This is a genomic window from Candidatus Methylomirabilota bacterium (assembly GCA_035764725.1).
GTDB lineage: Bacteria > Methylomirabilota > Methylomirabilia > Rokubacteriales > CSP1-6 > DASRWT01.
In genome coordinates, this window is the sequence record DASTYT010000022.1 from 1 (window position 1) to 53462 (window position 53462).

General features: G+C 70.8%; 60 protein-coding genes and 1 pseudogene. 15 read left to right on the forward strand and 46 right to left on the reverse strand.

Annotation, left to right across the window (positions count from 1 at the left end; genetic code table 11):
* Positions 1-124 precede the first annotated feature (124 nt).
* The gene (locus VFX14_03055; protein HEU5188646.1) at positions 125-1201 is read right to left on the reverse strand and encodes a DUF933 domain-containing protein; all 1077 of its coding nucleotides are present in this window, start codon (positions 1199-1201) and stop codon (positions 125-127) included.
* Positions 1202-1227: 26 nt separating this feature from the next.
* Between VFX14_03055 and VFX14_03060 the strand changes: the two genes are divergently transcribed.
* Positions 1228-2127, forward strand: coding sequence for a DMT family transporter (locus VFX14_03060; protein HEU5188647.1), 900 nt, complete (start codon positions 1228-1230; stop codon positions 2125-2127).
* Positions 2128-2159: 32 nt separating this feature from the next.
* Positions 2160-2525, forward strand: a complete 366-nt coding sequence (gene queF / locus VFX14_03065; protein ID HEU5188648.1) for a preQ(1) synthase — start codon at positions 2160-2162, stop codon at positions 2523-2525.
* A 16-nt stretch (positions 2526-2541) separates the two neighbouring features.
* On the opposite strand, the gene VFX14_03070 is transcribed toward queF, so the two are convergent.
* The 6 genes from VFX14_03070 to VFX14_03095 all read right to left on the reverse strand — a co-directional run bounded on the left by VFX14_03070 (position 2542) and on the right by VFX14_03095 (position 9092).
* Positions 2542-3408, reverse strand: a complete 867-nt coding sequence (locus VFX14_03070; protein ID HEU5188649.1) for an EamA family transporter — start codon at positions 3406-3408, stop codon at positions 2542-2544.
* A gap of 10 nt (positions 3409-3418) precedes the next feature.
* Positions 3419-4684, reverse strand: coding sequence for a DUF1501 domain-containing protein (locus tag VFX14_03075; protein HEU5188650.1), 1266 nt, complete (start codon positions 4682-4684; stop codon positions 3419-3421).
* A 1-nt stretch (position 4685) separates the two neighbouring features.
* Positions 4686-6416 carry a DUF1800 domain-containing protein gene (locus tag VFX14_03080; GenBank protein ID HEU5188651.1) on the reverse strand — a complete coding sequence of 577 codons (1731 nt, stop codon included), beginning with the start codon at positions 6414-6416 and terminating at the stop codon, positions 4686-4688.
* 63 nt (positions 6417-6479) lie between these two features.
* Complete coding sequence (locus VFX14_03085; GenBank protein HEU5188652.1) at positions 6480-7241, reverse strand: SDR family oxidoreductase; 762 nt, start codon at positions 7239-7241, stop codon at positions 6480-6482.
* Entirely contained in the window at positions 7242-8051 is an 810-nt protein-coding gene (locus tag VFX14_03090) for an alpha/beta hydrolase (GenBank protein HEU5188653.1), read from the reverse strand.
* Positions 8052-8075: 24 nt separating this feature from the next.
* Positions 8076-9092: an alcohol dehydrogenase catalytic domain-containing protein gene (locus VFX14_03095; GenBank protein ID HEU5188654.1), complete on the reverse strand. Its 1017-nt coding sequence runs from the start codon at positions 9090-9092 to the stop codon at positions 8076-8078.
* A 63-nt stretch (positions 9093-9155) separates the two neighbouring features.
* On the opposite strand from VFX14_03095, the gene VFX14_03100 reads away from it, so the two are divergent.
* Complete coding sequence (locus tag VFX14_03100) at positions 9156-9953, forward strand: alpha/beta fold hydrolase (GenBank protein ID HEU5188655.1); 798 nt, start codon at positions 9156-9158, stop codon at positions 9951-9953.
* A gap of 10 nt (positions 9954-9963) precedes the next feature.
* Complete coding sequence (locus VFX14_03105) at positions 9964-11439, forward strand: wax ester/triacylglycerol synthase family O-acyltransferase (GenBank protein HEU5188656.1); 1476 nt, start codon at positions 9964-9966, stop codon at positions 11437-11439.
* Here the strand turns inward: VFX14_03105 and VFX14_03110 are convergent.
* The gene (locus VFX14_03110; protein HEU5188657.1) at positions 11436-11855 is read right to left on the reverse strand and encodes a hypothetical protein; all 420 of its coding nucleotides are present in this window, start codon (positions 11853-11855) and stop codon (positions 11436-11438) included. The two genes, VFX14_03105 and VFX14_03110, sit on opposite strands and share 4 nt — an antisense overlap.
* A 148-nt stretch (positions 11856-12003) precedes the next feature.
* Between VFX14_03110 and VFX14_03115 the strand changes: the two genes are divergently transcribed.
* The gene (locus VFX14_03115) at positions 12004-13293 is read left to right on the forward strand and encodes a DUF445 domain-containing protein (protein ID HEU5188658.1); all 1290 of its coding nucleotides are present in this window, start codon (positions 12004-12006) and stop codon (positions 13291-13293) included.
* A 37-nt stretch (positions 13294-13330) separates the two neighbouring features.
* The gene (locus tag VFX14_03120) at positions 13331-13870 is read left to right on the forward strand and encodes a hypothetical protein (protein HEU5188659.1); all 540 of its coding nucleotides are present in this window, start codon (positions 13331-13333) and stop codon (positions 13868-13870) included.
* A 21-nt stretch (positions 13871-13891) separates the two neighbouring features.
* On the opposite strand, the gene VFX14_03125 is transcribed toward VFX14_03120, so the two are convergent.
* From VFX14_03125 to VFX14_03140, 4 genes are read right to left on the reverse strand one after another with little or no spacing between them, the layout of a single operon-like run.
* Positions 13892-17137 (reverse strand): cytochrome P450, encoded by a 3246-nt coding sequence (locus tag VFX14_03125; protein ID HEU5188660.1) that lies wholly within the window; start codon positions 17135-17137, stop codon positions 13892-13894.
* Positions 17138-17142: 5 nt separating this feature from the next.
* The gene (locus VFX14_03130; GenBank protein ID HEU5188661.1) at positions 17143-18000 is read right to left on the reverse strand and encodes an SDR family oxidoreductase; all 858 of its coding nucleotides are present in this window, start codon (positions 17998-18000) and stop codon (positions 17143-17145) included.
* Positions 18001-18011: 11 nt separating this feature from the next.
* On the reverse strand, positions 18012-18437 hold the full coding sequence (locus VFX14_03135) for a hypothetical protein (GenBank protein ID HEU5188662.1): 426 nt from the start codon (positions 18435-18437) through the stop codon (positions 18012-18014).
* A 17-nt stretch (positions 18438-18454) separates the two neighbouring features.
* Positions 18455-19033 (reverse strand): GNAT family N-acetyltransferase, encoded by a 579-nt coding sequence (locus VFX14_03140; GenBank protein HEU5188663.1) that lies wholly within the window; start codon positions 19031-19033, stop codon positions 18455-18457.
* 98 nt (positions 19034-19131) lie between these two features.
* Between VFX14_03140 and VFX14_03145 the strand changes: the two genes are divergently transcribed.
* A complete protein-coding gene (locus tag VFX14_03145; GenBank protein HEU5188664.1) occupies positions 19132-20838 on the forward strand; it encodes a carboxylesterase/lipase family protein in 1707 nt (568 codons plus the stop codon).
* On the opposite strand, the gene VFX14_03150 is transcribed toward VFX14_03145, so the two are convergent.
* The 4 genes from VFX14_03150 to VFX14_03165 all read right to left on the reverse strand — a co-directional run bounded on the left by VFX14_03150 (position 20835) and on the right by VFX14_03165 (position 24407).
* The gene (locus VFX14_03150) at positions 20835-21596 is read right to left on the reverse strand and encodes a 3-oxoacyl-ACP reductase family protein (GenBank protein HEU5188665.1); all 762 of its coding nucleotides are present in this window, start codon (positions 21594-21596) and stop codon (positions 20835-20837) included. The genes VFX14_03145 and VFX14_03150 overlap by 4 nt on opposite strands.
* A 6-nt stretch (positions 21597-21602) precedes the next feature.
* Positions 21603-23396: a long-chain fatty acid--CoA ligase gene (locus VFX14_03155; GenBank protein ID HEU5188666.1), complete on the reverse strand. Its 1794-nt coding sequence runs from the start codon at positions 23394-23396 to the stop codon at positions 21603-21605.
* Positions 23397-23460: 64 nt separating this feature from the next.
* Complete coding sequence (locus tag VFX14_03160; protein ID HEU5188667.1) at positions 23461-23796, reverse strand: hypothetical protein; 336 nt, start codon at positions 23794-23796, stop codon at positions 23461-23463.
* Entirely contained in the window at positions 23793-24407 is a 615-nt protein-coding gene (locus tag VFX14_03165; GenBank protein HEU5188668.1) for a M48 family metalloprotease, read from the reverse strand. Before VFX14_03165 ends, VFX14_03160 begins: the two co-directional genes overlap by 4 nt.
* Positions 24408-24523: 116 nt before the next feature.
* Between VFX14_03165 and VFX14_03170 the strand changes: the two genes are divergently transcribed.
* The gene (locus VFX14_03170; GenBank protein ID HEU5188669.1) at positions 24524-24970 is read left to right on the forward strand and encodes a hypothetical protein; all 447 of its coding nucleotides are present in this window, start codon (positions 24524-24526) and stop codon (positions 24968-24970) included.
* On the opposite strand, the gene VFX14_03175 is transcribed toward VFX14_03170, so the two are convergent.
* Positions 24967-25473 (reverse strand): polyhydroxyalkanoate synthesis regulator DNA-binding domain-containing protein, encoded by a 507-nt coding sequence (locus VFX14_03175; protein HEU5188670.1) that lies wholly within the window; start codon positions 25471-25473, stop codon positions 24967-24969. The two genes, VFX14_03170 and VFX14_03175, sit on opposite strands and share 4 nt — an antisense overlap.
* Positions 25474-25587: 114 nt before the next feature.
* Here VFX14_03175 and fabG point away from each other — a divergent pair, with 114 nt between their 5' ends.
* Complete coding sequence (fabG, locus tag VFX14_03180; protein HEU5188671.1) at positions 25588-26331, forward strand: 3-oxoacyl-[acyl-carrier-protein] reductase; 744 nt, start codon at positions 25588-25590, stop codon at positions 26329-26331.
* Here fabG and VFX14_03185 read toward each other — a convergent pair whose 3' ends face one another.
* The 4 genes from VFX14_03185 to VFX14_03200 form a co-directional block, all read right to left on the reverse strand.
* Entirely contained in the window at positions 26332-26892 is a 561-nt protein-coding gene (locus VFX14_03185) for a MaoC family dehydratase (protein HEU5188672.1), read from the reverse strand.
* The gene (locus VFX14_03190; GenBank protein HEU5188673.1) at positions 26889-27386 is read right to left on the reverse strand and encodes a poly(R)-hydroxyalkanoic acid synthase subunit PhaE; all 498 of its coding nucleotides are present in this window, start codon (positions 27384-27386) and stop codon (positions 26889-26891) included. Before VFX14_03190 ends, VFX14_03185 begins: the two co-directional genes overlap by 4 nt.
* An 11-nt stretch (positions 27387-27397) precedes the next feature.
* On the reverse strand, positions 27398-28498 hold the full coding sequence (locus VFX14_03195; GenBank protein HEU5188674.1) for an alpha/beta fold hydrolase: 1101 nt from the start codon (positions 28496-28498) through the stop codon (positions 27398-27400).
* Positions 28499-28565: 67 nt separating this feature from the next.
* The gene (locus VFX14_03200; protein ID HEU5188675.1) at positions 28566-29261 is read right to left on the reverse strand and encodes a helix-turn-helix domain-containing protein; all 696 of its coding nucleotides are present in this window, start codon (positions 29259-29261) and stop codon (positions 28566-28568) included.
* A 133-nt stretch (positions 29262-29394) separates the two neighbouring features.
* Here VFX14_03200 and VFX14_03205 point away from each other — a divergent pair, with 133 nt between their 5' ends.
* Positions 29395-29862 carry a cupin domain-containing protein gene (locus VFX14_03205; protein HEU5188676.1) on the forward strand — a complete coding sequence of 156 codons (468 nt, stop codon included), beginning with the start codon at positions 29395-29397 and terminating at the stop codon, positions 29860-29862.
* Between the two features lie 52 nt (positions 29863-29914).
* On the opposite strand, the gene VFX14_03210 is transcribed toward VFX14_03205, so the two are convergent.
* The 6 genes from VFX14_03210 to VFX14_03235 form a co-directional block, all read right to left on the reverse strand.
* Positions 29915-30235 (reverse strand): SCP2 sterol-binding domain-containing protein, encoded by a 321-nt coding sequence (locus tag VFX14_03210; GenBank protein HEU5188677.1) that lies wholly within the window; start codon positions 30233-30235, stop codon positions 29915-29917.
* A gap of 24 nt (positions 30236-30259) precedes the next feature.
* Complete coding sequence (locus VFX14_03215) at positions 30260-31009, reverse strand: SDR family NAD(P)-dependent oxidoreductase (GenBank protein ID HEU5188678.1); 750 nt, start codon at positions 31007-31009, stop codon at positions 30260-30262.
* Between the two features lie 67 nt (positions 31010-31076).
* On the reverse strand, positions 31077-31847 hold the full coding sequence (locus VFX14_03220) for an enoyl-CoA hydratase-related protein (GenBank protein ID HEU5188679.1): 771 nt from the start codon (positions 31845-31847) through the stop codon (positions 31077-31079).
* A gap of 24 nt (positions 31848-31871) precedes the next feature.
* Entirely contained in the window at positions 31872-32453 is a 582-nt protein-coding gene (locus VFX14_03225; protein HEU5188680.1) for a TetR/AcrR family transcriptional regulator, read from the reverse strand.
* Between the two features lie 70 nt (positions 32454-32523).
* Complete coding sequence (locus VFX14_03230; GenBank protein HEU5188681.1) at positions 32524-33165, reverse strand: PilZ domain-containing protein; 642 nt, start codon at positions 33163-33165, stop codon at positions 32524-32526.
* 8 nt (positions 33166-33173) lie between these two features.
* Positions 33174-33800 (reverse strand): PilZ domain-containing protein, encoded by a 627-nt coding sequence (locus VFX14_03235; protein HEU5188682.1) that lies wholly within the window; start codon positions 33798-33800, stop codon positions 33174-33176.
* 101 nt (positions 33801-33901) lie between these two features.
* Between VFX14_03235 and VFX14_03240 the strand changes: the two genes are divergently transcribed.
* Both VFX14_03240 and sppA read left to right on the forward strand, forming a co-directional pair.
* Positions 33902-34837, forward strand: a complete 936-nt coding sequence (locus VFX14_03240) for a TIGR03619 family F420-dependent LLM class oxidoreductase (GenBank protein HEU5188683.1) — start codon at positions 33902-33904, stop codon at positions 34835-34837.
* Positions 34838-34845: 8 nt separating this feature from the next.
* The gene (gene sppA / locus VFX14_03245) at positions 34846-35832 is read left to right on the forward strand and encodes a signal peptide peptidase SppA (GenBank protein HEU5188684.1); all 987 of its coding nucleotides are present in this window, start codon (positions 34846-34848) and stop codon (positions 35830-35832) included.
* A 30-nt stretch (positions 35833-35862) separates the two neighbouring features.
* Here the strand turns inward: sppA and VFX14_03250 are convergent, their stop codons facing one another.
* From VFX14_03250 to VFX14_03295, 10 genes are all read right to left on the reverse strand, one after another.
* On the reverse strand, positions 35863-36555 hold the full coding sequence (locus VFX14_03250; protein ID HEU5188685.1) for a hypothetical protein: 693 nt from the start codon (positions 36553-36555) through the stop codon (positions 35863-35865).
* A 40-nt stretch (positions 36556-36595) separates the two neighbouring features.
* Positions 36596-37378 (reverse strand): enoyl-CoA hydratase/isomerase family protein, encoded by a 783-nt coding sequence (locus tag VFX14_03255; GenBank protein ID HEU5188686.1) that lies wholly within the window; start codon positions 37376-37378, stop codon positions 36596-36598.
* Positions 37375-37962, reverse strand: coding sequence for a CoA pyrophosphatase (locus VFX14_03260; GenBank protein HEU5188687.1), 588 nt, complete (start codon positions 37960-37962; stop codon positions 37375-37377). Before VFX14_03260 ends, VFX14_03255 begins: the two co-directional genes overlap by 4 nt.
* A gap of 2 nt (positions 37963-37964) precedes the next feature.
* On the reverse strand, positions 37965-38744 hold the full coding sequence (locus VFX14_03265) for an enoyl-CoA hydratase-related protein (GenBank protein ID HEU5188688.1): 780 nt from the start codon (positions 38742-38744) through the stop codon (positions 37965-37967).
* 15 nt (positions 38745-38759) lie between these two features.
* Positions 38760-39560, reverse strand: coding sequence for an SDR family NAD(P)-dependent oxidoreductase (locus VFX14_03270; GenBank protein HEU5188689.1), 801 nt, complete (start codon positions 39558-39560; stop codon positions 38760-38762).
* A 10-nt stretch (positions 39561-39570) separates the two neighbouring features.
* On the reverse strand, positions 39571-40347 hold the full coding sequence (locus VFX14_03275) for a fumarylacetoacetate hydrolase family protein (GenBank protein ID HEU5188690.1): 777 nt from the start codon (positions 40345-40347) through the stop codon (positions 39571-39573).
* A gap of 14 nt (positions 40348-40361) precedes the next feature.
* The gene (locus VFX14_03280; GenBank protein HEU5188691.1) at positions 40362-40712 is read right to left on the reverse strand and encodes a hypothetical protein; all 351 of its coding nucleotides are present in this window, start codon (positions 40710-40712) and stop codon (positions 40362-40364) included.
* Between the two features lie 117 nt (positions 40713-40829).
* Positions 40830-41054 (reverse strand): DUF6496 domain-containing protein, encoded by a 225-nt coding sequence (locus VFX14_03285; GenBank protein HEU5188692.1) that lies wholly within the window; start codon positions 41052-41054, stop codon positions 40830-40832.
* A gap of 50 nt (positions 41055-41104) precedes the next feature.
* Positions 41105-41533 (reverse strand): hypothetical protein, encoded by a 429-nt coding sequence (locus VFX14_03290; protein ID HEU5188693.1) that lies wholly within the window; start codon positions 41531-41533, stop codon positions 41105-41107.
* A gap of 70 nt (positions 41534-41603) precedes the next feature.
* Entirely contained in the window at positions 41604-42488 is an 885-nt protein-coding gene (locus VFX14_03295) for a Ku protein (protein ID HEU5188694.1), read from the reverse strand.
* 131 nt (positions 42489-42619) lie between these two features.
* Between VFX14_03295 and VFX14_03300 the strand changes: the two genes are divergently transcribed.
* Complete coding sequence (locus VFX14_03300; protein ID HEU5188695.1) at positions 42620-43669, forward strand: zinc-dependent alcohol dehydrogenase family protein; 1050 nt, start codon at positions 42620-42622, stop codon at positions 43667-43669.
* Between the two features lie 13 nt (positions 43670-43682).
* On the forward strand, positions 43683-44777 hold the full coding sequence (locus VFX14_03305) for a hypothetical protein (protein ID HEU5188696.1): 1095 nt from the start codon (positions 43683-43685) through the stop codon (positions 44775-44777).
* Positions 44778-44811: 34 nt separating this feature from the next.
* Here VFX14_03305 and VFX14_03310 read toward each other — a convergent pair whose 3' ends face one another.
* Genes VFX14_03310 through VFX14_03340 form a run of 7 tightly spaced genes read right to left on the reverse strand, consistent with a single transcriptional unit; the run spans position 44812 to position 50627 of the window.
* Positions 44812-45333 (reverse strand): RidA family protein, encoded by a 522-nt coding sequence (locus tag VFX14_03310; GenBank protein ID HEU5188697.1) that lies wholly within the window; start codon positions 45331-45333, stop codon positions 44812-44814.
* A gap of 24 nt (positions 45334-45357) precedes the next feature.
* Positions 45358-46458 carry an amidohydrolase family protein gene (locus tag VFX14_03315; protein HEU5188698.1) on the reverse strand — a complete coding sequence of 367 codons (1101 nt, stop codon included), beginning with the start codon at positions 46456-46458 and terminating at the stop codon, positions 45358-45360.
* Between the two features lie 12 nt (positions 46459-46470).
* Positions 46471-47418: an LLM class F420-dependent oxidoreductase gene (locus tag VFX14_03320; protein ID HEU5188699.1), complete on the reverse strand. Its 948-nt coding sequence runs from the start codon at positions 47416-47418 to the stop codon at positions 46471-46473.
* The gene (locus VFX14_03325; protein HEU5188700.1) at positions 47418-48380 is read right to left on the reverse strand and encodes a 2-hydroxyacid dehydrogenase; all 963 of its coding nucleotides are present in this window, start codon (positions 48378-48380) and stop codon (positions 47418-47420) included. Before VFX14_03325 ends, VFX14_03320 begins: the two co-directional genes overlap by 1 nt.
* A complete protein-coding gene (locus tag VFX14_03330) occupies positions 48377-48718 on the reverse strand; it encodes a cupin domain-containing protein (protein HEU5188701.1) in 342 nt (113 codons plus the stop codon). The genes VFX14_03325 and VFX14_03330 overlap by 4 nt, the downstream gene beginning before the upstream one ends.
* Positions 48719-48739: 21 nt before the next feature.
* Positions 48740-49750: an LLM class flavin-dependent oxidoreductase gene (locus tag VFX14_03335; protein ID HEU5188702.1), complete on the reverse strand. Its 1011-nt coding sequence runs from the start codon at positions 49748-49750 to the stop codon at positions 48740-48742.
* 7 nt (positions 49751-49757) lie between these two features.
* On the reverse strand, positions 49758-50627 hold the full coding sequence (locus VFX14_03340; protein ID HEU5188703.1) for a pirin family protein: 870 nt from the start codon (positions 50625-50627) through the stop codon (positions 49758-49760).
* 75 nt (positions 50628-50702) lie between these two features.
* Between VFX14_03340 and VFX14_03345 the strand changes: the two genes are divergently transcribed.
* Positions 50703-51485, forward strand: a complete 783-nt coding sequence (locus tag VFX14_03345; GenBank protein HEU5188704.1) for an SDR family NAD(P)-dependent oxidoreductase — start codon at positions 50703-50705, stop codon at positions 51483-51485.
* A gap of 142 nt (positions 51486-51627) precedes the next feature.
* Here VFX14_03345 and VFX14_03350 read toward each other — a convergent pair.
* Positions 51628-51738: pseudogene (locus VFX14_03350) on the reverse strand (DUF1232 domain-containing protein).
* 101 nt (positions 51739-51839) lie between these two features.
* A partial coding sequence (locus tag VFX14_03355; protein HEU5188705.1) for a heterodisulfide reductase-related iron-sulfur binding cluster occupies positions 51840-53462 on the reverse strand: 1623 nt, incomplete at its 5' end.

The window sequence follows — 53462 nt, forward strand, 5'->3', positions numbered from 1 at the left end:
GGGGACCCGCTCCTCAGACACGACGGCAACCCCCACGGTCTTCGGACCGGGTCCCCGCCGCGGCCCCCGACCCTACGCGCTTCGGTCGTTACTGTCTCCGCACCCCACGGCCAGACTCGTGAGGCTATTTGGCGACGTTGAAGCGGAAGTGGCAGATCTCGCCGTCGGCGACGACGTACTCCTTGCCCTCGAGGCGGAACTGACCGCGCTCGCGCACGGTCGCCATCGAGCCGTCGGCGGCGATCAGCTCGTCGTAGCCCACCACCTCCGCGCGGATGAAACCGCGGGCGATATCGGAGTGGATGGCGGCCGCCGCGTCCTGCGCTCGCGTGCCGCGCGGCACCGACCAGGCGCGCACCTCGTCCTCGCCCACCGTGAAGAAGGAGATGAGCCCGAGCAGGGCGTAGCAGTCGGTCAGCACCCGCCGGAGCGCGGGCTCCTTGAGGCCGAGGTCGGCGAGGAAGGCCGCCTGCTCCTCGCCGGCGAGCTGCGCCACCTCCGCCTCGATCACCGCGGACACCCAGCCGAAGCGCGTGCCCGGCCGGCCGTCCAGCGCGGCGAGCCCGAAGCTCTCCACGAGGGACGCGCCCCGCGCGACCTCCTTCTCGTCGAGGTTCAGGCAGTGGAGGATGGGCTTCTGCGAGAGGAACGTGAAGCCGCGAATGAGCCGGGCCTCGTCCTCGGCGAGCGGGACCGCGCGGAGCGGCGTCTCCGCCTCCAGCGCGGGCTTGAGCCGCTGCAGCACCGCCTGCTCCTTCTGCTCGAGCGGGTTCGGCTTCTTCTTGAGCGACGCCTCCAGGCGCTCCAGCCGCCGCTCCACCACCTCCAGATCCGCGAGGATCAGCTCGGTCTCCAGATCCGCGATGTCGCTTCGCGGCGCGGCCGCCGCGCCGCCCGCGTCGGGAAACGCGCGGACCACGTGGAGGAGCGCGTCCGCGTTCCGGAACTCCTTCGCGTCCAGTCCTTGCCGCTCGCCCTTGGTGATGCCCGCCAGATCCACCACCTCGAACGACGCCAGCGTCGTCTTCTTCGGCTTGAACAGCGTGGTGAGACGATCCACGCGCGGATCGGGCACGCGCGCGATGCCCACATGCAGCTCGCGGCTCGCCCCGAACGACGACGTCGGCACGCTCTGACCGGTGAGGAGATTGAAGAGCGAGGTCTTGCCGCTCTTGGGAAGCCCGATGAGCCCGATCTTCATGAGGACCCATGCTACCATGCCGCCCCGTGACGTCCCTCCGCTCCCTCGACGCCAGGGGCGCGCTCATCTCGCTGTTCCTCGCCGCGCTCTGGGGCGGCAACCCGATCGCCGTGAAGGTCGCGCTCGCGGACGCACCACCACTGCGCTTGGCGTGGATGCGGTTCCTCATCGGCGGCCTCGTGATCCTCGGATGGGCGTTCTGGACGAAGCGTGCCGGCGTCCTCCGCTTCCGACCCGCGGAGTGGCGCACGATGTGGTCCTTGGGGCTCCTCTTCTGCGTGCAGATCGGCCTCATGAACTACGGGATCGCGATGACCTCGGCCGCTCACAGCACCGTGCTCCTCAACACCTACGCGGTGCACAGCGTGCTGCTCGCCCACTTCTTCCTCCCGGGCGATCGCCTCACCCTCGGCAAGCTCGGCGGAGTGCTCGTCGCCTACGCGGGCATCGTGCTGCTGTTCGGCCGCGACTTCTCGCTCGAGGGCGGCACCCTCCTGGGGGACCTCGTGGTGTCGGCGAGCGCGCTGCTGCTCGGCGAGCGCATTGTCTACATGGCGCGGGCCGTCCAGAAGCTCGACCCCGTGAAGCTCCTCATCGGCCAGTCCGCCATCGGCACCGCGTGCTTCCTCGTCGCGAGCTTCGTGTGGGAGAGCGGGGTCCCCACCCTCTACACCACCAGCCTCGCGACCTCGCTCTTCTACCAGGGCGCGGTGGTGGCCGGCTTCAACTTCCTCGTGAACACCTGGATGCTCCAGCGCTACCGGCCGAGCGTGCTCGCGGCCCCCGCGCTCACCACGCCGATCTTCGGGCTTCTCATCGCCCGTGTGATCACCGGCGATCCCCTCACGCCGACGTTGCTTCTGTCGGGGCTCCTGGTGGCGCTCGGCATCGGCATCACCACGTGGACGACCCGGAGCACGCCTTGACCGCCCGCGCAGCCGCGCGGTAGCCTCGGACCATGCCGAGTCAGCCGTCGAAGCGCCTGGACGCAGTACCCAACCCGCATCCCGACCGCGACTACGAGATCGCGCTGGAGATCCCGGAGTTCACCTGTCTCTGTCCCATGACGGGACAGCCCGACTTCGCCACGTTCCGCATCCGCTACGTGCCCGATCAGGCGATCGTCGAGCTCAAGTCCATCAAGCTCTACATGTGGGCGTACCGGAACGAGGGCGCGTTCCACGAGGACGTGACCAACCGGGTCCTCGACGACTTCGTGGCGACGGCGCGGCCGCGCTGGATCGAGGTGGTGGGCGACTGGAACGTGCGGGGCGGCATCAAGACCGTGGTGCGCGTGGCCCACGGCAAGCGGCCGGAGATTTAGCGGCCGCCCCCCGAGATCACGACGCCAGCGAGAGCAGCACGACGCCGGCCAGCATCACGAGCGCGCCCGGGGCGATGTCCCGGACCTTCTGGCGCTCGCCGAAGACGACGACCCCGATCCCCATGGCGAAGAGGATCTCCACCTGCTTCACCGCCTCCACGTACGAGGACAGCGTCATGAGGTAGGCGGTGCCCTGAGTCACCGTGGTGAGCGCGGCGAAGAGGCCGAAGCTCACGAAGGCCTTCCAGTAGCGCGGCACCTCGGCGAAGTGCCGACGCGAAGTGACCAGGACGATCGGCGTCACGAGCAGGCTCGCCGCGAGGTAGCCCCCCAGCGTGCCCATGAAAGGGTCCGAGCACTGCATGGCCCACTTGATCGTCACCACCGACGGCGCGAAGAACAGGGCGGCGAGCAGCGTGTACCGGAGGCCGCGGTCGGTGAAGAGCACCGCCAGCGGCGCCCACCACGCGATGTGGGCCCGGTTCACGTTGAGCAGATACACGCCGGACATGCTGATCAAAATCCCCGCGATGCCCAGCGCGCTCGGCACCTCGCGGAGCGTGAGATACCCGAGGACCACCAGCACGAGAAGGCTCACCTTCCACAGCGCGGTCACCATCGAGATCTGCCCGAGCTTGAGCGCCTTGGACAAGGCCATGGTGGAAATGATCTGACAGACGGCGAAGGCGAGGCAGGCGGTCACGAAGCCCGGCTTGATCGGCGGCACGCCGCGCCACCAGACGAACGCGGCGGCGAACGGGAGGAGGAAGGTGAAGCGGCCCCAGACGTTGATGTACTCGTCGAGGCTGTGGCCCAGGCGCTTCATCACCGTGTTGCGCAGCACCTGACAGAGTGCGGCGACGAGCGCCAGGGCGAACCACATGCGCGCGAGTCTACACGAGGACTCCCGGAAACCCCGACGTCTTGACGGTGAAGCCGGGGAAGAGCGGTGCGGTCGGACCGACGCCCAGGTGGCGCAGAGCGACCTCGGCGAAGAGCGCGCGGAAATCGGTGGTCACGGCGAGGTCGCGGCCCTCGAAGAGCTGGTCCCGCCGCAGCCCGGGCCACCGCCCGTACACCGCGCCGCCCCGCACGGGACCGCCAAGCACCAGCATCGCCGTCGCGTGGCCGTGGTCGGTCCCACGGTTGCCGTTTTCGCGAACGGTCCGGCCGAACTCCGACATCGTGAGCACGACGACGTCGTCCATCCGGTCGCCCAGGTCCCGCTCGAGGGCGGCCAGGCCCTGAGCGAAGTCGCCGAGGCGGTTGGCGAGCTGGCCACGCTCGTTGCCTTGGCCGGCATGGGTGTCCCAGCCGCCCACGTCGGCGAACGCGACTTCCACCCCGACGTCGGCCCGGATGAGCTGGGCGATCTGCTTCAGGCTGTCACCGAAGCGGCCGCGCGGATACTGGGCGCCGTTGGCGGGCGCCAGGCGCTGGGGCGCGGCGGCCTTCAGCATCTTGACCGCTTCGAAGGTCTCCTTCCCCGTGCCGTAGAGGAGATCGCGCACCCCCTGCTCGTACATGGATTCGAAGCCGCGCCGCGCGTCCACCGCGCCGGTCATCGAGGCGCCCCCCACGTCGAACTCGGCGATGCTCCCCATCGCGACCGCCCCCGCCCCGCGCAGCACGCGGGGGAGCTGCGGCCCCATGGCCACGGCGCGAAACGGACAGCTGCTCGCGCGCGGCGTGGCCTGGAGCCCGCGGGCGAGCCAGCCGTCGGCGGTGCTCTTCACCCCCGGCGTTCCCGACTCCATGTAGTCCTGCGCATCGAAGTGCGAGCGCGTGATGTCGGGCGAGCCGCACGCGTGGACGATGGCGAGGCGCCGCGCGTCCCAGAGCGGCTTGAGCGGCGACAACGCGGGATGGAGGCCGAAGAAGCCGTCGAGGTCCACGGTGGTCTCGGGCTGCCCGCTCGCCGGACGCGCAATCGCGATGGCCCCCCGCGCGCCGTAGTAGTCCGGATCGCCGTGGGGCACGACCATGCTGAGCCCGTCCACCGCGCCGCGCTGGAACACGGCGATGAGCGTCTTGCGCCGCGCCGCCGTTCCCTGGGCCGCCGCGGCGCGGAGAAGGAAGCGCGGCATGCCGTCGAGACCGATGCCGAGCGCGCTGAGCGCGCCGCCCTTTATGAACGCCCGGCGGGTGCAGGGATCCACGCTATCGCCTCTGGAACTCGGGTGAGCCGAGCACGAGCGCGGCCAGCTTCTCGACGTCGGTATTGCGGGGGCCCCGATCGTCCGCGGTGGCCCGCACGATCTCGGGGCTGTCGAGCTGCGAGACGAGCACCCGGCGCGTCGAGGCCGAGATCTCCCCCTGCAGCACGACGCTCACGATGCGGTCCAGCAGCGCCGCGGGCTGTCGCCGATCGACGCCCTGCAGGAAGCGGCCCACGTCGGTGCGGACGCCGGGAAGCCGGTTCTCGGCCAGGGCGAGGGCGTAGTTCATCCGGCCCAGCAGCGCGCCGGCATTGACCCACGCCTCGGCGACATCGGGGTAGCCCGTGGGCGGTTGGGCCTCGTAGAGCGGCGCGCTCAGTCGCGCCACCTGCCGCGCCAGGGTGAGGCCGCCACCCACCACGCGAGCGGGGGCGCCGGGCGCCGGCGGCGGCTCGAGCCGGCCGTCGAGCGCGCGCACGGCGCTCGTCACGACCTCGAGTGGCGTCTTCGTCTTCGCATGGTAAGTATCCGCCGATATGAACTCCGGCGAGGTGAAGATCGCCACGAGGACGGCCCGGATGTCCCCGTCGGTCTTCCTGAAGACACCGGCGACGCGGTCGACCAGCGCCTTCGGGGGATCGTCGCGCACGAAGCGGCGGACGAGCTTGGTGGCGATGAAGCGCGCGGTCGAGGGATGGCGCGCCAGCAGATCGATGACCGCCAGGCCGTCCTCCTTCCCGCCGCCCGCCGGGATCGTGGTGCCCAGGACGCGCTTGGCGTTACGGTCATGCGCGAGGGGGCGGAAGAGGTAGCCCCCGCCCTGCTGCGGCCGCTCGATCGTCCATCCCGTGAAGCAGCGAGCCACCTCGACGACGTCCTGCTGCGAGTACCCGCCGTCGACGCCCAGGGTGTGGAGCTCCAGGAGCTCGCGCGCGTAGTTCTCGTTGAGCCCGCGCCGTCCCCGGCCCGGCACCACGAGATCGTCGCGGGTGCTGAGCCAGTTGTCGAGGTAGTAGAGCATCGCCGGGTGATGCGCGGTGGCGACCACCAGATCGCGGAAGCGGCCCAGCGCGTGGGGACGGATGGCCTCGCGCTCGTACGCGGCGGTCATCCACCGGACGGGGCCCTTGAGCGCGTAGACGTTGAAGTGATTGAACCAGAAATCGACCATGACTTCCTGAAGCTGCCGCTCGGAGAGAACAGCCCGTGCCATCTTCGCGCTCTGGAGCTGCGCATTGATGACGGCGGGGCGACGTTCGGGCGGGAAGACCTCGCGAATCTCCTGGGGCGTCATCTGGCCCGACTGGAAGCGCTGCACGTCCTGCTGCCGCGGCGGCGGATAGTCCCGGTAGAGATCCGCCGCGCTCATCGCGAGCACCGGGTAATCCCCCAGCGCCGCCTCGAGCGCCGTGTCCGGGATGCGCTCCGGCTCGAGCTGGCGCTCGATCCACCGCTCGACGCCCATCTGCCGGACGCGCTCGAGATCGCCGGGCCGCGGGCCATAGCCGAGGCGATTGAGGACGTGGAGGATCCGCTGGTCTTCCCGAAGCGTCGAGGCCGCCAGCGTCACCCGATAGCGCGGGGGCGGCTCCACGATCCGCGCGCGAGGCGCCGGAGGGGCGTGGCCCCCGGCGCCGGCGGGAGGGCGGGACGAGCAGCCGGAGAGGAGCGCCAGGGCCAGGAGCCCGGGGGCCAGGACGGCGTACGCGCGGCGCGGCTCGAGGGGTCGCATGGTCGGCGTCTTCTCCGTCTGACGCCTCCCCGTATCTTAGTGTTTACACCTCGAGGCTGTCACTCACAGATAGCCGTAGGACGACCAGCCGCCGTCCACCGTCAGGATCTGCCCGGTGATGAAGGACGCGCCCGGGCCGGCCAGGAAAATCGCCGCCTCCGCGATGTCCTCCACCGTGCCCAGCCGCCCCATCGGGGTGCGTCGCGCCAGCTCGCCGAAGTCGATCTGGCCCCGAGCCGCGACGCCGCGCGTGAACTCGGTCTCGACATAGCCCGGGGACACGGCATTGACGCGTACCCCCCGCCCGGCCCACTCGATCGCCAGCACCTTGGTCATCATGTCCACCGCGGCCTTGGACACGCAGTAGGCGAGCCGCTTCGGCGCCGCGACGCTGCCGAACATGCTGCTCACGTTGACGATGGCGCCGCTGCCGCGGGCCAGCATGCCGCGCCCCACTTCCTGGCTCAGGATGAAGTAGGCGGTCAGGTTGAGCTCGAGCGTCTGCCGGTAGTCCGCCTCGGCCAGTGACTCCGACGGCGCCACCCGCGGCTGCCCGGCATTGTTCACGAGCACGTCGGGGGCGGCCCCGAAGCGCTCGGCGCTCTCGCGCGCGAGCCGCCGCACCTCGTCGGCGCGCGTGAGATCGGCCGCGATGGGATGCGCGGCGGGCCCGAGCGCGCGAGCCTCGCGCGCGCAGTCCTCGGCGCTGCGCGAGTTCACGATCACGCGGGCGCCCTCGCGCACGAACGCGCGGGCGATCTCGAGCCCGATCCCCTTGGTCGAGCCGGTGACGATGGCGGTCTTGCCGTCGAGCCGGCCCGCCATTCAGCGCTTCGCGCTCTTGAGGAACTCCAGCAGCGCGCCGTTGACGCGCGGCGCCTCCTCGATGAAGAAGCCATGGCCGCCGGGAAGCAGGCGCAGGCGCGCATTCGGGATCAGCTCGGCCAGCTCGCGCGAGAAGAGCGGGGGCGTGAGGATGTCGTCCTTGCCCACGAGCACCTGCGTCGGCGCCTTGATGCGCTTGATCTCCTTGATGCGCGTCCCGTTCCAGGCGATGAGCCCCTCGCCCTGGCGTATCAGGCCCTCGGGCCGCGTGGGGTGCGGATAGGCGAGGGCCCGCTTGAGGGCCTCCGCCATCGCCGCCTCGTCGGCGAGGAACGCGGGCGAGTAGATCCACGGGAACAGCACATACCGGAAGCGGTCCTCGATGGAGAGGTGCGGGGCCAGGGCCATCCACGAGCGAATGGTCTGGATGAAGCGGCCGTCGCCCCGCGCCCAGCTGCAGCAGATGGACAGGCTCCGCACCTTCTTCGGGTTCCGGATCGCGAGCTCCATGGCGATGGTGCCGCCCATGGACGCGCCGACCACGTGAGCCCGCGCCATGCCGAGGTGATCGAGCAGCGCCGCCGCATCATCGGCGAGCAGCGCGGTCGGGTACGACGGAAGATCGGGGACCTCCGACTCCCCCACGCCGCGGTTGTCGAGCGTGATCACCTGATAGCGCGCGGAGAGATCCTTCACCTGCAGGAGCCAACCCACCGCGGCGCCACCCAGGCCGCTGATCAGCAGCACGGGGTCCCCCTGCCCGGAGACCTCATAGTGGAGGCGAGCACCGTTGAGCGTGGCATGGGGCATGGCGAATGTCTCCGTGGCGCGCCGTCAGGGAATGACGGCGACCTTGATCGACTCGGGCGCGCGATGGGCCTGGAAGGCCTTCGGCGCGGCGTCGAGGGGGAAGCGATGCGTGAGCAGGCGCTCCGTGCGAACCTTGCCGTCCGCGAGCAGCCGGATCGCCTCGGGAAACTCGGCCTGATAGATCATCGAGCCGAAGAGGCTCAGCTCCCGGCGCACGACCCAGAAAAACTCGACCGATGAGGGCCCATGCGGCAGGCCGGTGAGGACCACGCGCCCGCCGGGCCGCGCGAGCTCGATGGCCCGGGCCACCGCCTCGGGCGTGCCCGCGGTCTCGATGACGATGTCGACGCCCTCGCGACCGGACAGCGCGCGGGCCGCGGCCAGCGGCGCGGTATCTTGCGCGGGGGCGCTCGCGGCGGCCACGGCATCGGCGCCCAGCGCGCGGGCGACGTCGAGCCTCGCCTCGGTGCGGCCCACCGCGAGCACGGAGAGCCCGCGGGCCTTCAGCACCTGCACCGCGAGCAGCCCGAGCGTGCCCACACCCAGCACCGCCGCCGTCTCTCCGGCCCGCGGCGCGGCGCGCCCGGTCGCGCGCGTCACCACGGCCAGCGGCTCCGCCAGCAGGAGCTGATCGTCGGACAGGTCGCGCGGCGCCGGCCAGCACACCCGGGCAGGCAGGCGCGCCTGCTCGGCAAGGCCGCCGTCCACGTCGATGCCCACCGCCGTTCGTGAGAGACAGAGATTGCGATTGCCCTCCCGGCAGAGGGCGCACACGCCGCAGGAATAGTTCGGCTCGACGGCGACCTTCTCCCCGACCCGCACGTTGTCCACACCGGCCCCCACCGCGAGGACATGGCCGATGAACTCGTGGCCCATCACCAGCGGGTAGGCGACGCGCCGCTCGCCCGTCCAGATCCGGTAGTCGGTGCCGCAGAGGCCGACCGCGACCACCCGCACCACGACCTCGCCGGAGCCGGGGACGAGATCCCGCACCGCCTGCACGCGGAGATCACGAGGTCCGTGGAGGACGGCGGCGCGCATGGCGCGTATCGTAGCAGAAGACTTCGTGTTACATTGGCGACGGATGCGATCGCATTCGCGCGCATGACGACGTCCGCGTCCTCGCCCTTCGTGAGGGACCAGCAGCCGGCGCCGGTGCCGATCTGGCGGGAGGCCCTGGTGGGCCTCGACTGGCTCTCGCTCCGCACCTCCCCCGTCTTCTACGGCTGCGGCGTGCCGCGCGGCGACGGCGCCGCGGTGGTGCTGATCCCGGGCTTCCTCGCCAGCGACTGGTACCTCTTCGAGATCGCGGGATGGCTGACCCGCATCGGCTACCGCGCCGAGCTCTCCCGGGTCGGCCGCAATGCGGAATGCCTCGACGTGATCGCCGACCGCCTGTTCGGCACCATCGAGGCGGCGCGCACCGCCACCGGTCGGCCGGTGCACCTCGTCGGCCACAGCCTCGGGGGCATGCTCGCGCGCTCGGCCGCCACGCGCCGGCCCGACCTCGTCGCCTCGGTCACCACGCTGGGCTCGCCCTTCCGCGGCGTCCGGGGCCATCCGCTCGTGCTCTTCGCGTCGGACCGGGTACGCGACCGCGTGCAGCGCGGGCGCTGGGATCGGCCCCAGTGCTACACCGGCTTCTGTGGCTGCCCGGCGGTGGGAGGGCTTCTCACGTCGTTCCCGGACACGGTGCCGCAGATCGCGGTGTACAGCCGCTCCGACGGCATCGTGGACTGGCGCTCCTGCATCAACGGCGACCCGGCCACCGACTTCGAGGTGGCGGGCACCCACATCGGGCTCGTGGTGAATCCCGCCGTGTACCGCATCCTGGCCGCGCATCTGGCCGCGCACCCCGCGGCTCTGGGCCAGGACGTCTCCGCGTCCGGGTCGCGCAGCTAGGGTCGGCGCGGTGTCCGCGCGCGAGCTCAATCGTCGTCTCACTTCCGTCGACGCCACGTTCCTCTATACCGAGAAGCCCACGCTGCCCATGCACGTGGGTGGCTGCATGGTCTACGAGGGGCGCCTCACGCTCGACACGCTGATCGCGTCGCTCGAGGCGCGTCTCCATCTCCTCCCGCGCTACCGGCAGAAGGTCGTCTTCCCGCCGTTCGGCATCGCGCATCCCACCTGGGAGGACGACTCGGCCTTCCACATTCGCCACCACGCCGCCGAGATCACGCTCCCCGCGCCGGGCGACGACCATGCGCTGTCGGAGGCGGGCGGCCGCGCCTTCGCCGGCATGCTCGACCGGGATCATCCCCTCTGGAAGCTCATCGTCGTGAACGGCCGGGCCGACGGGAACACCGCGGTGATCTGGAAGGTGCATCACGCCATGATCGACGGCGTGTCCGGCGTGGACCTCACGATGGTGCTGCACGATCTCAAGCCGGACGCCGCGCCGCCCGAGCCCCCCTCGGCGGCGTGGCAACCCCAGCCGGTGCCCGACCCTCTCACGCTCCTGCAGGATTCGGTGCGCGACCGCCTCACCGAGATGGCGCGCGTCGCCACCGACGAGGCCTTCCGGCTGCTCCGCCCCACGGATGTCGACGCGCGGGTGCGCCAGCTCGCCAGCGCGCTCACGTCGTCCGCGCCGAACGTGCTGCGGCCCGCGCCCAAGGTGCCCTTCAACGGGTCGATCGGCGGGGAGCGCCGCTTTGGCTGGGCCGAGTTCTCGTTCGGCGAGTTCCGCCGCGTGAAGTCGGTGCTGGGCGGCACCGTGAACGACGTGGTGCTGGCGGTGATCGCGGGCGGGCTCGGGCGTTACCTCCGGGCGCTGGGCCTGCCGACCGAAGGCGTTGAGCTCCGGGCCATGTGCCCGGTGAGCATGCGGCGCCCCGATCAGCGCGGCGCGCTCGGGAACCTGGTCTCGATGATCTTCGCTCCGCTGCACGTGGGCATTCTGGACCCGGTCGCGCGGCTCGCCGCCGAGCGCGAGTCGATGGAGCGGTTGAAGAACCAGGACCAGGCGGGCGGCCTCTACGAGATGACCAACCTGCTCCAGCAAGTGCCGCCCGCCCTGGCCGCGATCGCCGGACAGCTCACGGTGCCCAACACCCTGCTCAACACCGTCTCGACCAATGTGCCCGGGCCGCAGATTCCCCTCTTCCTCGCGGGCCGGCGTCTCATCGGCTGGTATCCCCTGCTCCCCCTGGCGGGCGACGTGGGGCTCTGTAACGCGATCCTCACCTACGACCAGCGGCTCACCATCGGGGTGACCACGGATCCGAAGCTGGTGCCCGACGTCTGGCTCTACGTCGAATGCCTCAAGGCATCCTTCGCCGAGCTCGTTGACACCGCCGGACGACGAGAAGGGGCCAGTGGCGAGGCACCGCCCGAGAGCCGCGCGGCAGCGACGCCAGTGACCCCTTCCCTCGGTCGGGCCTAGCGGGTGTAGATCTCCCGCATCCGGTTGACGTAGGTATTGCCCGCGCCCTCGATCTCCTTCACGGTGCGCTCTGCCGACGCCTGGAACCGCTCGGCGTTGCGGGCGATGATCTGGGCGTTCGTCTCCACGAGCTTGGTGGCGCGCTGAGTGCCGTCGGCCACCGCCTGCAGGCCCTTGCGGTACCACGCCATCGGGTCGCGGCGCGCCTCCTCGATCATGTCGGCGGGCGGCGCGGCGGGGAGGCTGAGCTCGCGGGCGGCTTCGATGGCCGCGGCCTGGAGCTCGACGTAGGTCTTGATGCCCTCGCGGGCCGTCGAGGAGCCCAGCTCCACGAGCTCGCCGATCACGCGCTCGTTGGCCTGGGCGTAGGCGGACACGGCGTCCAGGATCTTCTCTCTGAGGGTGCTGGTCTGCATGATGCGTCTCCTTCTCTTCTCCGGCCTCGCCGGCTGTTATGGTGTGGACCCGGTCGGTCCCTCGCGACACGGCGAAGATAACACACTGCGTTATGACGTCAAGCGAAATTTAACGCATGGCGTAAATCTCCCTTATATTGTTGATAACGTGAGTCAAACCACCACGACTTCCGCCGTCTTTCGGCCCCGCAGGCAGCGACGCCTGGCCCTCATCGTCCTGCTCGTCGCGGTCGCCTTGGCCATCGCCGCGTTCCCGCTGCGGGGCGCCTGGTGGGGGGGCTGGATCCTCGCGATCGCGGAGGCGGGGATCGTGGGTGGCCTGGCCGACTGGTTCGCCGTGACGGCGATCTTCCGGCGTCCGCTCGGCCTCCCCATTCCCCACACCGCGCTGATCCCGGCGAACTGGGAGCTGATGGCGGCGCGAGTCGGCAGCATGGTCGGCGATCGCGTCCTCACCAAGGAGTACGTGACCCACGAGGTGGCCCGCTTCGATCTCGCGGAGCTGCTCGCCCGCGCGGCGGAACGCGTGAAGCCGGCCGACCTCGAGGCGGGTCTCCACCGGGTGGCCCGCTGGCTCGCCGAGCAGCTCTCCCCCGCCGCCACCGCGGACGTCGTCGCGTGGACTCGTCGGCTGCTGCTCGGCCAGCCCGTTGCGCCCCTCCTCGCGCGCGCCATCGAGATCGCGCGCCGTCAGGGCTGGGATCAGCGCGCGATCGAGGCCCTCGCCACGGCGCTCGCGGACGCGCTGGACCGGCCCGACGTCCGCACCGCCGTGGCCGACCTGGTCGACGAGGTGCTCCTGAGCTACCGGGAGAAGATGGGCACCTACCCACGTCTCCTCCTGGGGCTCGCGGACGCGTTCGGTCTCATCGACCGCAACCGGCTCGTGGGGGCGCTCCACGGGGCGGTGCGGAAAATTGCCGCCGATCCCGACGACCCGCTGCGACGCCAGCTCGCGGACCTGATCGCCGGCTTGCCGGCGCGGCTGCGCACCGATCCAGGCCTGGCCGCCAGGGTCGAGGCGGCAAAGACCGAGCTCATCGCGAGCGCCGAAGTGAGCCGTCTGATCGAGGACGCGGCAGAGGCCCTGCGTCGGGCGCTGGTGGCCGATCTGTCCAGCGAGCGCTCGGAGGCGGTCGCGTGGATCGGCGCGCGCCTCGAGGAGCTGCGGCGGGAGCTCGCCACCGACGCCGAGCTGCGCCAGAGCCTCGATCGCTGGATCAAGACCCGCGCCATCGAGGTGATCGAGCGCTACCACGATCGCATCGCCGCCTTCATCGAGCGGGGCGTTCACGCCCTGGGCCCCGAGGGCGCGGTGCGGCTCATCGAGGAGCATGCCGGGGATGATCTTCAGTACATCCGAGTGAACGGCACCGTGGTCGGTGGCCTGGCCGGCGGCGCGCTCTACGCGATCCACCTGCTCCTCCACCTGCTGTGAGTGGCGCGTGGGCTAGAATGGGGGCCGAGGGGATTCCATGAGACTCGCCGTCCTGGGATTGCTCGTGCTACTCGCGGCGCCGGCCGGCGCGCAGGAGGCGCCGTTCGAGCTCAACGGGCTCGTCCTCGGCTCGGACCAGGCCTCGGTCGAAGCGTCGTCACGGTTCGCGTGCGCGGATCCGCAAAGCCCGGCGGCGGACAAGCTCTGCCGGCTCCGGCCCGGCCAGAGCGAGACTGTGGCGGGGGCGCCGGTCAAGCGCCTCTTCCTCTACTTCTACTCCGGCAAGCTCGAGATGATCTCGGTCACGCTCGATGCGAAGTACTTCGTGGACGTGGTCACCGCCCTGACCAAGGAGTACGGCAAGGCGGCGGTCGAGACCGAGACCATGCAGAATCTCAGCGGCGCCGCGTACGAGAACCGGATCTACACGTGGCGCCGAGGGAATGCCACCCTCGAGGTCCAGACCTACGGCCGCGACCTTGAGAACTCGTCGATGATCTACCGCACCGACTTCTCGCTGCAGGAATACACGCGGCGGAGCGGGGCCAAAGCGCCAGGTAAGACCAAGAGCCAGTAGCCCCGGCCGAGGCCGCCAGGCTCAGCTCGACGCCCAGACGTCGATCAGGTAACGGTTGGCGCGGATCAGGCCGTCGATCCACGCCTCCGCCTGCGCATCGCTTCCGCCCCTCTTGGCGCGGTGGACCGCCACAAACGCGCGCCGGACATCCGGCGCCATGCGGGCGGCGTCGCCGCAGACGTAGACTACCGCTCCCCGCTCGAGCAGCCCCCACACCGCGTCCTGCCGCGTGAGGACCTCGTCCTGGACGTAGACGCGGGGTCGCTCCGGCACGCGTGAAAAACACGGATGGAGCGTCACCACCCCGCGCTCGGCGAAGTCGCGCAGCTCGCCCTCGTAGATGAAGTCCTGCTCGGGATGGCGGCAGCCGGAGAAGAGCAGCGCGGGGCCGACGGCGCGCCCCTGCGCGGCGAGGGCCGCTCGCTCCTGGAGGAACCCGCGGAAGGGCGCCAGACCCGTGCCGGGCCCGACCATGATGATGGGCGTGGCCGGATCCTCCGGCAGACGGAACGCCGAGCGGGTGTCCTTGACGAACGCCTGCACCACGCTGCCCCCGCCGTGGCGCAGGAGATGGTTCGAGCACACGCCCTCGAAGCGACCCCGTCCCGAGCGCGCCTCGCCCGCGACCACGGCCACCGTGATGCTGCACCGGCGCGCGTCCTGCAGGGGTGACGACGAGATCGAGTAGTAGCGCGGCCGGAGCGGCGGGAGCAGCTCCAGATAGACGTTGAACGGGAGCTGACAGGCCGGGTACTCCTCGAGCAGGTCGAGCACCGACTTGCGCCGGGCCGCCACCTCGTCCCGGTACCGGGCGTCGTCTGCGGCCAGCGTGGCGAGGCGGGGCCGCGTCCACGGGCATTCCGTGTGCTCGACCATGGTCTCGATGTGCCGGCGCGACGCGACGTCCTGGAGCTCCACGAACTCGCCGAGCAGCCGGGCGAGGGCGATGGGCGCGCCGACGGGCAAGAACCCCGCGCGGCCCCCGTCGCGCCGGAGCAGGAGGTGGCTCCCGCGGTCGAGACCGAAGCGGGCGGCCACCCGCGCCACCAGCGCGTCCGGGTTGCGCGGCGCCACGCCCAGGTGATCCCCGGCCCGGTACACGACCCCCGCGGGCAGCTCGATCTCGAGGTGCCGGGTCGAGCGCTCCGAGGCGAAGGGGCCGGTCTTGGTGTGCAGCTCGCGATTCACGGCGACGCGCATGGGCCGGGCGCCGTGGCCGTCCTCACGCGCGCCGGCGTCCGGGCCCGCCACCACCTCGACGGCGAGATGGGACACGTCCGCGGTGGATGCCGGCGCCAGCTCGACCCCGAGGGCGGCGGCGACATTGCCCCACGTCGACTGCTCCCACGTCGCGAGCTGCGCATCGAAATCGTCGCGCGCGTCCCCCTCGCCGCGCGGCGCGATGCGCTGGGCGCCAAGGGCCTCCAGCCGGGCGTCGATGAGCCGCGGCACCGCCTGGAACGTCGCCGCCCAGTCGCGATTGCCGCAGCCGAATACCGCGTAGCGCACGCCCGCGAGCGCCCCCGGGGGGAGGCGACCGTCGCGCAGCCAGTCGCAGAAGCGGCCGGCATTGTCGGGCGGCGTCCCGTTGTACGAGGCGCTGGTGATCAGCACCGCGCCCGCGCTGGGCAGCCGGCCCGTGTACTCGTCGAGCATGCCCACCGTCACCGTGAAGCCGTGATCCGTGCCGGCCTCGGCGAGGCGCCGCGCCACCTCCTCGGCGGTGCCGAGGTTCGAGCCGTAGAGCACGAGCAGCGGGGTGCCGTGACCCGGCCGCGGCGCGCGCGCGGGCGCCGTCGCGCCCGCCGGCGCCGCCGCGTGTGGGGAGGTCGCCACCGCGGCCGCCGCGCGGTCCCCCGTCGCCCGGTCGCGCGCGGTGCGGCGCCGGACCTTGATGCGGAAGCCGTCGGGCTTGACGGTGAGCGTCTCCTTGAGGGCGAGCCGGTAGCGCGTGTGGTCGATGAGCTTGAAGCGGTGCAGGACCATGCCGAGGACCAGCGCGGCTTCCTGCAGGGCGAACTGGCGTCCGATGCACGCGCGCTGCCCGTTCCCGAAGGGCTTGTAGGCGTTGGCGGGACGGCCGCGCTCGGCTTCGCGGCTGAAATGATCCGGGTTGAACACATCCGCCTGGTCGCCCCAGACCTTGCGGTCGCGGTGGAGCATCGGGCTCAGCACCACGATTTGGTAGTTCTTGCGCATCCGGTACTGGCCGCCGATCAGCTCGTCCTTGTACGGCGACAGTGCGAACACCGGCGCGGTGGGCCAGAGGCGGAGGGCCTCTTTCAGCACCTGCTCGATGTAGGTGAGCTGGTTCACCTGCTGATACGTAGGCAGCGTCGCCGGATCGGGACCGAGCACGCGGTCCACCTCGGCGTAGGCCCGCGCGAGCACCTCGGGGTTGTTGAGGAGATAGTAGATGGCGAACGACAGGAGCCCACTCGTGGTCTCGTGTCCCGCGATGAGGAACGTGATGACCTGGTAGCGAATGTTGAGATCGTCCAGCCGCTCGCCCGACTTCCGGTCTACCCCCGAGAGCATATGGCTCAGGAGGTCGGGCTTGTCGTGCACGTCGTCTCCGCTCTCCCGGCGCTCGCGCACGATGCGGTCCACCATCTCGTTCATGTAGCGGATGTCCGCGCGCAGCTTCCGCTCGCGGTCCTTCTTGATCACGCTCTCCAGGGGCAGCCCGCGCGTCTCCATGGACGCGCCGAGGGCGCCGATCATCGCCCCCACGAAGGGGTGCGGCGACTCCCGGTAGAACGAGTTGAAGCGGTAGCCGAAGCCGCAGAGTCCGATGGTGTCCAGCGTGAGCGACGTCATGTCGTGCGTGACATCGATCTCGTCGTCGGCGTTGAGGCGGTCCCACTTGAGGACGAGCTGCTCGGCGATGTCGAGCATCATCGGGTGATAACCCTGCATCGCGCGCTGGGCGAAGCTCGGCAGGAGGATGTTGTGGGCCTTGGCCCAGTTGGGCTCCTGGGTGTAGGCGGTGAAAAGCCCGTCGCCCGCGAAGGAGCGGAGGCGGCGGAGGGCGCCCCGTACGCTCTTGTCGAAGCGGGCCTCGTCGCAGAGCTCGTCGACCAGCTCGAAGCCGGACACGATCACCACCGGCTTGCCCAGCATGTCGAGCCAGTAGATGGATCCGTACTCGCGGGCGAGCTTCATCATGTCCTGCACCGGCGTGGTGGTGGTGAGCGACAGCAGATTGCCCAGCACGAACGTGCGCGGCGGATGCGGGATCGGGTCGAGGAGATTCTTCTTGGCCATGGCGCTCAGGCGCTCCGCGCCGGCCCGGCGGGGGGCGCGCCGCTCGCCGCGCCCTTCTGGAAGCCCTCGAGGAACGGCACGCTCTGGCCCAGCACGAAGTCCATGAGCCCCGGCGCCACCGTGTTGAGCAGTCCCACCACCTGGGCGTCGAGCGCCATCACGATCTCGGGCTGGGGCAGCCGCGCGTCGTCCACGATGATGCGGGCCAGCTCGCGCGCCGGGAACTTCGGCAGGAGGCTCGCGAGATCGAGCCCGGTGCGGTTGTTGGTCGTCTCCCAGATCTCGGACTCGATGGCGCCCGGGAAGATCGTGCTCACGTCGATGCCCTGCGCCATCACCTCGGTACGCAGCGCCTCGGAGAAACCGGCCATGGCGAACTTGCTGGCGCAGTACGCCGTCTCGTACGGCAGGCCTCGCTTGCCCATGATGGAGGCAATATTGATGATGAGCCCGCCCCCGGCCTGCGCGCGCATGCGCGGCACCGCCGCCTTGCACGCGTAGACCGCGCCCCAGAAGTTGACGTCCATCACCCGGCGGAACTCCTCGAGGGACTGCTCTTCGAACCGCGCCGCCAGGCCCATCCCGGCATTGTTCACGAGTGTATCCACGCTGCCGAACCGCTCAATGGCGCGCTCGATGAGCTGCGCGACCTGGACGGGATCAGCCACGTCGGTGCGCACCGCGAGGGCCGCGCCACCCTGCCCCTCGATCTCGGCCACCAGCTCGCCCAGGCGGTCCTCCCGCCGCCCCGCCGCGACCACCCGCGCGCCGGCGCGGGCGAACTCGCGGGCCGTCTCGCGACCGATGCCGCTGGTGGCGCCGGTGATGACGACGGTGGTGCCGCGGACCTGCCGGGGGGCCATTGCGTGCGCGATCAGGTCCGCGCGCCGCCGCCCGGGCGCAGAGTCTCGGCGGCGCGCGCGAGCGCGTCCATCCAGAGCTTGTACGCCTTCCCCTGTGCCTGGGTGAGGCGCGCGATGGCGTCGGACAGCTCGCTCGGCGAGGCGCCGCTGGCGAGCGTGAGGGGCAGGCGCATCCACGCCACGCCGGCGGCGAGCGCCGCCTCGTGCAGCTCGCGCAAGGCGGCCCCACCGTCAGCGAGGCCGGGCGCCGGCCGCGGGAGCTGCGCCGTCCACGCGCCCGCCACCTCGCCCCAGCTCCGTGCGGCATTGTTCCAGAACTCCTGGGCCTGGCGGAAGCCCTCGAGGAGGGAGCGGGAGCCGGTCTCCCACGCCTCCCGGAGCTCGTCGGGGCTCATGCCGGGCGGATGCTTGCCGGAGGGTGTGTCGGGGTTCGCCATGGGGACCTCCTGTGCCGCTACTCGACGAACTCGGTCAGCCCGGTGACGTCATAGGCCATGACGACGAGATCGCGAGTGCGTCCCGCATGATCCACCACGAAATCCTGGAGCAGCGCCTCCGGCTTGAAGCCCAGGCGCTCGAAGGTCGCGATGGCGCCCTTCTGATCCGTGGTCATCTGCGCCACGATCTTGCGCAGCCCCCGCTCCCGGCCGATGGAGAAGATCTCGCCGGCGAGCGCCCGGCCGAGCCCGCGCGAGCGATGCGCCGGCCCCACCTGGGTGCGGATCTCGCCGAGGTGCCGCTGCCACGCCACGCGGTTCTGCACCAGCGAGGCGTAGCCGGCGGTCTCTCCGTTGACCTCGGCGATCACGGTGGTGGCGAGGCCCGCCTCGAGGTTCCGCACCCACAGCGCCACCGCCCCGGGATCGGTGATGTCCATCCTGAGGAACAGCAGATCGTCCTCCGGGAGGCTGCGCGCGAACGTGCCGATGCGCCCGGCATCGGCCGCGGTCATGAGGCGGAACGTCACCGGCGTGCCGTCGCGCAGCGTCACCGTGTGCGGATAGGTGCTCGCGGTCGCCCGCGACGGAGTCATCGACGGGCCTCGTCTTCACGCATGGGGCGTCAGTATAAGCCACCGCTCCCGCCGAAGCCACCGGCCGGCGAGGGTCGGCGCGGTAGAGTGGCAGGAGCATGCACACCATCGCCACGACGCGCCGGGGCCGGCTCGAGGGACGGGACGAGGGCGGCCTCGTCGTGTTCCGCGGCGTGCCCTTCGCGGCGGCGCCTGAAGGGGCGCGGCGCTTCCTCCCGCCCGAGCCGCCGGCGCCGTGGGCCGGCGTCCGGCCGGCGCAGGCCTTCGGCCTCGCCGCCCCGCAGAACGCCGCGGAGATGGGGCCGCTGTTCCGACTCGGTCTCGGCGCCACGGGCGAAGATTGCCTCTCCCTCAACGTCTGGACCCCGGCCCTCGACAACGCGCGACGCCCGGTCATGGTGTGGATTCACGGCGGCGCCTTCGTGCTGGGCGCGGGCTCGCAGCTCCTCTACGACGGCGCCGCGCTCGCCCGCCGCGGCAACCTCGTGGTGGTGACCATCAACTACCGGCTGGGCGCCCTCGGGTTCCTGCACCTCGCCACGCGCCTCGGGGCCGAGCTCCCCGCCACCGGCAACGAGGGTCTGCTCGACCAGATCGCCGCGCTCGAGTGGGTACGCGACGAGATCGCGGCCTTCGGCGGCGATCCCGAGAACGTCGCGATCTTCGGCGAGTCCGCGGGCTCGATGAGCGTGGCCACGCTTCTGGGCGCCCCGCGCGCGGCCGGCTTGTTCCATCGCGCGATTCTCCAGTCCGGCGCCGCCAACTACGTGTGGCCGCGCGATGTCGCCGCCGCCGTGGCGGACGCCCTCCTCGACGCGCTCGGGGTCGAGGGCACCGCCGCCGTCCGCGCGCTCCCGGTGGATCGCGTGCTCGCGGCGCAGCGCCGCGTGTTCCTCGCCGGCGTGCTGGGCACTGACCACGTCTTCCACGACTTGTCGCCCTCCGGGCGACGTCTGGCGGGCGCGGCGTTCCTGGGCCTCGCGCTCGCGCGCCGCCCGCTGGGCGCGGCCGGCGCCGCTCTCACGCGCGGACTGGCGGGCTACCTCCGGCGGCGGCGGGAGGGGCGCGCGCCGGGCGGGGCGGCCGAGGCGCTCGACGCGCTCCGCGGTCGCGGCCTGCCCTTTCAACCCGTCGTAGACGGCCACGTGCTGCCCCGCCCGCCCCTGGACGCGATCGGCGACGGCCTCGCCGCCCGTGTGCCGGTGCTCGTGGGCACGAACCGTGACGAGTCGAAGCTCTTCCTCTTCCTCGACCCGGAAGGCGACGCGCTCGATCAGGCGGGGCTCGAGGCGCGCGCGGCGGAAGTCCTGGGCGCGCAGGCGGGGCACGTGATCGCCGTGTACCGGGAGGCGCGGCGGGCACGCGGCGAGTCCATCGCGCCCGCGGAGCTCTGGTCGGCGATCGAATCCGACCGCACCATGCGTCACCCCGCGATGCGCCTGGCGGAGCGTCAGCGCGCGCATCAGCCGCGCACCTACGCCTATCTCTTCACCTGGCCGTCACCGTTCATGGGCGGCGCGCTCGGCGCCTGTCACGCCCTCGAGCTGCCCTTCGTGTTCGGCACCCTGGGGCACCCGATGCTGCGCCCCTTCGCCGGCAAGGGTCCCGTCGCGGAGGCGCTCGCCGCGCGCGTCCAGGACGCGTGGATCGCCTTCGCGCGCACGGGCGATCCGTCCCACGGAGGCCTCGGGGCGTGGCCGGCCTACGATGCGGCCACGCGGGCCACCATGATCCTCGACCGCGAGTGCCGGGTCGAAGCGGCGCCGCGCGAGCCCGAGCGCGCGGTGTGGGACGCCGTCCCCTAGGCGGCGGTGTGGCCGCCGTCGAGGAAGATGGTCTGCCCCGTCATGTAGGAGGAGGCGGGGGACGCAAGATAGACGGCGAGCGGGCCAATCTCCGACAGCTCACCCGTGCGCCGCATGGGCACGTCGCGCAGCAGCCGCTCGCTGATCTTGGGGTCGGCGAACGCCTCCGCATTCATGTCGGTGACGAACCAGCCGGGCGCGATCGCATTGACCTGCACGTTGTAGCGAGCCCACTCCACGGCGAGGCATGTGGTCAGCGAGATCACTCCGCCCTTGGACGCCGCATAGGGCGTGTAGCCGGCCAGCCCCGACACCGCCATCACCGAGGCCATGTTGATGACCTTCCCCGCCTTCTGCCCGGTGAGGCGCGCGGCGGCGGCGCGGCAGCCGTGGAACACGCCGACCAGGTTGACCTCGATGACGCGGGCGAAGTCCTCGGGCGGCATGTCGAGGACGGGCCGCACGGCGGCGATGCCGGAGTTGTTCACGACGATGTGGAGGCCGCCGAGCCCGTCGATCGCACGCGCAACCAGTGCCTCCACCTGGGCATAGTCCGCCACGTCGGTCCGCACCGCGAGGGCCCGCCGCCCGCGCTGCTCGACCTGGTGGGCGGTCTCCTCGATCTCGGTGGTGGCGCGCGCGCCCACCGCCACGTCGGCTCCCGCCTCGGCGAGGGCCAGCGCGATCGCCCGCCCCAGGCCCCGGCTGGCGCCGGTCACGATCGCCACCTTGCCGTCGAGGCGAAAGGGATCGGCCATCGCGCCTCAGCGATAGAGCTGGTCGATCGCGGCCTGGTACTGCTCGCGGATGACCTTGCGCTTCACCTTGAGGGTCGGGGTGAGGAGCCCGTTCTCGACAGTGAAGTCGGAGGGGAGGACGGTGAACTTCTTCACCTTGGCGTAGGACTGCAGCTCCCCATTCCGCTCCTCCACGATCTTCGTGACGCGCGCCACGACCTTCGGGTGCGCGCACAGCGCCGCCGGGTCCACGGTGGGCAGCCCCTGCGCGGCGGCGAACTTCAAGAGCTCCTCGGGGTTCAGCGTGATCAGCGCGATCGGATACGGCCGGCGGTCGCCGTAGACCATCACCTGGCTGATGAAGGGGTCGCCCTTGAGGAGGTTCTCGATGTTCTGCGGGGCGATGTTCATGCCGCCCGCGGTGACGATGAGATCCTTCTTCCGATCCGTGATGAAGAGGAACCCGTCCTCGTCGAAGCGTCCGATGTCGCCGGTGGCAAACCATCCGTCGGCGAGAAACACCTCGGCGGTAGCGTCCGGCTTCTTGAAGTAGCCCTTGGCGATGTTGCGCCCGCGACCGAGGATCTCGCCGTCCGGCGCGATCTTCACCTCGACGGATGGCAGCGGGAGGCCGACCGAGCCGAACTTGAAGCGGTCCTCGCGGTTGTTGGTGAGCACCGGGCACGTCTCGGTGAGGCCGTACCCCTCGAGGATCAGGATGCCGGCGGCGTGGAAGAACTCGGCGATCTCGCGCGACAGCGGCGCGCCGCCCGACACGGCGAAGCGCAGGCGGCCGCCCAGGGCGGCGTGCATCTTCGAGAACACGAGGGCGTGGGCGATGCGCGCCTTGACCGCGAGGCCGCCGGGCACCGGCTTGCCCGCCTGCTTGAGCCGCGAGACTTCCTTCCCCACGCCCACCGCCCAATGGAAGATCTTCTTCTTGAGCGACGAGCCCGCGTCGGCCTTGGCGAGCACGCCCGCGTAGACCTTCTCGAACACCCGGGGCACGCTGCAGATGAAGTGCGGGCGGGCCTCGGGCAAGTTGTCGCGCAGCTTGTCGATGTTCTCGGCGAACGCGGTCAGGAGTCCCCGGTGGATGCCGATGAAGGACTCGAGTCGCGCGAAGGAATGCGCGAGGGGCAGGAACAGCAGGTGCACGTCGCCCTCGGCGATGTGGGTGGTCTGAGCGGCCGACTCCAGCGCCGACATGTGATTGCCGTGCGTCTGCACCACGCCCTTGGGCGGCCCGGTGGTCCCCGAGGTATACACGATGGTGGCCACGTCCTCGGGCCGGCCGCCCGCGATTCGCGCCTCCAGCTCCCCGCGCACGCGCTCGGCCTGATCGCGCCCGAGCTGGCGGAGCTGGTCCCACGTCTGCACGCGGGGCCCCGGCGCCGCCCCCGCCGCGGGCTGGATCACGATGATGTGCTCAAGGCCCTCCATCTTCCCCTGCACCTCGAGGACCTTGGCGAGCTGGCCGGCGTCCTCCACGAACAGGGTGCGGACGCCCGCGTCGTTGACGATGTACTGGATGAGGTCCGGGGGGTAGCTCGGATAGATGGGAATCGTCACGGCGCCAATCGAGAAGATGGCGAAGTCCGCCTGCACCCACTCGGCGCGGCTCGCCGAGAGAATCCCCACCGCGTCGCCCTTCTTTCGGCCGAGGGCGAGCAGCCCCGAGGCCAGCTCGCGTACGGTCTGACCGACTTCCTTCCACGTCATCGTCGTCCAGGCGGCACCGCGCTTGGCTTGCTGGGCCGGACGATCGCCGCCGCGCTCGACGCGGTTCCAGAACATCTTCGCCAGGGTGTCGTGGGTCATGGGCCCCTCCTCACGCCAGAGTGCGGAGCTCGCGGGTCCGCCGGTCGATGCATGAAGCCGTATCTTAGCGGACCGTGACCCGGAATGCCTGGATGAGATTGGGGCCGGGCTTGTAGACGCCTTCGACCTCCACGCGGTCGCCCACCTTGACCGGGAAGCCGGCGACCGCCATCACGTCCACGGTGGCGCCCCCATCGATGAGCGTGAAGCGCTGGCCGGCGGCGGAGCCGAGCGGCGCCGCGAAGGCCACCGTCCCCTCAACCGTGATCGTCCGCTCCGCGAAGCGCGCGCGTTCCGAGAAGAGCGTGGGGAGAGGCACGCGCTGGGCGAGCGCGGGGACGGCGGCGAGGACACAGGCGAGCCCCAGGAGCGAGGCGACAATCCAGCGGCGGTTCGTCATGGACACACCTCCGCGAGCGCCTGGAGCCGGGCTCCGGGGCTCGGATGCGTGGACAGCCAGTTGAAGTACTCGGGCCGTTGCCCTTCGCGCTCGAGGCGCTGAAGCAGCGCCACCAGCGCCCGGCAGCGCGTCCCGTCCCCCGGCAGCCGGTTCAGGAGCTGCGCAGCCCATCGGTCCGCCGCGCGCTCTTCCTCTCGATCGTAGGCGCGAAAGGCGGCCGCCTGCGCGCCTCGCTGCACCATCACGCCGCGCTCGACCTGGCGGCGCGCCCGGCGCGCCCCGAAATGTCCGAGCTCGACGTGCCCCAGCTCGTGCGCGAGGGCCGCGCGCATCTCTTCCGGAGGCAGCCGCTGGAGCGCGCCCTCGGTGACGAGCAGGCTGAACCGGCACGCCGGGTGCGGCGCGACGCCCATGTTGATGTTGCTTCTCGGCAGGATCCCCACCGCGACCGCGCATCCATCCTCCGGCCCCCGCCAGATGCCGGAGGTGCGGAGCAGCGGGGCGAGCGCCGCCGAAACCTTGAAGCGCTCATCGTCGGTCGCCTCACGCGGCGCGACCGCCGAGGTAGCCGCGGGCGGCTTCGGGGGCGCGCTCTCGCACCCGCCGAGCACGACCGCTCCGACGACACCGATCAGGCCTAACGCGATGCGACACCATGATTGACCGCCTTTCACGCGTCGCGTTATACTGAGTCTTGCGGACATTCTCGTGACGAAGGAGTCACATCATGACGACGACAGCCGAGACGAGCGAGGCGCTGGGCCAGATGACCGGCGCCGCGGTCGAGATGTTCACCCTCTTCGCCGACGCCAACCAGAAGATCCTCCGTGAGCTGGTCGACTTCTCCGCGACCGCCGCGAGGGAGGGCGTGCGGCTCTATGCCGAGCTCCAGTCCTCCGCGGTGGAGGCGCTCAAGGACGGCCAGAGCTTCCTCCTCCGCCGGCAGATCGAGCTGCAGGGCGCGCCCGAGCCCGCGCTCGCGTATCAGCGTGGCGTGCAGGAATCGGTCGACGGCGCGCAGCGGGTCTTCCGCCTCGTCGAGACCAATGCCCAGGCGGTGACCCGCTCCGCGGAGCGGCTGCAGGTCAGCGCCGAGCAAGCCAGTCAGGAGATCCAGGCGGCCTTCGCGCAGCTCGCCAACCGGCTGCCGTCGCTCTACACGCCGCGCGACTAGCCGCCGCGGCGCTTCTCCAGGCGCTCTTCGAGGGCGCGGAGCTGCTCGCGTAGCGCCGCCACCTCGCCGCGGAGCGCGTCCGCCTCGCCGACGGGTTCCCCCTTGCGCTCGGGAGCGGGCGCGGCCGCCGGCTTGGCCCCGGGCATCGCCCAGCCCGCGCGCACCGCCCACTCGCGGAACACGCGGTCGGCCTCGCGCTGGCTCGTCATGATCGCGTCGAGGCTCGACTTCATCGAGGACTGGAAGAACTCCTGCCAGGCTTCGCCGTGCTTGATGAGCTGATGGAGGAAGGCGGTGGGCAACGCGGCACGGTGGTTGCGCTCGTTCTCGAGAATGATCTGAGCGAGCGTCACCGAGGTCAGATCCTCGCCGCTGGAGACGTCCACCACCGAGATCTCCTTGCCCGCGCGGATGAGCTCCTCGAGCTCCTCCAGGGTGACGTAGCGGCTCTCCTGCGTATCGTAGAGCTTGCGATTGGAGTATCGCTTGATCACGTACGCCATGGCGCGAGTCTAACACCGCGCGTCAGGGCCCACAAGCCGACGCGCCGCCGCCCTGCTATACTGGCGCACGCTTCGCCGATCCATTCCCTCGACCGGCCATCCAGGAGGGTCGTCATGCAGCTCGCCGGCCGCACCGCTCTCGTCACCGGAGGCTCCCGCGGCATCGGTCGCGCCATCGCGTTCGCGCTCGCCCAGGAGGGCGCCGACGTCGCGATCAACTACGTGTCGAGCGAGACCCCCGCGCGCGAGATCGCGGAGGCGATCGGCGCGCTCGGCCGGCGCTCTATGCTCGCCCAGGCCGACGTCGCCGACTATCCGGACACCTATCGGATGGCGCAAGACGTGCTGAAGGAATTCGGGCACCTCGACATCCTGATCAACAACGCGGGCGTGACGTCGGACAAGAGCTTCGTCAAGATGGACCACGCCTCGTGGCGCAAGGTGCTCGCCATCAACCTCGACGGCGTCTTCAACTGCACCAAGGTGTTCATCGACCAGATGCTCAAGCAGAGCTTCGGCCGGGTCGTCAACATCACGTCGGTCATCGGGCAGATCGGCAACTTCGGACAGGCCAACTACGCGGCGTCCAAAGCAGGGGTGGCCGCCTTCACGAAGTCGCTCGCCAAGGAGCTCGCCGGCAAGGGTGTCACCGTGAACTGCGTGGCCCCGGGCTTCACCGAGACCGACATGGTGACGTCGATCCCCGAGAAGGTGCGGCAGAAGCTCCTGGACCAGATCCCGATGCGGCGCTTCGGGAAGGCGGAGGAGGTCGCGCGGGCCTGCGTCTATCTCTGCGCCAAGGACGGCGACTACATCACGGGCGCCGAGCTCTCCATCAACGGCGGCCTCTTCATGTAGTTACCGCCGCGGCTGGGACAGCGCCAGGAGGCTCCACGCCATGGCGCCCGTCACCGCCGCGCCCTGCGCCGCCCACGCCCATGGGACGAGCGCCCAGAGGGTGAGCGCGGCGGCGGGTCCCACCGTCCGCTCGTAGCGCACCGGCGTCCGCGATGGCTTGACCACCGCCTCACCCGCCAGCACCTCCTCGCCGTGCTGATTCACACACGACGTGCGGAGCCGCACGCGGTTCTTCTCCGGGCTGGCCTCCACCACCTCCACCCGGGCGGTGACCGCGTCGCCGAAGCGCACCGGGCGGTGGAACCGGAGATCCTGAGACAGGTACACCGTGCCGGGGCCCGGGAGGCGGGTGCCGATCACCGCGGAGACGAGCCCGGCCGTCCAGATGCCGGGCGCGATTCGCTCCTTGAACGAGGTGCCGGCGGCATAGGCGCGGTCGGAATGGATCGGGTTGTAGTCACCGACCGAGTCCACGAAGCCCGCGATATCAGCCTCGTCGGCCACTCGGGTCAGCTCGGCGTGATCGCCGACGGTGAGCTCGTGGATGGTGACGCCGATCATCGACTCTCCAGCCGCTTGAGGATCGCGTCGAGCTTGTCCTCGAGCCCCTCGAGCTTCTCCTCGAGCAGCACCACCTGCTTGGCCAGCCCCACGACCTGGCTGCGCGACGGCAGGCCCAGGCCGGCGAGCGAGCCCTCGATCTGCTGCTCGGCAGCCTTCTTGGCGGGACTGGCCGCGTTGAGGAAGCCCTCCATCTGCCTCCCCAGCGTCTTGGCGAAGGCCTCGGTGCTCATCGCCTGCTCGAGCACCCGCGACCACGCCGCGATCCACTGATCGAGGAACTGCTTCCACTGGGCCATGAGATCGGGCGAGGCCTGGCCCTGCGTCATCACCTTCGACCACGCGGCCATGCCCTGGTCCATGAAGGGACGCCAGAATGCCTGTGGGTCGAGCGGCTGGGCCTGCGGCGCGCCCAGCATCCGGAGCCACGCCTGGCTGCCTTCCTCCACCTGCTTCTTCCACATGTCCATGAGCTGCTGAGTGGGGTCTGCCATAGCATGTCCTCCTACGATCTGGCGGCGAGCCAGGACGCGACCTTGGGCCAGCAGTGGACGGAAGCGCCGCGGCCGGCGATCAGCGAGATGTGGCCGCCCGCCAGCTCGACGTACTCGCGGTCCACGCTTCCCACCGCGCCAATGAGGGGCTTCACGCAGGCCGGGGGCGCGATGTTGTCCTCCTTCGCGCCCACCGCCAGGACGGGGCACCGGATGTTGCGGAGGCTCACCGGCCGGCCGCCCATGCGCAGATCGCCGCGGATCAGCCGGTTCTGCTGGTAGAAGTCCTTCACCCACTGGCGAAAGAACTCGCCGGGGAACGGTTGGTACTCGTTCGCCCACTTGTTGAGCGCGTTGAAGCCCGTCACGTACTCGGTGTTCCAGAGATTCCACCAGAGGTTGAGATTGGTGGAGAGATCCATCGTCGGCTTGAGCAGCTTGAAGCCTGCCTTGACCATGTCGGCGGGGATACTGCCGAGGGTGTCCACGTACTTGTCCACGTCGAACACCTTCGCGTCGAGCCACCTGGCGAAGAGGCCGGCCTGGGAGAAATCGATCGGCCCCGCCATGTCGACGTAATTCTTCACCGGGAACTCGGGCCGCGAGCCGAGGAAGCTCGCGGAGATCGGGGCGCCCATGCAGTAGCCGAGCACGGAGATCTCGGACGCGCCGGACGACTGCAGCGTCTTGTCGGCCATGCGCGGCAGGATCTTCGTCACCACGTCCTCGAACGTGAGGTCGTTGTCCTCCGCGCCGAACACGCCCCAGTCGAGGAGATACATGTCGAAGCCTTGCTGGGTCATGTGCTCGATGAACGAGCCCTTGGGCATGAGGTCGAAGATGTAGGGGCGGCTGATCCCGAGGTTCGGCACGAAGAGCACCGGGGTGCGATGCGTGCGCCGGGACTCGTAGCGGTAGAGCCGCGACTTGTTCTTCCGGTAGATCTCCTCGCGCGGCGTGGGCCCGACCTCGGGCTCCTTGGGGTTCATGACCATCTCGGAGAAGTGCTTCATGCGGAGGAAGTTGCGGTTGGCCTCCTCCTGCCACCGGGCCCGCACCTCCGGCGGCACGCCCGGCATCTCCGGCACCATCGTGAACAGTTCGTCCTTCATGCGTCCTCCCTTGGGCTCACGCCATCCTATCCGGGCCTGACGCTCTGCGTCAACATCAATCGCCGGCTCACGACGTCATGGAGGCGGGCCCCTTCCGCACGGCCGGTGCCATGGGGCTCCAGGCGAACCATCGGGCGAAGCCGCGCCGGAGCGCGGGCGGACCGTCCAGACGCAGCCAGCCCCGGCGTGTGGCCTCATCGAGCGGTACCCGCCCAAGCCATACGCGGTAGAACAGCCCGAGTTCCGCTGCCACCACGAGATCGATCTCGAACTTCGGGTGCTGCAAGCACACCGAGACGTCCGAGCGCTCGAGCACGAGCCAGAGCCGCTGGCCGCGCGCGCCCCCGAAGTCGAACTGCACCACCACGCGACGGTCGGGAAGGCGCTCGCGGTGGACCCGTCGCCGCATCCACCAGAGCAGGACCACGGGATCGAGTTCGCGCGGCCGGGGGTCGCCGAAGGCCCAGCGTGCGCCCCACCCGCCAAGCACGTCGATCACGCGCTGTAACTGCCGCCCCGCGCGCGTGAGGTGATACGCGGACCCACCGAGGGCCGTCCCCGGCCGGCGCTCCACCACGCCCGTCTGCTCGAGCCGGCGCAGCCGCTGCACCAGGAGCGCGCGCGAGATGCCCGGCAGGCCGCGGTCCAGCTCGTTGAAGCGATGGATACCGGCGAGAAGCTCCCGCGCGATGAGGGGCGTCCAGCGATCCGCCAGAATCTCCGAGGCTCGCGCGACCGGACAGTACTGACCGTAGAGGAACATCCGCACACCTCCCCGGGTCCCGTCGGGCCCGGTCCGCAAGATCGGTTCGCTATTTGTACTGGCGGCCTCGCCGTCCGCCGGCCCACCGTCGACGCGGACAGTCCCCTTCACCCACACACGGGAGGACTCGACCATGGCGTACGAGGCGGCCACACGACGCAATGTGCTGCACACGATGGGCGCACTGCCCCTGCTCATGCTGCTGGGAGCCCCGCGCGAAAGCCAGGCCCAGACGCCGGCGCCCAGCGGGAAGGTCGACACCAAAGGCCTCACCGCCAAGATCAAGCACGAGAGCGTGATCTCCGGCTATCTCGGTGAGCTCAACGGCAAGTACAAGCTCCGGGTGACCGAGCTCGTGCTCGAGCCGGGCGGCTATGTCGGCGAGCACCATCATGCGGGCCCCGGCATCCGTCAGGTGACCTCCGGCTACATGACCTACGTGCTGCCCGAAAAGACCGTCGTCTATGGACCGGGCGACTTTTTCTTCGAGTCCGGCGACGTCACGCACACCGCGCAGAACAAGACGACGCGCCCATGGTGCACGTCCTCTTCGAGATCTTGCCCGCCGATCTTCGCGGGCCATCCATCATGCCCGCGATGAAGCACTGAGCTTCGCCCTCCAGGAACCCGGAGGGCGAGGCCACCGGGGCGGGCTAGACGGAGAAGAGCGACCCGACCTTCATCGCCAGGCCCATGTCGCCCTTGAGCTTGAGCTTGCCCGACATGAAGGCCATCTGGCCGGAGAGCTTGCCCCCGATCATGTCGAGCCAGTCCTGCGACGACATGGTGAGCGTGAGATTTGGGTTCGCGGCCGCGCCCTGGTTCACCGCGCACGCCCCGTCCTTGATCACCGCGTTCCACGTGCCGCCCTGGTCGCCCGTGATGTCGTACTGGATGGTGGCGTTCATGCCCGCCGCCTTGCTCGGCTGGAAGCGGCCCGCCATCGCGTCGAAGGTCTCCTTGACTGTGGGCATCGTGCTCCTCCTGTGTGGGTGCGGCTAGAACGTGAAGAGATCCATCCCCCCAGTGACGGTGAGGACGGAGCCGGTGATGTAGCGCGCGCGCTCGGAGCAGAGGAAGGCGATGGCGTTGGCCACGTCCTCGGGCTGCCCCTCGGTCTGCATGGCCACCCGCTTCACCATGCGCTCGTACATGGGCGAGAGGTTCGCGTTGGGCCCGATGATGCCGGGCGCGATCACGTTGCTGGTGATGTTGTAGCGCGCTCCCTCCAGGGCAACCGACTTGGCGAAGCCGACCACGCCCATCTTGCTGGTGGAGTACGCGGTCTGCCCGAAGCCGCCCATCAGCCCGGCGATGGAGGCCATGCAGATGACGCGGCCCCACCGGCGCTCGCGCATCCCGGGGAACACCGCCTTGGTGACGTTGTAGGTGCCGGTGAGATTGACCTGGAGGTTCAGATCCCAGGCGGCGTCGTCCATGTCCTTGAGCTGGCCCAGCGTGTAGATGAGCCCCGCGTTGTTGACGCAGATGTCGACCGGCCCGACCTCGGACTCCGCCGTGCGGACGACGCCGCCGAGGGCCGCGCGATCGGTGATGTCCACCTCGTAGCCGCGGGCGCTTCCGCCCTTGTCCGCGATCTCCTTGGCGGTCTCGGCCGCCCCCTCGCCGTTGAGGTCCAGGACGATGACCCGGCAGCCCTCCGCGGCGAGCGTCAGGCAGTCCTGCTTCCCGAGACTGCGCGCGCCGCCCGTCACCAGCGCCACCTTGCCCTTGATGCCCAGGTCCACGGTCAGCTCGCTCCGCTCGCACCCATTTGCATATTTCGCTCCCCCTCGCCTTCGGCTGCGGCTCGCCCTACCTTCCCTTGAACTCGGCCGGGCGCTTCTGGAAGAAGGCCTGCAGCCCCTCGGCGGCGTCCTCGGTGCGGATCACCTTGTCGAAGGCGCGGATCTCCACTTCGATGGCCTTGTCGATGGGCGCCTCCAGGCCGTCGTCCAACGCCTCGATCAGCACCCGGGTGGCGATGGGCGGGCGCTTGCCCAGCTCGCGCGCCAGCGCCTTCGCGTCGGCGAGGGTCTCGCCGTCCTTGGCGAGTCGGTTCACCAGCCCGATGCGGTAGCACTCCTGGGCGGAGATCTGCGTACCGAGAATCAGGTGCTCGAGGGCCAGCCCGCGCCCGATCAAGCGCGGCAAGCGCTGAGTGCCGCCGTAGCCGGGGATGATGCCGAGGCTCGACTCGGTCTGGCCCATCCGAGCCGACTCCCTGAGGATGCGGATGTGGCAGCCCATCGCGATCTCGCAGCCGCCCCCCAGCGCGTGGCCGTTGATGGCGGCGATCACGGGCTTGGGAAAACGCTCGATGCGCCGGATCACGCTGTTGCCGAAGCGGAGGAACGCCGCGATGTCCCCGGTGAAGGCCGAGCCCAGATCGGCGCCCGCGCAGAAGATCCGGTCCCCCGCCCCCGTGATGATGATGGAGCGCACCGCGTCGTCGGGCTGAAGCTCCGACAGCGCCGCGTTGAGATCCCGCATCAGCGCCTCGTTGATGGCGTTCATAGGCGGGCGGTTGAGCGTGATCACCGCGAAGCTCTCCTCGCGGGCGAGGAGGAGCGTCTCGTACGCCATCGCCGGGGCTCCTTGTCGCGGGGACTAGCGGGGCCCGAGGCCCCGGAGGAAGATGTCGGCGAGCGGCTCGGCGGTGTCGGCGAGGCGGTAGCCCCGCTTGCCGAGCACCCACGAGGTCGCCATCTGGTCCATCGCGCCGAACAGCGCCTTCGTCGCCACCTTGATGGGCAGGTCTGAGCGGAACCGGCCGTCGGCCACACCTTCCTCGATTACCGAGGCGATGAGCGCGAAATACGACGAGATCTCGTGCGCGGAGGCGCCGCGGAAGAACTTCTGGCCTTGCCGCTGCTCCACCTGCACCACTTCCGCGAGCTGCGGATCCTCCTCCAGCATCTCGAAGTGGAGGTGGATCAGCCGGCGGAGCTTGGCCACCGCGTCGGGCTCGTCGGCGATCGCCTTGCGCAAGCTCGCCACGAACTGCGCCATCTTGTCGCGGAAGAGCGTGACGAGGATGTCGTCCTTGGTGCGGAAGTAGAGATAAATGGTGCCGGCCGCGATCCCGGCCTCGCGCGCGATGTCGGACACACGCGAGTTGTAGTAGCCCTTGCGGGCGAAGACCCGTACAGCGGCCTCGATGATCTGTTGTGGCTTGTCAGGATCGCGCATGCGCGTACGGGTGACTGAACCGCCATTCATGGTAGTCGGGGCCCCCCACGCTGTCAACCGCGAGGGCGTCTCAGGCGGGCTCTTCGAGGAGCGCGGTGACGAAGCGGTTGATGCGCTCGAACTGCGCCGGCGAGGCGTTGGCGAAGACGAGCGCGGCGCCGCGCTCGTCCACCTCCCACACCACGGCGTGGAGGGCCAGGGCCTCGGTCTCTCCGTCGGGCAGCAGCATGTCGATCCGCTCGCCGGCGCGCAGGGCAAGCCCGGTGGTGACGCGGGCCCCGAACGCCGAGAGATCCACGGTCTCCGCGGGGACGAGGGCGCCGCCACCATGGCGCAACGTCACCATGACCGGCAGCTGCACCCGCGGCGAGCGGCGCCGGGCCTCCCACCAGTCGAGCTGGGGGCGCACGCGCCGCGCGGCGCGATCGGGCAGCGGGCCACCCACGCTCATGATGTCGATGGCCACGCCGTCTTCGCCGCTGCGCACCACGAGGCCGTTCACCGACAGCACCTCGACGCGCGGGCCCGGCAAGGTCATCATGACGCGAACCTCGATGCCGGCGGGAATGTCCGCGGGCACGGCGACGCGCAGGCCGGACGCGCTGATGTCGGCCACGCGGCCCTTGAGGAATTCCCCCGTGGGCAGATCGATCTGCACGGGCCACGTCGCCCGCGCGCGCTGGGCGCCGCGACGATCCGGGCGAACGGACACGGCGTCGCTCAGCCTCCGCGCTCGAGGAGGCGCCGCACCAGGCGGCTCAGCCGATCGTACTCGCCGGGACGCAGATTGACGAACACGAACACCGACCCGCGATCGGCCATGCTCCAGACCACCGACGGCAGGCGCAGCGGCTCGTCGTCCCCGTCGGGCTCGATCTCGAGCTTGGCGGTGTCGCCGGGCCGCAGCGCCAGGTCGGTGGCGACGCGCGCGCCGAACGGGGAGAGGTCGAGGGTCTTGCCGTGGCCCACCGGACCGTGCGGGACGCGGATGGTCACCGGCAATGGCCGGCTGGCACGCGGCGCGCGGCGCCGCCCTTCCCATCCCGCGACGAGCGGCTCCACGCGACGCGCCTCGGTGTCCGGCATGCCGATGAAGTCCAGCGCGAGCGCGTCGGCGTCGCGCCGCGTGACGCGCGCCACCACTTCCAGGCGCTCGGCGCCGCGCGGCAGCGTGATGCGGAGAGTCACCGCGGCGCCGACGGGGAGATCGGCCGAGGCGCGCACGCGGACGCCGGAGGTCGAGATGTCGATCACGTGCCCATCGATGATGCCGCGCTCGAAGGTCTCGAGCCGGACCAGCCAGTCGGCGGTGGCCCGTGGCGCTCCGCGCCGATCCCGTCCCTTCACGCGCGCGTCCTCATCTCCGACACCAACTTGCGGCCCCGGCCCCGCTCCTGTCAAGCGGCGCGTCCTTGACGCCCCCGGATGGCGCGCGTACGATGCCGCGCATGAAGATCAAGTACCGTGTCGGGATCATGCCGGGGCCGTGGCCGCCGGGCCGCGACGGCGCCGACTTCCTGTGGGCGCTCACCGATCTCTGCGAGCGCACCGACATCGACTCGATCTGGCTCTCCGACCGTCTCTCCTCGCCGGTGCCCACGCCCGAGGTCATGACCACGCTCGCCGCCATCGCCGCGCGCACCACGCGGCTCAAGTTCGGCCCCAGCGTGATCGTGCTGCCGTATCGCACGCCAGTGGTGGCGGCCAAGGAGATGGCGACGGTGGACTGGCTCTCCCGCGGGCGCCTCTTCCCGGCGGTGGGCGTGGGCGTGGAGCTGCCGCGCGAGTTCGAAGCCTCCGGCGTCGCCTTCCGCGAGCGGGGCCGGCGCACCGATGAGGCGATTCGCGTGATGCGTCTCCTGTGGACGCAGGACGAGGTCAGCTTCCAGGGGGAGTTCTACAAGCTCGACCGTATCACCCTGCTCCCCAAGCCGTGGCAGACGCCTCCGCCCATCTGGATCGGCGGAAAGAGCGAGGCGGCGCAACGGCGCACCGCGCGCCTCGGCGACGGCTGGATGCCGTCCTTCATTACGCCCGACGAGTTTCGCGTGGGCGTGGAGCGCGTGCAGGAGCTGGCCGCCGCCGAGGGCCGCGAGGTCCCGGCCGATCACTTCGGCACCCTCGTGAATTTCGCGCTCGCGGACACGCCCGAGCGCGGCCAGGCGCTCGCCGCGCCCTTTATCCCCCGCGGCCGCGTCGACGAGTCGGTGATGCGGCAGTGCGTGGCCTTCGGCCCTCCCGAGGTCGTTGCCGAGAAGATCGAGGCGTACGTCAAGGGCGGCGGGTCCAAGTTCATTCTCCGTCCCCTGTGCCCGCCCGACATGATGCTCGAGCAGCTCGCGCGCCTCGCCGCCGAGGTCGTCCCCGCGTTCCACGCGCGCTGACCGCCGGCATGCGCACCCCTGGCCCCGCCCTCCGCCGCGTCGCCGGCGCGATCCTCGCCGCGCTCGCGCTCGCCGGCTGCTCCTCGATCATCTCGATCGACCTGCAGCCGCGCATCCGTCCCCTGGAGGAGGATACCGTCGAGGGCTCGGGCACGCCGAAGATCCTGCTCCTCGATCTCTCCGGGCTGCTCCAGGAAGACACGCCCAGCCTTTCCCTCACCACGCCGCCGCCTCGCGTGCCCCTCCTGGCGCGCGTCCGCGAGGAGCTCGCGAAGGCCGAGAAGGACGACAAGGTGCAAGGGGTGGTGCTGCGCATCAACAGCCCCGGCGGCACGATGACCGCCTCGGACGTGATCTACCGCGAGATCCGGGAGTTCAAGGCGCGGCGGAAGGTGCCCGTGATCGCCGCCATCATGGACGTGGGGGCCTCGGGCGGCTACTACGTGGCGCTGGCCGCCGACCAGATCTTCGTGCACCCCACGAGCATCACCGGCAGCATCGGCGTGATCATGCTCACCGTCAATGCCCAGGGCCTGATGGAGAAGATCGGCGTGACCCCGCTCGCCATCAAGTCCGGCCCCCTCAAGGACGCGGGCTCGCCGTTCCGGGGCCTCACCGACGAGGAGCGCGGGGTCTTCCAGTCGGTGATCGACGACATGTTCGGCCGGTTCGTGCGCCTGGTGTCGGAGTCACGGAAGATCCCGGAGGCCCGCGTGCGCCAGTTCGCCGATGGCCGGATCTACACCGCGGAGCAGGCCCGCGCGCTCGGCCTCGTCGACAAGATCGGCTATCTCGACGAGGCGGTGGCGGCGGCGCGCCAGGCCGCCGGAGTCACCGAAGCGCGCGTCGTCATGTATCACCGGCCGCGGGAATACCGCGCCAATCTCTACTCCGCGTCCCTGCCGCCCTCGGGCGCCGAGAGTCTCCTGACCCAGGCCGCCGGGCTCCTCGGCGGCGGGCCGGGCACGCGCTTCCTCTACCTCTGGTGGCCATAGCCCCGGACGCCGCCGCCGCGCCGCTCGCGCTCACTTGGGCGCGGGCATCCCGTACGCGACGATGTCCTGGTCGGTGTTCCACTTCACCCAGTTCACTTCCTCCGGATCGCTGGTGAGGGGCCGCGTCGCCGGCGGGGCGCCGCTCACCGGCACGAGCAGCTCCTCGCCCGTCTTCAGCGGCCGCTCCCAGGCGGGTCCGCTCGTGGCCCGCACCACCGCCAGCCCGTGATGGCAGCGCACGAGGACGCTGCCGTCGGAGTTGGTGCGCAGGGAGGTGCCGCCGCTCCGCACGCCGACGGTGGCCGCGCCGGCCTCGATCTCGATCGGGGCACGGGTCACCGTCAACGGCAGCACCGACACCCAGCTGCGGCCGCCGTCCAGCTTCACCTTGAGCGGCGCGCCCGCGGTGGTCGGCCCGCCCGCGGGAACGTTCGACGGCGGCTCGACGATGAAGATCTGGGTGAGCTGGGCCAGACGGATCGAGTTGCCGTTGTTCGTGAGGAGCGTGAGGCGGCCGCCGGCGAGGGCCCGCGCCCCGTCGCCCTCCGCGATGGTGTCCCGCAGCTTGGCCGGCACCCAGGAGCCGTTCTTCAGGATGATCTCGGACGGTCCGGAGATCGTGGAGGCGGTCAGCGGACTCTCCTTGGGCTGGGCCGCGGCGGGCGCGGCGGCGAGGAGCGCGCACGCGAGGGCAAGGGCGAGCGAAAACACCGGTGCCGTCATGCCTCGAGTCCTTTCTGGTGACCGAAGCGCATGCCGCAGGTCAACGACCCGACCAGCGCGGCGCGCGCTTCTCGAAGAAGGCGGTGACGCCCTCGCGGGCGTCGTCGGAGAGAAAGACGAGGGTGGTGAGCTCCCGCAGATAGCGCAGGGCGCCCGGATAGTCCATCTCGACGGACGTCGCCGCGGCCTCCTTGGCGAGGCCCAGCGCGGCGGGCGAGTAGCCCGCGAGCTTGGCGGCGAGCCCGCGCACCTCTTCGCCGAGGACGGCGCGCGGGACGACCCGGCTGACGAGGCCCATCTCGAAGGCCTCGCGCGCCGAGACCTGATCGCCGCTCAACACCATGAGCATGCCCCGCTTCCGACCCGCCGCACGCAAGATGGGCGCCATGACAATGAGCGGAAGCACGCCGAGGCGAATCTCGGGCAGCCCGAAGACCGCGTCCTCCGACGCCACCACGACGTCGCAGCCCACCGCGAGTCCGCAGCCGCCGGCCAGGGCATAGCCGTGCACCTGGGCGATGAGCGGCGTGCGCATGCGGGCCATCGCCTCCAGCACGCGCGGGAGGCCCCCAAAGGACTCGCGGGCCTCGAGCGTGGTGCCGCGGTCCCGCACGCCCTTGAGATCCGCGCCGGCGCAGAACTCGCGCTCCCCCGCCCCGCGCAGGACGATGACGCGCGCGGCGGGATCTCTCTCGAGGGCAGCGAGGGCGGCCTCCAGCTCGCCGAGCAGCGTCGCGTTCAGCGCATTGCGGACGTCGGGACGGTTCAGCGTGACGGTGGCGACGCCATCGGCTACCTCCACCAGCAGGGTCTCGAATGTCACGCCGTCTCCTCCGCCGAGTCGAGCAGGTCGAGGAACTGCTTCAGGATGCGCGCGGTGGCGCCCCACACCAGGTCCTCCTCCGACACCCGATAGAAGTGTACGGGATGGGGCTCCCCACCCCGCTCCCATATCTCCGTGCGGAAGATGGCGGGGTCGCGCAGGAGGTCCAGCGGCACCTCGATCACCCGCTCGATCTCCCGGCCGTCCGGCCGGAAGTCCACCCGCTCCCGGATCAGGCCCACCACCGGCGTGATCACGAACGGCGTGGCCCGGGTCATGGTGTCGTCGAGGAGGCCCAGCACCTCGACCGCCTCGGCGGGGATGCGCACCTCCTCCCAGGCCTCGCGGAGCGCGGTCTCCACCCGCGAGGCGTCCCGCTCCTCGCACACGCCCCCGGGGAAGGAGAACTGTCCCTTGTGGTGGGGGACGGCTTCCGACTTCTTGGTGAACACGATGTGCGGGCCGCCCTTGTCGGTGATGGGCAGCAGCACCGCCGCCGACACCAGATCGCTGCGGTCGAGGGCGACCCGCGGATGACGAGACAGCGCGAGATCGAGCCGGCGCCGCAGGGTGTCCAGGTCCAACGCTACCGTGCCTGGAAGTTCGGCTTCCGCTTCTCCGCGAACGCCTTGGGACCCTCTACCGCGTCGGCAGTCCCGCGCAGTGTCCCGGACAGGAACGCCTCCAGGCGGAGGCCGTCGGCCAGCGGCATGGTCAGGCCGCGCAGGGTCGCCTCCTTGGCGGCACGCACGGCGAGCGGCCCGCGCTCGCAGATGGTGTCGGCCCACTCCCGTGCGGTGCGGAGGAGATCGGCCGGCGGCACCACCGCGTTGACGAGGCCCCAACGCAGGGCCTCCTCCGCGGTCATCGTGCGCGCCATCAGGATCAGCTCCATGGCCTTGGCGAGGGGGATGGCGCGTGGCAGTCGCTGGGTGCCGCCCGCGCCGGGCATGATGGCCCAGCGGACCTCGGGGAGCCCGAACGTGGCATGAGTCACGGCGAGCCGGAGGTCGCAGGCCAGCGCCAGCTCCATGCCGCCGGCGAGGCAGTGGCCGTTGATCGCCGCGATCATGGGCTTCCAGATCTCGAGCCCGCGGGTAATCCCGCCCAGCCCCGGGTCGTTGTGGCTGCGGCGGCGCCCCTCGCCGAACGCGGCCGGGATCATCTTCTTGAGATCCGCGCCGGCCGAGAAGGACTTCTCACCGGCGCCGGTGAAGATGGCCACCCAGGCGCTCTCGTCGTCCCGGAAGCGTGTCCACGCCTCGATCAGCGCCTGATGCGTCTCGGGATCGATCGCGTTCATGGCATCGGGACGGTTGATCGTGAGCGTGACGACGTGGCCCTGCTGTGCGTAGAGGACGGTCATGACGTGTCTCCGATCCTAGGACATGATGAAGCCGCCGTCCACGTTGAGACCCTGCCCGGTGATCCCGCGGCTCTCGGGCAGGGCGAGGAAGACGGCGGCATGGGCGATCTCCTCCGCCTCGATCATGCGGCGCTGCGGCACGCGGCGTTTGATGTGGCGCTCGAAGATCTCCTCCCCCGGCACGTCCGTCACGCCGCCGTCGCGGCTCCGCACCTTCTGGGGCGCGACGCCCATGCCCGCCCGGACATAGCCCGGGCAGATGGTGTTGACGGTGATGTCGGCATGCCCCTGGCTGGCCAGCTCGGTGGCGAGCGCGCGCGTGAGCCCGATCACCCCGTGCTTGCTCGCGGCATAGGCGCTCACGAAGCCGTAGCCGCCCATGCGCCCGAAGATGGAGGAGATCGTGATGATGCGCCCGCGCCCCTGCCGCATCATCTGAGGCAGCACGGCGCGGATGGCGCGGTACGTGCCGTTGAGGTTCACGTCGATGACGCGCGTCCAGTCCGCCTCGGGCTGCTCGGCGAGGAGTCCGCCGCCCGCCACGCCCGCGCAGGTGACCAGGACGTCGAGGGCGCCGAAGGCGTCCACGGCACGCGCGGCCATCGTCTCCATGTCGGGAAGGCGCGTGACGTCCGCGCGCAGCGCCTCCGCGCGCGCGCCCAGCCCGACCGCCTCGCGCGCCACCGTCTGCACTTCGGTGAGCACGTCGGAGGCGACGAGCAGGTGGGCGCCCTCGGCCGCCAGTGCCAGCGCGACCGCGCGGCCGATGCCGCGGCCGCCACCCGTCACGACCGCGACCCGATCCTTCAGGCGCACGGCGGCGATGCTAGACGAAGCGGCAGGAGACCGAGCCCAGGCGGGTGAAGGAGGCGCGCACCGACTCGCCGGCCTGCGGCCGAAGGATCTTCGAGATGGATCCCGTCAGCACCACGTCGCCGGCGGCGAGGCCACGGCCCATGCGTCCGAGCGTATTGGCCACCCACGCCAGGGAGATGAGCGGGTTGCCCAGCACCTCGGCCGCCGTCGCGGTCGCGACGGTCTGGCCGTTCTGCTCGTAGACCACGCCCTCGAGGGCGAGATCGAGCGCGGCCACGGGCGTGAGCGGCCGTCCCAGCACGATCGCATTCGTGTAGACCCCATCGGCAACCACGTCCGCCCCGGTCGGCCGGCCCGAGAAGCGAAAGTCGATCAGCTCGAACGACGGCATGGCGCCCTCGACCGCGAGCAGCGCCGACACCGGCGTCACCCCTGGCCCCGCGAGGTCGCGCTTGAGCAGGAACGCCACCTCGACCTCCACGCCCAGCGCCGCGAAGCGGCTCATGGGCACGCTGTCACCGCCCGAGAAGACACCGGATCCGAGCATGAAGCCGAGGACCGGCTCGCTCACGCCGTAGGTCGCCTGGACGGCAGCGTTGGTGAAGCCCGCCTTCCAGCCGATGACCCGCTCGCCGCGAAGCACGAGCGCCTGCTCGACCGCGCGCTGCACCGCGTAGGCGTCCTCGAGACCGAGGTCCGCGTACTTCTCCGTGAGCGGCGCGACCTGCCCATGCCCAAGCCGGCTCATGAGGAGATGGTCGACGGCGGAATCGATGGCGATGGGCATGGAGGCGAGTCTCCTTAGCGCTTGCGTCTAGGCTTCTTTTTCACTTGTTTACGTGACCGCGCCTTAGGACGACCCTTAGGCTTGGGGCGAGGCGTGGAGCGGGCGGCGCGGCGGGAGGCGATGTGGCTCTCGTTCCGGGAGCCGACCGACCCCCGCACCACCGGTCCTGAGCGAATCGCGGTGATCCAGACCGTGAGGTCCTGCGCGAGCTCCGGGTAGCAGACGTCGCGATATGCCTCGAGCGCGCGCAGGGCTGCCGGGTCCTTCCAGGGCTTGAGGACGAACGGCGCGTCGGGATCCCTGGGGTCGAATGGCCCCTCGGTGCTCATCGGCATCACGATGTAGCGCCGTGTCAGCTCCGCCATGGTGCGCCTCCCGGTGTGAAAGTGCGGTCGACTGCCCGGGCAGAGTACGACGGCGCGGACGACTGCGCAATGAGGGATGTGGGGCGGGGAGCGCCCATCGCGGCGCTCCCCGCGGGGTTACTTCGAGCGGCTCGAGCTGCGGCGCGATTTCCCCTTTCGCGGAATGCGCGCCCCGGACCGGCGCGCCTCGCTCAGCGCGATCGCGACGGCCTGCTTCCGCTTTCGTACCTTACCCCCCGAGCCAGAGCGCAAGGAGCCATGCTTGTATTCGCGCATGACCTTGTGGACCTTGCGCCGGCCCTTGCCTTTGCTGGACGAGCGACGCGTCGAACGTCGAGCCATGCCGTGCCTCCCTTCGCGCCTTGCGCGCGTTGTATGTCGGGTGCCGCGCCTCAGAGCTCATCGGGCGCAGGGGGCTCGCCCACTCGCGACGGATCCCCGCCGCCGGGGGCGCGCTTGCGCCCGCTGGAGCCGGACCCCGGACGAGGCTGCGGCGTCCCGTCCGGCTCATCGCTCTCCCCCGCCACCGTGGCAAGGATCTGCACCACCACGTAGCCCGGTCCTCGATAGGCGCCGCTGATCTGGACCGTGCCCAGCCCCATCGCGGCGGCGCCGCGGACCGCGCGCTCGAGCGCCTTTTTCAGCGCGGCGTCAATGCCGTCGTCCGAATCGCTCTCGAGCACGGCGCGCGTCTCGATCATCGCCATCTCGGTGGGCGCGGCCCAGGCCGACGGCGCCATGAGCAGCATTGCCATGAGCGCCGCCCCGAGGACGGCCGCCAGTGTCGTCGGTCGAACGCCGTGCCTCGGCCAGTTCGTCATGTGCCGGTACCTCATGGTCCGATCGCCCGTGGGACCTACCGTCCGCCCTTGCACGTCCGCTCGTGCTCGTTCAGCTCGCGCTCCGTGTCGAAGCTCTTCCCGCACTTGCCGCACGTGAGCTGCGCCATGATGGGCTCACTCCTTTCCGCGCCTTCGCGGCGGCGGCGCGGGCCCGCGATCCACGCGCGCGCCCGCCTCGCTCCAGACTCTGCTGGAGCGCATCCATGAGATCGATGACCTTGCCGCGAGGCGCCGGGGGCGCCGCGACCGCCGCGGCCTTGCCCGCGGCCTTGCGCCGGATCGCCTGTAGCACCCGGGTCCGGAACTCGTCGTGATGGCGGGAGGCCTCGTAGCGGGGCCGTGCCAGCTCGTCGATCAGGCGCCGCGCGAGTTTCTGCTCCGCGGGCTTCACCGCGCCCCTCTCCACGTCGGGCGCATCGCGGACCTCGTCCGCGTAGTACATCGTGTGGAGCATGAGCACGCCGCTCGCGGCACGGATGAGCACCAGGCTGGCCTTGCCGCGCAGCATGAAGTGGGCGATGCCCACGCGCCCGGTCTCGGTGAGCGCCGTCTCGAGCAGTCGGTACGGGCGCGCCCCGCCCCGGTCCGGACCGAGAAAATACGCCTCATCGAGATAGACGGGATCGACGCTCTCGAGCGGGACGAACTCCATCAGCTCGATCTCGCGCGAGCGGGGGCCGACCAGGGCTTCCATCTCGTCCTCGCTCATGCGCACGAAGCGGCCCTTCGAGACCTCGTAGCCCCTGACCAGCTCCTCGCGGCCGACGACGCGGTGGCACACCGGGCAGAACCATTGGGTGCGAACACGACTGCCGCACTTGGCATGGAGCATGTGGAAGGAGACGCGCCGACTTACCGCCGCCGGGTAGAGACGGACGGGTATGGCGACCAGCCCCAATGCGATCGTTCCCGAGCCGAGCGGGCGCGCCGACATGCGGATGAGGGCAGCAAGCGATGTGCCACGATGAACAGGCCGTGATTGCGGCAGGTTCGGAACGATGCGGCCCTCGGCGGACCGGGAACCGCGGTACGTATGATCCGGGTAGGAACGAACGACGGCCGGTTGTGGGGAAGGCCGCGTGGGACAATCTCGCCATGCGCGCCATGCTCCTGGACGGCCCCGCGCCGATCGGATCGTCGCCGCTCCGGCTCGCATTGATCGCGACGCCCGAGCCGGCCCCGGGCGAGATCCGGGTCGCCGTGCACGCCTGCGCGGTGTGCCGCACGGATCTACACCTCGTCGAGGGCGACCTGCCGCTGGCCCGCCGGCCGCTCGTTCCCGGCCATCAGGCGGTGGGCCTGGTGGACGCGCTCGGCGACGGCGTCACTCGCTTCTGCCGCGGCGACCGCGTCGGCCTCGCCTGGCTGCGCTCGACGTGCGGGACCTGCCGGTTCTGCACGGCGGGTCGCGAGAATCTGTGCGAGGCGTCGACCTACACGGGATGGACACACGACGGCGGCTACGCCGAGGCGTGCTGCGTGCCGGAGGCGTTCGCCTACCCCATTCCCTCGGTGTGGACCGACCTCGAGGCGGCGCCCCTGCTCTGCGCCGGCATCATCGGCTACCGCGCGCTCCGCCGCAGCGAGGTGTCGCGCGGCGGCCGGCTGGCGCTCTACGGCTTCGGCTCGTCCGCCCACGTGACGCTGCAGGTCGCGCGGCACTGGGGCTGCGAGGTCTTCGTCTCCACGCGCCACGCCCGGCACCGCGCGCTCGCGCGCGAGCTGGGCGCGGCGTGGGTCGGCGGACCCGGCGAGCGGCTGCCCGCGCCGGCGGCGGCCGCCATCATCTTTGCACCCGCGGGAGAGCTCGTGCCGGTCGCGCTGCGCGACCTCGACAAGGGCGGCACGCTGGCGCTGGCCGGCATCCACATGAGCGACGTGCCGGCGATGACCTATGAGCCCCATCTCTTCTGGGAAAAGACCATACAGAGCGTGACCGCCAACACGCGGGCCGATGGCGAAGCCCTGCTCGCCGAAGCGGCGGCGATCCCGCTGCGTCCCCGGGTGACGTCGCGGCCGCTCGACGCGGCCAACCGGGTTCTCGCGGACCTGCGCGACGATCGGCTGGAGGGCACCGCGGTGCTGACCCTCGACTCTCCCGCATCCGCGCGATAGAATCGAGCCCCGCATGGCCCGCCACCTCTGTATCGTGGCCCGCGAGAACTCGCCGCTCTACGGCTACCTGACCATTGCGTTCCGGGAGCGCCCCCCCGGCGCGCCCACGATCGACATCGTGCTCGATCGGCGCCAGGCGAACGTGCCGGTCGCCGGCGTCACCGAGCGGCGCCAGCACTCGGCGATCGATGAGGCTGTGCGGGAGCGCGGCTACGCGATCTACACCGGACCGGGCGGTGGCGCCCCCAGCCTCCACGACGAGGCGTTCATCGAGCGAGCCATCGGCCTCCTGGCCGACGTCGAGCGCCGGGGGCCGCTGGCGCTGCGCTTCAATGCGCGGCGGCGCCGGGCGCTGATCACGGCGGTGGGCCGCGGCGTCATCACGGTGCTCGTGCTCGCGCTCGTGGTCGCCGGCATCCTCCGCCTGGGCGGGCTGGCCCGCATCGCCGACGCGGCCACCGCGCTCGCGGGAGACACCGTGACGCGGATCGAGGGAGCCTGGCACTCACTGCGCGGTCAGCCCGAGCCGCGCGACGTACGCCAGGCCCGCGCGCCCGCGTCGAGTCCCAACCCGCCCACGCGGGCGCCCGAGACCCCGGCGGTCGATCCCGCCCCGGCCACGCGGGCGCCCGAGACCCCGGCAGTCGATCCCACCCCGCCCCGGGCCGAGCGCACGCCCGCGGCCACGCCGGCGCCTGCCCCACGCGCCCCGGTGACCCCACCGGCGCCGACGCGCGCGCCCGCAGCGGACCCATCGCGCGCGCCGGCCGCACCACGCGATGTCGCCGCCCTCGAATCCCGGCCTCTCCCCTCCTTCACGGGCCTCTTGCCACGGATCGAGATGTCGCGGCAGGCGAGCGCGTCGAACGGCGGCGTCGTGTACGTGCTGCGGGTGACGGACTCCGGCGGAGAGCCCATCTCGGGAGCGCAGGTCTGGCTCCTCGGGCGGAGCGCCGATGGTCGGACCCGCGAGGTCCAGCTCGACGAGGGCGATCGACGGGGCGTCTACCGCAGCAGCCCGTTGCCGCCCGACCACGTCATGCCGCCGAGCCTCAATGCGCGGGTGTACTTCAGCAACATGCGGGTCGAGATTCCCCTCGACCATTGACGCGGCCGGCCGCCGCGCCCGCCCGGCCTCGGAGCTAGCTCGCGAAGGCGTCGCGGGCCAGCGGGGGGCGAACGTCGGCGCCGGAGAACAGCACGGTGGCGATGATCTCCACGCTCGCGCCGCCGCCCAGCCCCTGACAGCCGATCGCCGCCCGCGTGGGCTTGCCCCGCGCGCCGTAGAGCTCCACGAGGAAATCCGCCGCCCCGTTGATGACCCGGGGCTGATCGTTGAACCCCGGCGCGGAGTTCACGAAGCCCAGCACGTGGACGAACTGCTGGATGCGCTCGAGGTCGCCCAGCGCGTACTTGAGCACGGCCAGCGTGCTGAGCGCGGCGTACCGCGCGGCCTCCGCGCCCTGGGCCAGCGTGAGCGTGCTCCCCACCACGCCCGGGAGGTACGGCTTACCGTCCTTCACGGGAGTGGTGCCGCAACAGTAGAGCAGCCCCTGCACCGGATAGTGGGAGATGAAATGCGCGCCGGAGGGATTCACCTTGTAGAGCTCGACCAGGTCCGGCACCGTCATGCCCATGCGCGCCAGCCGCCCCTCGATATCCATCGCCTTCTCCCGCCCGCGCTCGCCTCAGTCGAGGCCGTACAGCTCGGCGACGTTGTCGTGGACGAACAGGTTGCGCTCCTCGTCGCTGAGGTGCGCGGCGTGCTTGGCGAGCAATTCCTGCGACGATGGCCAGGTAGAGTCGGAGTGCGGGAAGTCGTTGGCCCAGAGTAGGCGATGGATGTTGCAGAGATCCTTCACCTGGAAGGCCACCCAGTCGTCCTGGAACGTGGTGTAGACATTCTCGCGGAAGTACTCGCTGGGCATCCGGGTAATCGTGCCTGCGGGCAGCCAGTAGCGATGCCGGTCGTAGGCGTGATCCATGCGATACATGTAGTGCGGCACCCAGCCCGCGTCGGCTTCCACGCTCACCACCCTGAGCCGCGGGTGGCGCTCGAACACCCCGCCGAGCACGAACGTGCCCAGGATGTCCTGGCATCCGCGGATGATGCTGAGAAAGGCGTTGAGCTTGGGCCCGCGGACCCGCCGATCCAGTCCATCCTCCCGGCTGGTCAGGATGTGGAAGGACAGCGGCATGGCGAGGTCCACCGCCTCTTCGTAAAACGGGTCGTACATCGGGTCATCGTAGTCGGCCACGGCGGGATTGCCCGGCATCATGACGCCACGCAGCCCCAGCTCCTTCATGCGGCGCAGGTCCCGGATCCCGTCCTCCACCGAGCGCATCGCGGTCTGCCCGACCCCGATCAAGCGGTCGGGATGCGCCCCGCAGAACTCGGCGATCCAGAGGTTGTAGGCGTCGAAGCACGCCTGCTTGTAGTCGAAGTCGGGGTGATTGCAGATCACCATGCCGACCGTGGGGTAGACGACCTCCGCGGAGATGCCGTCGCGGTCCTGGTCGGCCATGCGCGCCTCGGGATCCCAGCCCCCGCGGTGCAGCTCCTCGAAGCGCACGCCCCACATCGTGAGCTCGCGGGCGTCCTTCCCCGCCGCCGCCACCAGCCCCATGGGAATGGTCTTCTCCATGCCGTCCACCACGAACACGTCGCCCCGCTTGGCATCGCGCTCGATGTGGGGCGCGCGATCCCTGAAGCGGCGATCGATGCGGTCCACGTACGTGTTCGGCGGCTCGGTGACGTGCGAGTCGGCAGAGATGAGAGGCTTGCGCATGCGGGGCGTCTCCTACACGTCGGCGGTGGCGCCGATGACGGGGCTGAAGCGCTCCATGCGCTCCAGGCTCTCCGACAGCGCCTCGGCCCGGAAATCGATGATGATCTCGCTCACCCCTGCGCGGGCGAACTCGGCGACGTCCTCGGCAATCTGGGCCAGGCCGCCGGTGAAGGGCCGCCGCTCGCCGCCCGCGTCCAGCGGCTGGCTCGCGTCGTAGACGGGCGCCTTGTACGAGATGGTGAGCTTCGCGAAGTCGCGCTGTTCCGCGTCGGTGAGCCGACGGAGCTCGTCGAGAGAGGCGGCCAACTCCGGGATGCGGAGCGGCACGGCGGGGTTTGCGCCCACGGGGTGCCAGCCGTCCCCATAGCGCGCGGCGCGCCGGAGCGCGACCTTGCTGTGTCCGCCGATCCAGATGGGTGGATGGGGCTTCTGCACCGGCTGGGGCAGGCAGCGGATCTGGTCGAAGCGGTAGAACTCTCCCGCGAACGAAGCCGGGCTCTGCGTCCACAGCGTCTTGAAGATGCGCAGGTACTCGTCCGACACCGCGCCGCGGCGGTCGAAGTCCGGCGTATCGAGCGCGCGGAACTCCTCGCGCATCCAGCCCACCCCCGCGCCCACCGTGACCCGGCCGTTGGAGAGCACGTCGATGGTGGCGAGCATCTTGGCCGTCACCACCGGGTTCCGGTGCGGCAGGATCATCACGCTGGAAACGATGCGGAGCGCGCGCGTCTTCGCCGCCACGAAGGCCATCAGCGTGAGCTGTTCGAGGGCGTCGCCGCCGCCCGGGAACGCGCCGCTCACCGTGTACGGGTACTTGGAGTCGATGCGCACTGGAAACACGATGTGGTCGGACACCATCACCGACGTGAAGCCCAGCGACTCCCCCTGCACGAGCAGCGTCTCCAGGGCCTCTGGCGTCGCCGTCAGCCCGCGGGTCGGGAGGTAGAAGCCGTAGCGCATCAGGCGAGCTCGGGGATCACCCAGAGCGGCCGCTGGCCCGCGGCGACACGCTGGATGTTGTCGAAGCCGTTCCGGAAGCGCGCGGTCCAGTTCTCCCAGGTCGGGCCCGCGGTGTGCGGCGTGAGGGTCACGTTGGGGAGGGCGAACAGCGGGTGATCCTTCTTCGGCGGCTCCTCGGTCATCACGTCGAGCCCCGCCCCCGCGATCTGCCCCGACGTGAGCGCGGCGTGCAGCGCGACCTCGTCCACCACGGGGCCGCGGCACGTGTTGATCAGCACCGCGCTCCGCTTCATGATCCCGAGCTCGCGGGCGCCGATCATGCCGCGGGTGCCGTCGTCCAGGGGCACGTGCAGGCTCACCACGTCGGACGTGCGGAGGAGCTCGTCGAGCAGGACGAAGCGCACCCCGAGGGCGTCCGCCGCGTCCTCAGAGAGCCGGCAGATGTCGAAGTACTGGACGCGCGCGTCGCACGCGACGATCCGCCGCGCCACCTTCTTGCCGATGTTGCCGAGCCCGATGAGCCCCACCGTGCGCCCGGCCAGCTCGCCCACCCGCGCGTCGGCGGGATCGGCCACGCGCCAGCGGCCCGCCACCACGTCGTTGTGGAAGCGCACGAGGCGCTTGAGCACGGCGAGGGTGAGCATGAGGGTATGCTCGGCCACCGCGATCGCGTTGGCGCCGCCGTTGTTCGAGACGGGCACGCCGGCCTTGCGCGCCGCTTCCACGTCCACGTGGTCGTAGCCCGCGCTCAGGAGCTGGACGAGGCGCAGCTTGGGCGCGGAGCGGAAGAACTCGCCGCCCATGCGCCGGGCCAGGCCGAGATAGAACTCGGCGTCCGCCGCGGCTTCGATGAACTCGGGCGTGCCCACGTCCGCCACCACGAGCTCGTAGCCAGGGGGCACGAGGGCGCGCGCGATCTCGAGCACCGGCGCGGGCTGCTTGGGGGCGAAGAGGATCTTCACGGCTGGGCGAGCGGAATCGTCGCGGTCAGGCATGGCTGGCTTCCATGGACGCGGGTGGTGTGCCCGTCCCCCGTGGTGTCTTCCACGAGACGGGCGTCGCCGGGTCCGAAGACGTGCGTCGAGCCGTCCCCCAGTCCGATCTCGAGCTGGCCGGACAGGATGATCACGAACTGCCGGCGGGGCGCCGGATGCCAGTCGATGAATCGACCCGCAGGGTCCTCGCGAAAAGATATCTGGGTGGTCGCGAGACCCTTCGCCCACTCCGGATGGTGGGCGAGGTCGATGCGCTCGATGTGTGACTGCCCGTCAGGGCCGGTGTAGAGCCGGAACGTGCCCATGCGCCCCCTCCCCGGGGGATGCTAGCACAGGCGCGCCATGACCTCCTCCGCGAACAGGGTGAGCGCGGACTCGCGGGCCACGAAGCCGGCGTCCGGCACCTGGGGCAGCAGGATGATGCGGCGGATCTCGGGCACCGTGGCCACGCGGCTCACCTGGGCACGCACCTCGTCGGGGGTGCCGGCCAGCGCCATCAGGTCCACGAGCCGATCCGGCACCAGCTCGCGATGGCGGGCGGCGGCGGTCGCGTGCTGGAAGGCGTCGTACTCGCGGCGCAGGCGCTCCACCAGCGGCCGGTCCGAGTCGCTGAACGGCACGGGCAGCGGGTGCCGGAGCGCGGAGGCGACGCGTCCGCGCGCATGGTCGCGGGCCAGCACGCCGTCGCGCGCGACCGAGAAGGGCGCCCAGAGCCCCACGTCGAGGTCGTCGAGCGTGCGGCCGGAGGCGCGTGCGCCCACCGCCACGTGCGTGAGCCCCGCACGCAGGATGGCGGGATCCACGCTCGCGTACATGATGACCCCGTCGCCGACGCGGCCCGCCGTCTCGAGCATGCGCGGCCCCGAGCCCGCCGCGTAGACCGGGATGCGTCGCGGCTCGCGCAGCCAGGCCAGGCGTCCCTCGGTGCCGCTCTCGAAGCGGATCGCCTCGCGCCGCGTGAGGCGGTGGAGCGAGGTCGCCATCGCCTCCAGCGTGGCGACGCGCGCGGTCTGGGCGAGGGTGAGCCCCATGGTCTGCGCGGCGCTGCCCCCGGTGCCCACGCCCACCACCACGCGCCCTGGCGCAAGCTCCTCCAGGGTGGCCGCCGCGCTCGCCGTCACCGAGATGTGCCGGGTGTGGGGCACCGTGATGCCGGGGCCGAGACGGATGCGCGAGGTCGCCAGCGCGCAGGCGGTGAGCGTCACCCAGAGCTCGCGGCAGACGAGATGGGTGTCGGTGATCCAGGCGGTGTCGTAGCCGAGCGCCTCGGCCAGCTTCACCTGCTCGACGATGATCGGGACGGGCTGGCTGCCGAGGATGCCGACGTCGAACTTGATCGGGGCGCTAGGCGTCGCGCGGCTCCGTCTTGATGAAGCGCCCGCTGCGGAGCTCCTGCAGCGTCTGCTCGATCTCCGCGCGGGTGTTCATGACGAACGGGCCCCAGCGCGCGATCGGCTCGCGGAGCTGGCGCGCGGAGGCGAGGAGGAAGCGGCCGCCGCCCGTCCCGGCCGAGGCCTCCACCACGTCGCCGTCCGCGAAGATCACCAGCGCGGGCGCGCGCACCTCCTCTTGGCCGGGGAAGCGCACCTCACCCGCGTCCACGTAGGCGAAGGCGGTGTGCCCCGCGGGCACCGCCTCGCGGAAGCGGGCGCCCGCGGGCAGCGTCACGTCGACGAACTTGGGCGCGACGGCCAGCCCCTCCACCGGCCCCGCCAGCCGCCCGCCGTCCGCCTCGCCGGCGATGGCACGGACGCGCGCCCCCTCGCCGGTCTCCACCTCGGGCAGCCGGTCCGCCACGAGATCGCGGTACTTTGGCCGGCTCATCTTCTCGGCGGCGGGCAGGTTCAGCCAGAGCTGCAGCCCGCCGATCCCCTCGGGCCGGACCTGCGGCATCTCCTCGTGGAGGATGCCGCTGCCCGAGGTCATCCACTGGATGTCGCCGGCGCCGATGCTGCCGCGATGCCCCAGGGAATCGGCATGGCGCACCTCTCCGGTGCGCACGATGGTCACCGTCTCGATCCCGCGGTGCGGATGCACGGGGAAGCCGGCCTCGTAGTCGGCGGGCACGGTGGACTGGAAATGATCGAGAAGCAGGAACGGATCGAGATGGTCGAGCCCGCGGGTCCCGATGCTGCGCCGCAGATGCACCCCCGCGCCCTCCACCACCGGCTCCGGTGTGATCACCCGGCTGACCGCCCGCACGCGCTCGCCCATCGCCGGCCCTCCCCGCGCCATCATCTCACCGTTTTCGGCTATGATTCCGGCGATGTCACACCGAGGAGGATCGTGATGGCGGGACCACGTCTGGCGGGCAAGGTGGCGATCGTGACGGGGGCGGGCTCGCGCGCCGAGGGCATCGGCAACGGCCGCGCCACCGCGGTGGTGTTCGCGCGCGAGGGCGCGCGCGTGCTGTGCGTTGACCAGAGCAAGGACGCCGCCGAGGCGACGCGCGCGATGATCGCCGTCGAAGGGGGCGAGGCGGCGGTGTTCGCAGCCGACGTCACGCGGAGCGGCGACTGCCGCGCCATGGTGGAGGAAGCGGTCCGACGCTGGGGCCGGCTCGACATCCTCGACAACAACGTCGGCATCGGCGGACGCGCCACCGTCGTCGAGGTCGAGGAGGGCGACTGGGACCACATGATGCGGGTCAACGTGACCAGCATGATGCTGGCGTCCAAGCACGCCATTCCCGCAATGACGAAGGGCGGCGGCGGCGCCATCGTCAACATCTCCTCCATCTCCGCCCTCCGCCCGCGGGGCCTCACGCCCTACACGGTCTCCAAGGGGGCGGTGATCGCGCTCACGCGCGCCATGGCGGTCGACCACGCCGCCCAGGGCATCCGCGTGAACTGCATCGCGCCCGGCCCGGTCTACACGCCGATGGTGTACGCGGCCGGCATGAGCCCCGAGCTGCGCGACCAGCGACGGCGGGCCTCTCCGCTCGGCGTCGAGGGCACCGGCTGGGACATCGCCCACGCCGCGCTCTTCCTCGCCTCCGACGAGGCGCGCTACGTCACCGGCGTGGTGCTGCCGGTGGACGGCGGGGTCACGTTGACGAGCGCGTCCCGCTGAAGATCCGCGACTTGAGCTTCGACGGCACCCAGCGGGCCACCCGCCGGGCCACCGCGGCGAAGGCGTCGAGCGAGGCGGGATCGCCGGGCCAGTAGCGCAAGAGCAGCGCCCGGTCCACGTAGGTCAGGAGCCCGTCCAGGACCACTGCGACCAGCAGCACGTCGTCCAGATAGCCGATCACGGGCAGGAAGTCCGGGATCAGGTCGATCGGGCTCGCGAGATACACGGCCACCGCGGCGAGGGCGATCTTGGCCGCCTTCGGCATCGTGCGGTCGGCCATCAGCGAGGCGATCATGCGCGCCAGGCGCGGAAGGAACAGCGCCAGGTCGCGGAATCGCAGCGCCGCCATCGCCTCTACTCCAGGCTCTCCGCGACGAGCTCGGCGATGTCCTTCGCCTGCAGGGTCTCTTCGGCGCCCACCACCTTGCGCCCGAGATCGACCATGGCGAGGCAGAAGGGACAGGCGCTCGCGACCACGTCCGGCTTCACCGTCAGCGCCTCCTTGACGCGGATCACGTTGACCCGCTCCTCCGCCGGGGTCTCCATCCACATCTGGCCGCCCCCGCCGCCGCAGCAAAGTCCCCGCTCGCGCGCGCGCGGCATCTCGAGCAGGCGCAGGCCGGGCACATAGATGGCGGACTCGCGGGGGGCGTCGAAGATCCCGTTGTAGCGGCCGAGGTAGCAGGAGTCGTGGAACGCCACCGCCTTGTCGAGGGGCTTCACCGGCTGGATGCGACCCTCGCGAAGCAGGTCGCGGATCACGACCGAGTGATGGACCACCTCGAAATCTCCGCCGAACTGCGGGTACTCGTTCTTGAGCGTGTTGAAGCAGTGTGGGCAGTGGCTGACGACTTTCTCGAAGGCGTACTGCTTGATGTTCCCCACGTTCTCGTCCGCCAGCATCTGATAGAGGTACTCGTTGCCGAGCCGCCGCGCCACCTCGCCGTGGCAGCGCTCCTCCGCCATGACGCCGAACGACACCCCAGCCTTCTTGAGGATCTTCACCACCGCTCGCGCGATGGCCTGGTTGCGGCGATCGTAGGACGCCGAGCAGCCCACCCAGTAGAGGTACTCCACAGGCTTGCCCGCCTCCAGCACCGGCACGTCGAGCCCCTCCGCCCAGGCGAAGCGCTCGGCGGGGGCGAGCCCCCACGGGTTGCCCGCCCGCTCGATGTTCTGCAGGGTCATCGGCGCGGTGGACGGGAGCGTGCCCTCGGAGAGCGTGAGATAGCGGCGAAGGTCGATGATGGTGTCGACGATGTCGATGTGGGCGGGACACTCCTGCACGCAGGCCATGCAGGTCGTGCAGGCCCACAGCTCGTCGGCCTTGATGATCTCGCCGTGGATGGGCCTCGTGTCCCCGTCCAGCATGTAGCGCTTGAGCTTGACAATGATGGCTTTGGGGTTGAGCGCGCTACCCGACATAGTCGCCGGGCACGCGTCCTGGCAGCGGCCGCACTCCACGCATGCATCGAAGTCGAGCCGCCGCTTCCACGAGAACTCCTCGAACTTCGAGATGCCGAGGCTCTCCGCCTCCTCGATGTTCTCGATCTTGGCGATGGCGCCCCGCGGCCCGAGCTTGGAGAAGAAGATGTTGAGCGGGGTGGTGAGGAGGTGCATGAAGTACGACCGCGGCAGAAGGGCGATGAACACGAACACCACCGCGGCGTGGAAGAGCCAGGTGCCGAGGTAGAGCCCGCGCAGCGCGCCCTCCCCCATCCCGGCGGCGAGGAAGCCCTGCCCCACCGCGTAGCCTACCGGCGACCACGGCGCCCACCAGGGTTTCACCGCGGCGAGCCGGCAGCCCTCCATCACGAAGCCCGTCACGTTGATCACGAACAGGATGAGGAGGGCGTAGGCGAACTGGGGGTCGGGATCCACGCGGGCGGGCCGCTTGATGAAGCGGCGGTAACATGCCATGCCCAGCCCGATGACGAAGAAGAGGCCGAAGAAGTCCAGCACCACCTCGTAGAACAG

Excerpts from the sequence above, each read along its gene's own strand:
- VFX14_03055 (HEU5188646.1), bottom strand. The coding sequence starts at position 1,201 with ATGAAGATCGGGCTCATCGGGCTTCCCAAGAGCGGCAAGACCTCGCTC.
- queF (HEU5188648.1), top strand. The coding sequence starts at position 2,160 with ATGCCGAGTCAGCCGTCGAAGCGCCTGGACGCAGTACCCAACCCGCAT.
- VFX14_03070 (HEU5188649.1), bottom strand. The coding sequence starts at position 3,408 with ATGTGGTTCGCCCTGGCGCTCGTCGCCGCACTCTGTCAGGTGCTGCGC.
- VFX14_03080 (HEU5188651.1), bottom strand. The coding sequence starts at position 6,416 with ATGCGACCCCTCGAGCCGCGCCGCGCGTACGCCGTCCTGGCCCCCGGG.
- VFX14_03085 (HEU5188652.1), bottom strand. The coding sequence starts at position 7,241 with ATGGCGGGCCGGCTCGACGGCAAGACCGCCATCGTCACCGGCTCGACC.
- VFX14_03090 (HEU5188653.1), bottom strand. The coding sequence starts at position 8,051 with ATGCCCCATGCCACGCTCAACGGTGCTCGCCTCCACTATGAGGTCTCC.
- VFX14_03095 (HEU5188654.1), bottom strand. The coding sequence starts at position 9,092 with ATGCGCGCCGCCGTCCTCCACGGACCTCGTGATCTCCGCGTGCAGGCG.
- VFX14_03100 (HEU5188655.1), top strand. The coding sequence starts at position 9,156 with ATGACGACGTCCGCGTCCTCGCCCTTCGTGAGGGACCAGCAGCCGGCG.
- VFX14_03110 (HEU5188657.1), bottom strand. The coding sequence starts at position 11,855 with ATGCAGACCAGCACCCTCAGAGAGAAGATCCTGGACGCCGTGTCCGCC.
- VFX14_03120 (HEU5188659.1), top strand. The coding sequence starts at position 13,331 with ATGAGACTCGCCGTCCTGGGATTGCTCGTGCTACTCGCGGCGCCGGCC.
- VFX14_03125 (HEU5188660.1), bottom strand. The coding sequence starts at position 17,137 with ATGGCCAAGAAGAATCTCCTCGACCCGATCCCGCATCCGCCGCGCACG.
- VFX14_03130 (HEU5188661.1), bottom strand. The coding sequence starts at position 18,000 with ATGGCCCCCCGGCAGGTCCGCGGCACCACCGTCGTCATCACCGGCGCC.
- VFX14_03135 (HEU5188662.1), bottom strand. The coding sequence starts at position 18,437 with ATGGCGAACCCCGACACACCCTCCGGCAAGCATCCGCCCGGCATGAGC.
- VFX14_03140 (HEU5188663.1), bottom strand. The coding sequence starts at position 19,033 with ATGACTCCGTCGCGGGCGACCGCGAGCACCTATCCGCACACGGTGACG.
- VFX14_03145 (HEU5188664.1), top strand. The coding sequence starts at position 19,132 with ATGCACACCATCGCCACGACGCGCCGGGGCCGGCTCGAGGGACGGGAC.
- VFX14_03150 (HEU5188665.1), bottom strand. The coding sequence starts at position 21,596 with ATGGCCGATCCCTTTCGCCTCGACGGCAAGGTGGCGATCGTGACCGGC.
- VFX14_03155 (HEU5188666.1), bottom strand. The coding sequence starts at position 23,396 with ATGACCCACGACACCCTGGCGAAGATGTTCTGGAACCGCGTCGAGCGC.
- VFX14_03160 (HEU5188667.1), bottom strand. The coding sequence starts at position 23,796 with ATGACGAACCGCCGCTGGATTGTCGCCTCGCTCCTGGGGCTCGCCTGT.
- VFX14_03170 (HEU5188669.1), top strand. The coding sequence starts at position 24,524 with ATGACGACGACAGCCGAGACGAGCGAGGCGCTGGGCCAGATGACCGGC.
- VFX14_03175 (HEU5188670.1), bottom strand. The coding sequence starts at position 25,473 with ATGGCGTACGTGATCAAGCGATACTCCAATCGCAAGCTCTACGATACG.
- fabG (HEU5188671.1), top strand. The coding sequence starts at position 25,588 with ATGCAGCTCGCCGGCCGCACCGCTCTCGTCACCGGAGGCTCCCGCGGC.
- VFX14_03185 (HEU5188672.1), bottom strand. The coding sequence starts at position 26,892 with ATGATCGGCGTCACCATCCACGAGCTCACCGTCGGCGATCACGCCGAG.
- VFX14_03190 (HEU5188673.1), bottom strand. The coding sequence starts at position 27,386 with ATGGCAGACCCCACTCAGCAGCTCATGGACATGTGGAAGAAGCAGGTG.
- VFX14_03195 (HEU5188674.1), bottom strand. The coding sequence starts at position 28,498 with ATGAAGGACGAACTGTTCACGATGGTGCCGGAGATGCCGGGCGTGCCG.
- VFX14_03200 (HEU5188675.1), bottom strand. The coding sequence starts at position 29,261 with ATGTTCCTCTACGGTCAGTACTGTCCGGTCGCGCGAGCCTCGGAGATT.
- VFX14_03205 (HEU5188676.1), top strand. The coding sequence starts at position 29,395 with ATGGCGTACGAGGCGGCCACACGACGCAATGTGCTGCACACGATGGGC.
- VFX14_03210 (HEU5188677.1), bottom strand. The coding sequence starts at position 30,235 with ATGCCCACAGTCAAGGAGACCTTCGACGCGATGGCGGGCCGCTTCCAG.
- VFX14_03220 (HEU5188679.1), bottom strand. The coding sequence starts at position 31,847 with ATGGCGTACGAGACGCTCCTCCTCGCCCGCGAGGAGAGCTTCGCGGTG.
- VFX14_03225 (HEU5188680.1), bottom strand. The coding sequence starts at position 32,453 with ATGCGCGATCCTGACAAGCCACAACAGATCATCGAGGCCGCTGTACGG.
- VFX14_03240 (HEU5188683.1), top strand. The coding sequence starts at position 33,902 with ATGAAGATCAAGTACCGTGTCGGGATCATGCCGGGGCCGTGGCCGCCG.
- sppA (HEU5188684.1), top strand. The coding sequence starts at position 34,846 with ATGCGCACCCCTGGCCCCGCCCTCCGCCGCGTCGCCGGCGCGATCCTC.
- VFX14_03250 (HEU5188685.1), bottom strand. The coding sequence starts at position 36,555 with ATGACGGCACCGGTGTTTTCGCTCGCCCTTGCCCTCGCGTGCGCGCTC.
- VFX14_03265 (HEU5188688.1), bottom strand. The coding sequence starts at position 38,744 with ATGACCGTCCTCTACGCACAGCAGGGCCACGTCGTCACGCTCACGATC.
- VFX14_03275 (HEU5188690.1), bottom strand. The coding sequence starts at position 40,347 with ATGCCCATCGCCATCGATTCCGCCGTCGACCATCTCCTCATGAGCCGG.
- VFX14_03280 (HEU5188691.1), bottom strand. The coding sequence starts at position 40,712 with ATGGCGGAGCTGACACGGCGCTACATCGTGATGCCGATGAGCACCGAG.
- VFX14_03285 (HEU5188692.1), bottom strand. The coding sequence starts at position 41,054 with ATGGCTCGACGTTCGACGCGTCGCTCGTCCAGCAAAGGCAAGGGCCGG.
- VFX14_03290 (HEU5188693.1), bottom strand. The coding sequence starts at position 41,533 with ATGACGAACTGGCCGAGGCACGGCGTTCGACCGACGACACTGGCGGCC.
- VFX14_03295 (HEU5188694.1), bottom strand. The coding sequence starts at position 42,488 with ATGTCGGCGCGCCCGCTCGGCTCGGGAACGATCGCATTGGGGCTGGTC.
- VFX14_03305 (HEU5188696.1), top strand. The coding sequence starts at position 43,683 with ATGGCCCGCCACCTCTGTATCGTGGCCCGCGAGAACTCGCCGCTCTAC.
- VFX14_03310 (HEU5188697.1), bottom strand. The coding sequence starts at position 45,333 with ATGGATATCGAGGGGCGGCTGGCGCGCATGGGCATGACGGTGCCGGAC.
- VFX14_03315 (HEU5188698.1), bottom strand. The coding sequence starts at position 46,458 with ATGCGCAAGCCTCTCATCTCTGCCGACTCGCACGTCACCGAGCCGCCG.
- VFX14_03320 (HEU5188699.1), bottom strand. The coding sequence starts at position 47,418 with ATGCGCTACGGCTTCTACCTCCCGACCCGCGGGCTGACGGCGACGCCA.
- VFX14_03330 (HEU5188701.1), bottom strand. The coding sequence starts at position 48,718 with ATGGGCACGTTCCGGCTCTACACCGGCCCTGACGGGCAGTCACACATC.
- VFX14_03340 (HEU5188703.1), bottom strand. The coding sequence starts at position 50,627 with ATGGGCGAGCGCGTGCGGGCGGTCAGCCGGGTGATCACACCGGAGCCG.
- VFX14_03345 (HEU5188704.1), top strand. The coding sequence starts at position 50,703 with ATGGCGGGACCACGTCTGGCGGGCAAGGTGGCGATCGTGACGGGGGCG.